This is a genomic window from Leucobacter faecis, from assembly GCF_054456635.2.
On the sequence record NZ_JBTJEP020000011.1, the window covers coordinates 56,364 to 100,771 of the forward strand.

Below are 44,408 nucleotides of genomic sequence, written 5' to 3' on the forward strand. Positions count from 1 at the left end.
GCCCCGCCTCGGGATCGTGCACCATGATCCGGAAATCGGGGCGCCCGTCCGTCGTCATGCAGCGAGACGTGATCTCGAAGCCGTACTCCTTCGCCAGCTCCACGACCGACTTCCACCCGTCGGGCGAGTCGGCCGCTTCGATCTTGAGCGCGCCGCCGTCCTCACGAGCACGAGTCTGCGCCTCCTGAAAGGTCGTGTTCGCGTCGTCGTACGCTTCCTTCCACGGCTCCTCAGCCTCACGCAAAGCAGCCAGCTGGTCATTCAACGGCTTCACCGCGGCATCCCGCTCGTCACGCTTCGCTTTAAGCGCCGCCTGCCGAGCCGTCACCGTCGCCTTCGCAGCGTCGATCTGCGGCTTAGGGGCCTTCGCTTTCACGAGCGCGTCATAAGCGTCCGTCGCCTGATTGCGTGACTTCGTGAGCGCAGCCAGCGCAGGCTCATACTTGGCTCGCGCTTTCCGGATCTCGGTCTCTTTCGCCTGCCGAGGCTTAGACCGCAGATCGAGCGCAGCCTTCGCGGCATCCCGAGCGGTCTTCGCAGCGTCAAGCTTCGCGTCCGAGTCCGTGCCCACGCGCCGCGACGTGGCGCCCACGACAGTGACACCCAGATCACCAGACTTTTTCGCTTGCGTATGCTGCCACACCGCCCGGATACCCTCGACCGGGTCGACCTGCACGCCCCGAAAATTACCGGTGAAAGTGAGCCCATCGACCGCGCCGTGCAGCTCACGCACACGCACCTTGAGCCGCCCGCCTGTATCCGGGGTGACTTCGTCGACGATGCCCTGCCAGCGGCGACGCGACCCGCCCGTGCCCGTCTCGGCGCTAATGATCGTGCCCCACTCGTCCACGATCGGGTGCCCGTCGGCCGCGACATTCACGAAGCCCGGCGCGAGGTGCCCTTCGATGACGCCATAAAAGTTGACGCCCCACTCAGGCCATGACGTGAGCTTGAGCGGCAAGTCACGGTGGAGAAGCTCCCACGTGCCATTCCGCTGCGCCACATACTTCAGATCACCCACGCCACACCACCTTTAAAGCTGCGCGCGGTCGACCGCGATTTCATTGAATTTCAGCGTGGTCGAAAATTGCGACTGCGCGTTAGCCTGCAAGCGACCCTTCAAGATCGCGCCAGACGCTGCCTTGCCGCCCGACACGAGCATCTGCACACGAATCACTTGGCCTCGCAGCTTCGTCGGGATGTTCGCTTGTCCGCGCATATGGACGTTCGTGGTGTAGCTGTTATTCGCGCCTTGAGGGTTTCGGTTGTAGCCAGTGCCAGCGACTTCAAGAGTCGCTTCGGGGCCGATGAGGCGCACGCAGTTTTTACCGCGTGCATCCCAGATGCCGTCAGTCCCACCAGGGGCCATGTAGAGCACCTCGCACCAGTCAGACTGCACCTGCACTTGTGTCGCCCATTCAGGGACGAGCACGTCGTACCACTGATGCTGAGGCCACCGCTCCCAAGCAGGCTCGGCAACGTTGCCCGCTTGGTCCCAGTTCCCCGTCTCGTCTTTCAAGCCAGGGACTGTGAGTAGCACGGTCTCACTCTTCGGAAGCGCTACCTCTCGCAAATCAGTGATGTGCGACACCCCGACGGTGCCGGTCATCGCAGGCACTTTCACGAGCGCGAGCTCGATGCCCGTCTGATTCGCGTACGCGGGCGACCCTCCTGCGATCGCTTGCAGCTTGCGTGTACTCGCTGGCACATTTGAGATGACACGCACATAGATGTACTGCTCATCTGGAATGTCTGCAGGGGCGGGCTTCGGCCACGGCGACCCAGCAGTGTGCGGATCCTCTGACCTGATAACGACGAGATCCCAGCGATCCTTGTTCGTGTCGTTCTGGGGGATGTCGACGACCTGTTCACGGAAAACTGCGGCCTGGTAGGACTGCAGCTGCCCGCCGGAAAAACGGGAGTTCATGAGCGCGGTACCGACCGCGACGCGTACGCCCGCGCCAGGAATCGCGAGGGGCCGCACTACGAGGTCGTCAGCACCGCCCACCCCCTCAGCGCCGCCACTATTCGTGTACACCTGACGGCGTGCAGACTCGGGAGTGTGTGACGCGCCACCGCCGACAAACCAGCGGTCTACGCCAGAATCTTCTACTGAAGCCACTATGCGCTCTCTTTCATGTCGCGCCACCTGACGGTGGCTGTAGCTGTACCCTCGAGCGACGTGCCACGAAGGGAAATTTCCTGCATGCCTGGAGCCATGACCGCGTCAGGGAGCTGCACGCTCCCCGCCGTGAGGAGGTTCGTGGGCACGCCGTTGATGGTCATGCCCTCATGCCCCGGCCTGGTGTCGATCACCGCGACCTCGCTCGTGCGCAGCGTGCGGGCGAGCGCCATGCGCCAGCCGCCCGCCAGCTCCACCTCACCGCCCGTGAGCGGGCCACGTACCGACACAATCGGGTATGTGGGCACGACACCGCCGACTTCGAAAGCCTGCCGCCGTGTTGTTTCCAAAGCCGTCGAAATCGGTGCCACCAGCGGGGCCACGATCCCGACCGTCTGCGGCGGCATCAGCCCGACGGTCTGCTCATGCCAGCCGTCATTCGTCCCACCCACGGCGAAGACGCCGGTACCGGCAGGCTTGAAGCGAGCCTTGCCGGTGATGCGGCCCACGCCCGCGTAATCGTCACTCCAAGACACACCGCGGGGCCTGCCCTCGATGCCCTGCTCGCCACCCATGATGAGTTCAGCGACCGCGCCTGACACTGTACGGACAGGGTCAGCCCGCCAGACACGCGCAAACTCGGTGCGCGCCTCCCAAGCGAGCCGTGCACACTCCTCGATAGAGGCCGGCCAAGCAGTGAAGTCGATGAGCACATCGATGACGAGCTGGCCGGCCTCCACGAAATCGAGGCCGGTAGTGGCTTGATCCCGTCGGGGGTTGTCGACATCGTCGGTGCGGTATCCGTCGGCCTCGAAAGCCCATTTGACGAGTCGCACTGTGTGGTCGCGTGTCCCGAACCTGTAGTTGGTTCCGGGGTAGGTGAGTTGCCAGTCGCCGTACATTTAGAGGCCTCCTCGGTTGATGACGTCGAGCTTGCGTTCAAGTTCGGCGAGCTCGTCACGGGTGACGCCCGCGCCGAGGTAGAGGTTCTCCACGAGCGCAGCTTCCGACCGCGCAGGTGTCGCCACAGTCTTAGCCGGGGTCGACATGGCGGCGGGGTTGCGTGCGAGCACGTCACCCATCGCGAAAGCACGCGTCCCGTACACGCGGTTAGCGGGCACTGTGGGGAAAGCGAGCCGGTCGAATTGCTCGGTTTGCACGCCGAGCCTGCGTAGCGCCTCGAGTGCGAGCGCGATGTTCCGCTCCCTGAACTCCGGTTTCCCTGAAATGTAGGCCTCCCAGGGGACGCCCATTTCTGCTTCAGCGAATACGTGCGGGGTGCCGTCGATGCCCTGTTTGTGGATGCCGCCGTTCACGCCCTGGTACATGCCCGACGGGAAACCGCCCGCCGCGAAATGCTGCCCCTCCGAGCCGTACATGCCGCCGGCCATGTTGCCCTTCTTACCGAAGATCGACACCCACGCTTCACCGACACGACCCACGACCCCCTGCCAGACGGTGTTGAAGTTAGTGTCGTCGCCGTCGATCGTGACGACCTTCTTCTCGGGGTTCTTGTCGATGACCGCCTGAATCTTCTTCACGGCGTCAGCGTTTTCGCCCCACACGATCGCGGTTTTTTCGTCGATCTGCTTTACGTTGACGCCCTCGAGCTTCGCGTAAGCGTCCGCATCGTTGGCGTCGATCTGGAACAGCTTCTCGGGCACCTGGTAGGTGGCGATCGAGTTGAGATCCTCTAGCGCCTGTTCCTTGCCCTGCGACGTGATCACATAGTTTTTCCCGTCGGGGGTGTCGGTGACGACGTAGCCGAGCGCTTCGAGTGCCTCCTTCGTCTCTTCAGCGCCAGGCGCGTCGACGGGCAGCTCGATCGTGTCGTTGACTTCGAGCTGTGATAGCTGCGACAGCATGAGCGCGAGTAGTGCGCTCGCGTCGGTCGCGCCCTCCATTGACAGGACAGTCGCCACCTGATCGGGGATCGAGTAGTACTTGTCGGCCAGCGCCTCGGCGGCTTCGCTGTTCAGGCCGAGCGCTTCAGCCTGCTCTAGGAAAGCGTCACGGCCACTCTTCATGGCCTGCTGTGCTGCCTCGTATGCGCCCGCGTAGTCGCCGGTAGCGATCTTCGCGTCAGACGCGGCCATAGCCTGCGCCTCAGTCGATTTGTTCAAGCCGACGAGCACGTCGCCGAGGCGCTGCGCCTCCGTCGACTGCAGATCGAGCGCGCCGCCCGACTCGTTCAGGATGTCGACGAGCTTGCCTGACTCTCCGACAGTCTGCCCAAGGGCGTCCTTCAGGTTTGTCATCTGCTTGGCATGCTCGAGCTCAGCTTCAGCGGCGCTCTTGCTGCCGCCGTTGAGTAGGTCGAGGGCCTGGCGTAGCGCGTTCAATCGTTCTTCAGCGTCGCGTGACGCGTCCGACGCGACCTGTAGCGCGTCCTTCAGCTTCTGCGAGTTCCGGCCTGTCTCACCCATCGCCGCAGCGGCCTCACGTTCAGCCTGCGCGCGCTCGATCGTTGCCTGTCGCGCCTCATCGATCGCGGCTTTCTGCTCGGTCATGATGTCCGACAGTTCACTGTTGCGATTCCGTGCGTTCATGGCTGACGCAGACCAGGTATTGAGGGCGTCGTCTGCTTCGTTGAGGGTGACTGCGTTCTCTTCCCAGTGCTTTGTCATGCCCGCAGACACGCGCTCTTGTGCGTCAGCGTTCCCGAGGATCGCTTCTTCGATGTCCTTGTATTTGATGCCCATCTGGTCAGCGAGTTCAGCAGCGCGAGTCTCCGCGATGTTGCCCTTGACCTGTGCTTCTGTGGCCTCGGTGATCGCGCCTGTGGTTTCATTGAGTGTGTCCCTGAGCGCGGCGACCCGATTCTTGTGGTCTTCCACTTTCTGCTGGGCTGCAGCGTTTGCCATTGCCCACGCGCCGACAGCGGTAGCTACGACGGTGAGCGCGATGCCGATCGGGTTTGACAGGAAAGCAGTTTTGAGTGCCCCGCCGAGCTGCTGCACGCCAGTCTTGGCGGTCATGGACGTGGTGGCCAGCGCACCCATCGCGATATTCGTGTTGCCGAGTGCGGCCTGTAGTGCGGCACGCTGCCCGAAGCCCTGCAATAGCCCCATCACCGTAGAGAGAGGCCCCGCGAGAGTCTTTGACGCGGCATGCATCGCCAGGAAAGCGGCCGCCCCCATCAGTACAGGGGTAGGGATCTTCGCTACGACACCAAGCACCGTCTCGAGCACGCCCGCGACCAGCTCGAGCCCGCCAGACACGACCGGGATCGCGCTATTCAGGGTGCCCGAAAGCACCTGCGCGAGATCACCAATCACAGGCAGCAGCGGTTCGCCCGCCTTGAGCACACCCATGAAAGCTTCACGCAGCTCAGGCGATGCCGCCGCCAGGCCCACGATCGCAGCGAGCACGGGGTTAGCCGACAAGCCGAGCGTCTTAAACAGCGTTCCCAGCGGGCCTACCTGGGTGCCGAGCGCGAGCGTAGCGCCCGCGAGCGCAGCGATACCGGGCGCGTGATTCGCCAGCTTGTCGAGCGTCACCGAAAACGACTCGGGGTTCCACCGCTTGATTGCTTGCGCGGTCGAGTCGAGGCCCTGCGTGAGCGACGCAAAGAAAGGCATGCCGCGCTGGGTGAGGATCGACATGACCGGTACGGCCTGCTTCTCGATCCCACGCAGCACGTCGGCGACTTGGTTGCCCCAGGTGACGGCCATGCCGCCACCCTGCGCCGAGATGAAAGGCTCTGCGATGTGTGCGCCGATGTCACGTGACGCGGCTTTGATGCGGTCGGTAGCGCCCGACCACTGTTCCTTCACACCGTCGGCAGCGCCACCGAAACGGTTCTGCATCGCGTCGACAAGAACGTCGATCGCTTCAGCGCCACCGATCGCGCCCTTAGAAATGTCTTCACGCATTTGCGCGGCGGTCTTGCCCATCGCGTCACCCATGAGGGTGGCCGCGTCGATACCGCGGTAGCCGAGCTGGTTCAGCGTCTCAGCCGTGATCTTGCCCGTCGACTGTACATTGGCGAGGATGTTGACGACCTCGGAGATCTGTTCGTTCGAGCCGCCCATCGCGGCGACGCCCTGCTGGATCGCGTCCAGCGTGGGCACGACCTTGCCAGCCTCCATGCCGAAGCCGATGAGCTGCTGCTGCGCCTGAATGAAGACGCTCTTCGAGAAGGGCGAGTTCCTAGCGAAGTCGTCGAGCTTCGCCATTTGCACGTTCGCTGCTTCAGTGCCACCGAGCAGCACCTTGAGCGCCGCGCGCGAGTTCTGCTGCATTGAGTTGTAGGCGACGCCCTGCTTCGTGAGGATCGTCAGATACGCGCCCGCCGCAGCGACGAGCCCAGTCGTCGCACCCGCCGCCGAGCGCACGGCCTGTTCGCCGAGCTTGCCGAAGCTCGCGCCCTTCTGCCCCGTGTCGGTGAGCTTGCGGCCCGCAGCGTCGAGCTGCGAATGAAACTCGGGCACTCCGTCGAGGGTGAGCGCCGCAGACAGCCGGCCAACTTCGAAACTCACGTGTCCTCCTCGGATTGTGCGCGCGCGAACGTCGCGCCAGTCAGTGATTCAGGGATGCCGAACAGGGAGAGGATGACTTCGCGCACGTCACGCCACGCCGCCCCGAGCGGGTCGCCGAGGGACGGGTAGAAGCGGGCCATGTCGGGGAGCACGTAGGCGCGCCAATGCTCGATCACGTGCGCCCACAACGCCCGCGAGTCGACCCCGCCGCCCGTGGCTTCTTTCTCTAGACGGAGGTAGTCCCGGTACCAGTGGGGCTCTGCGTAGAAGCCGTCTCCGAGGTGACGCCCACCCCATCGAGCCATGTCCTCAGAATTTTGTACTGAGCGCCCAGCCCTGAGGATTGCATCACGCGTTCGAGGGCTTTTGGGTAACCACCTGCCTCGTTGATGAGGTCTTCGACAGCTTCGATGCCGCCACCGCCCGTGTTCCAGAGGATCGCGGCCTGGGATATGAGTGTTGCGCGTGCCGAGCGTAGCTGGTCGAACTCACGCCAACGCTTATTCGACTTGCCTTTGAGTGGTACTCCGAGGGCAAGCTTCGCGATCCTCTCCGTATCCGAGATGACCTGGTCTGCGCCCTGCTCGTGCGCGGTAGTGCCAAGCGTGAGGCCGACGAGGAGGGCCTGTATCTCGAGGCCGATACTGCCGGGTACGGGGTAGATGGTGTAGTCGGTGCCGTCGCCGAAGCCGATGATCAGGTTGCCGAGGTGCTCGCGGGCGGTGGTGGGCATGGTCGTGCTCCTTAAAAGTCTGTGTGGTCGCGCAAAAGGGGGAGACCTCGGGGCGCGGCACGACCATGCACGCCCCGAGGAGTAGGTGAGCCCCGCGGGTTACGGGGAGACGAGCGCCGGGTTCGCGATGACCTTGCGGTCACCCTTCGACGTGAGCGTGAAGCTGAAGAACTCAATGTCGGCATTGCCGGTGTTCTTGCGCTGGAACGACACCTCTGCCGTGAATTCCCAGGCGAGCTCTTCGATCCACTCGTGGTAGACGCGAACCTGCACGATCTTCTTGGTGGGGTCGCCGCCGTCGAGGTGCGACTGAGCCGCGGCGATCAGCAGGCCGATGAAAGGCTGCACCTTGCCCTCAGCGTTCTTGACGGCCTTCGCGTCGAAAGCGACCGTGAACGTCTCGCCCACGGTCGATACGTCGTCCTGGCCGCGGTTCGCGTAGGTGGACCCGTCAGCGGTCTTGGGGGATGCGTTCGGCTGCAGCCCCGTAATGTCGGGGGCAGACAGCCACGTCACAGTGTCAGGCGTAGTGGGCACGGCTGCGACATCGCAGTGGTATTCGTACGACTGGCCATTGAGGCCCTTCGTCGGGGTAGGGGTAGTGAAAGCCATGATGTGTTCCTTTCGGGCATAGAAAAAGCCCCGCACGGGTGTGCGAGGCTTGGGCTGTTGGGCGCGGCTAGTCGTAGCGGTTGCCGCGGAAAGTGAAGTTCTGGGTGGTCTCGAGCGCTTCGATCGCTGACGGTTCACCCCACGTGGTGGAGCCGGTTTGTCGTACCCGGTCGATCTCGATGTCGCCGAAGACGAGGCGTGTCTTGTCGGGGAAGAGTGCGCGCATGTCGTCGAGCCAGTCACGCACCTCAAGCGGCGTCAGACCCGGATGACGTGCCCTGATCTGTACTCGCGTGTGCTCGACTGCGAGATCGCCCGACTGTGGCAGGTACGGCGTGATCACGCACGTGGGCTGCGTCTCGGCCTGCTTGCCTGTCGGGGAGTGGTCGAGGTAGATGCCTCGCACACCCCGCTCGTAGGGTGTGCCGTCGGGCTGGTAGACCGCGAGCCCAGACGAGTGGATCCTCTGCGCGATGCCGACCATGAGCTTGCCGGTGTAGTGGCGTGGCTCGTACATTAGAGCCCCTGCCCGAGGCGGGCCGCGATCGCCTGGTTGTAGGTGTCAGCGTTCGCGACCAGTGGCGCTTCGAGGTATTTCGCTTGCCCGTCGTCATGCCGCCAGTCCAGCTCTTCATGCTGTCGTGCAGCGTAGGGGGTGTCGTAGGAGACGTACGCGGTGAGGCCGCCCTCGGTCGCGGGTGTGACTTGCGCTGAGGCGCGCAGCGGGCCGCGGTCGACCGGTGCGAGGGGTACGCTATCGCCCCGCAAAAGTTCAGCCGCGTGGTTGAGCGCTTCGGTCGAGTTCGCGGAGATCATCGCCTGCACGATGTCACCATGCCATTCAGTGTGTACGCCGCTCATTCGAGACTCACCTCCAACAGGTCAGCGATGCGCGGGTGGTCGTAGCGTGCACACCGGATCACATGCGTCACACGCTCATCAGCTGTACCCGCGCGCACGGTCACTCGCGTTTCAGGACTGGGGAGTTCGGCGAGCTCGTGGCGTTCAAAATAGAGCGTCGTGCCGGATGACACTTCCGCGTCGTACTGGTCGCGCACGAGCTGGTCAGCATCGACGATGAGCGCACGCCGCACCGTCACGGGCGGGCCGTAATGGCGCCCGTTCGCGCCGCCCCCGAGATAAGGTTCGACGGTCACAAGGTCACGATGCGGTAGCAGCTTGCCGGGTATGCGTTTACCCATCTTGCACCGTGCCAGGGATCAGACCCGCGACACGCAGGATACGCAGCGCGGCAGGGTTGAAGCGGGGGAGCTGCCGCAGCGGTGATGGTGCTGACGAGAACGCGCCGCCGAAGCCGAGCGGCCCCAGCTTCACCGATTCGCCAGCGGAGAGCGCGTCAACCTCGCTGCCGTGCTCGTCCCGGTACTCGGCTTGCGCGCACGTCGCGTCCCGTAGTGCTGCGATCACGCGCGGCTCTGTAGGCCGGTCGTCATGATCGACCGCATACACGGCAGTGATCAGCATGTCGTCGACCTCGAGGGAAGCATCTCGGAGGAGACGAGCCGCACCATGCGGCGCGGTAGTGCCGAGCCATTCTTCGAACTCTGTCTCGGTGGCGTAGGTGCGGCTCACGGTGTCTCCCCTTTACTTCTTCGGCTTAGCGGGCTTGTCAGCCTCAGCGGGTGCCGCCTCGGGCTTGACTTCGACGATGCCCGCGCTCGTGAAGAGACGCAGCGTCTCAGGGCCCGGCGCGATGTCCTTCGTCACGCCAGCGACGAACTCCTCGCCACCGAACACGACACGATGCTTAGGTGCTTGCGGGTCACGGTAGACAGCCATTACTCGCCGCCCTTCTTACGTGCAGGCTTCACCGGCTCAAGCTTGTAACCCTGCCGTCCGAAGTAGGCGAGCGCGCCCGGATCATCCGTCTCTCCCACCCCATCGGTGAAAGTGACGCCAGCGACGACACCGTTAAACCCCGCAACCGGGGTGATGACCTTAGCCATAATGGTTACCCTCCTCAAGGGGTATGCGTGGGGGCCGCGCACTATGGCCCGGCCCCCACACGATTGGGTGCTACTGCACGCGGATATTGCGGAACACAGCCGCCGCCTTTGTCGCCTTAAGAGCGACACCGATGGGGCCGAGCTCCACTTCGCCACGCTTCACAGCGCCAGCGTCAGAGAAGTTCGGCATCCACGTCTGGACAAGCTGCCCGCCGATCGTGGACACGCCGTGGAAACCGTCGAGGCCGACACGGTACGCGTACAGGTCAGTGAGACCTTCCACGTCAGCCTCGGAGCCTACGGTGCGCTTCTCGATCGGGATGATCGCAGTGTTCGAGCCCGCCTTAGCGCCAGCATCACCGAAGAGAATGCCGCCGTACGTTTCGCGCTCGATCGGGCGCCCATTCGCACCCATCAGGCCCTCCACGGGATCCTTCGTGTATTGACCCGCACGACGCGCAGCCGCACGCACACGAGACAGCACCTTCGCGTTACCCACGAGGATGGTGGGCGTGCCGTCGAGGAGGGTCAGGAACTCGTCGAGCACGTCTAGGAACTTGTGCTCTGCACGGTTGTCGGTGTCGAAGTCGCGCAGGTCAGTGATCTGGCCGGCACGGAACTCGGTCGACGAGCCGACGAGCGCCTTGTCGAGACCGTCGAAGCCGTTCGCGTCGGTCGCGGTGTCGCCGTTGATGACGAGATCCGCGAACTTAGCGTTCGTGGACTTCACCTTCTGAGTGATGTTGAGGGCGATGTTGCCCGACGCTGCGGGGCCGAGCTTCGCGGCCACACGGTCGACAGCGAACGAACCACCCATAACAGCGAGGTCGACCGAGTGGCGGCTGGTCTCGACGTTCTGGTCGGTGTACTCGGTGTTGATCGCGCGAGTGTCTGCGGTGGCCTGCGTCTTGAGGCGACGGTACCCGTAGGTGAGGGTGTCGCCGCCCCCTGCAGGGTTGACAACATCGTCGAAGATCAGCGAGTCGGTGATGACACCGGTCTTGCGGAACTCGTCGATGACGGACACGTCGATGTCGTCGGTGGTGTTCAGCTTTGATTCTGCGAGTGAAACAGCCATGATGGCGTGCTCCTTTCAGGTTTAGCCTGCGAGGCGCGCAGCGATTGCGCCCTCGAGGGTGGATGGTTTGGTGGTCGTACTCCCGGCTGGGCGGTCGCCTGATGTGCCGGGGAGAGCGTGGGCCGTCGGCTGTACGCCGTAGGCGGGGTTGTCCTTCACGAACTGGTCGACGAGGGTGGCGAGTGCTGCACCGTCGGCCATGTCGAGATCCTTGATCGCGGCCTGGAACTTCGCCGAGTCGAGGAGGAGCGCCGCGTTGGCCTTGCCGTCGGCAGCTGTCGTGATTGCTCCGACGCGGGCGTGCTCGGCGACTTGTCCCTTGAAGCTGTCGCGCTCGGTGCGGGCTTCATCGCGCTCGGTCTGCATCGCCGCCAGTGCTTGCTGTGTGGCTTCGTTGTCAGCCATGAGCTTCTGCACCTGGTCGGGCGTGAATCCCTGAATCTGCTGCACCGCGGGAGTCGCTGGCGCTGCGGGTGTGCTGCCCTTGCCGAGCTGCGCGAGCATCGCCGCCACATCGGTAGGCGACGGGGCTGCAGGCTCGACGGGAGCCGCGGGCGCTGCAGGTGCCGCGCCGCCCTCGCCCTCCATGTACCGGATGCCGCGCAGCGAGTGTGGTGCGCGTCCGATCGTGAAGCCGACGCAAACTGGGTCGCCTTGGCGCTGAAAAGTGGTGTGCATTGGTCGTGCCTCCTCAGGCAGTCGGCCCAGCAAATGGGCATAAAAGAACCCCCACCTGTTTGGTGAGGGTTAGCGGCGGCGCTTCTTCGTGCGCCCCCGCGGGTTACTGTCGCCACCGTCAGCGAACGGCAGCTGCTCACGGTATGCGCGCCGGATGATGCCGGTCTCTTCGACATGCTGGCGTAGCGCTGCCTGGGCTTCGCCGATCTCGTCGGGGTCGCCGTCACGCTTCGCGGCGCGTACGTCACGCTCAAGCTCGCGCAGTCGCTCGCGGTCGCGTTCTTTCTGCTTGTCGTAGGTGGAATGCTTCGACGGGTCAGGCCCGCCAGGCAGCGACACAGTTAGCACGCAACGACAGTTCGGGTGGCCAGCGCCAGAGCCGCGCCACTCGTCCACCGTCGCATCCACTGTGATGGTCACTGGGTGCGCGGTGATCGCATGTTTCACGGTCATGGGGCCGGGTTGTGGGCCGAGCGTTTTACCGATCCAGCGGGCGCACGCATCACACGCACTGTTCCCGACGACGGGCGTATACGTGGTGATGCCTGCCGCGTTCATCGATGCGACGGACTGGTCGCGCCACGCACGCGCGGCGGCGGTTCGGGCCGCCATTTCCGAGTACGCGCCAATTGTCCAGCGCCGCCCGCTCTTGTCGATGAAGCCGGTGATTCCGTCGGCGAGGTATTCGTCGAGGATGCGCCGGTGGAGCGCCTGCGAGGTCGTCATGCCCGTGAGTAGTGAGGCGACGTGTTTCGAGGTCATCGCCTGATAAGCATCAACAGGGGCACGCAGAATACGCGCGTTGAGCGCGCGCAGCGAGTCGCGTAGGTCGAGTTCTACCGCAGCGACAGCGTACGCGCCACCAGCCGTGAGCGCCGTGACCTTCCCGACTCCCATTGCTGCGTAGGCGGGGAAGTCGAGGAGTACGCGCGCGATCTCAGCCGATGCGCCCATCGCGGCCTGCTCGGTCGCCCAGCGCGCGAGCTCGTCAGGATTGACGGTTTGCACGAGGCGTTCAGCCTGCTCCCGAAGCGACTGCACCGCACGATACCGGGCCAGTACATCATCGGGCACTTCGAGCGCCTGACGTGTGAGCCTGTCGAGCGTCTCGTAGAGCGCGTCTTCGATTGCTCGGTAGCGTTCGGCGATCGCGTGGCCTACATCGTCGATCCAGGCTTGTGGGGAGTCGCCAGGCCATGACTGCAAGACGACCCCCTCCCGCTACTGTTCGTCCTCGTCGGGCTCGTCTACCTTGCCGAACGTGAACGGGTCAGGCGGCTGCTGCGCGTCACGCCCGCGTTGGATGCGCTCCACTTCTTCGGTGATCGCGTCATCTGACCAGTCCGGGTTCGCGCGACGAACCGCGGTCTCCGTCGAGATCGCCTCCGCCACTTTCAGTAGGCCGATCGTTTCAGCCTCTACCTTCGGGTCAGTGCGCGAAATGTCGGGGAAGATCACGTTCAGGTCATAGCGACCGCCACCCTTGCCAGGGAACAGCATCCCGTCAAGCTCGAGCGCGACCGAGCCCATGCGTGACAGCACTTTACGGTCGTATAGGTTCTTGCGGCTGCGCGTCGTCTCAGTGCGGCGTTCACGATGCTGAATCTCCGTCGCGGTCGCCTGCGAGCCGGTCTTGTCACCGAGCCCCCACGACGACGGACTGAAGCCCGCCTTCTGTAGGATCTGCCCGGTGATCTCGTCCAGCGTGTCCTTGTGCTCTTGCGTACGAATCGCGAACTGGTGAGCGCTGAGCGTGAGCCCGTCCATTGCGCCGGGGATCTGCAACCCCACGAACATTTCACGGAACGTATCAAACGACGCACCCGCGCCAGGCCCATTGCTGCGCAGGTACGCTTCAGGCACGATCAGCTTTGCTGCACCGAGCTTGAGATCGCGCATCCACGACGACCAAGCCTCATCGGCGTTGTCGAACAGAGGCGGCAGCTGATTGAAATCAGAACGGCCAGCGTCCTTGAGCACGCCAGACTTACGCCACGACAACGCCGGCCCATTCGGCAGATAGCCCGCCGTGAGACGGTCAATACCCGTTACGATGCGACTATCCCCGTCGACGAGCGCTGCGTATGCTTCCGTCTCGGGCCGCTCCTGCAGTGGCACACGCGAGCCGAGGTTCGACGCGGTGCCACGATACAAGGCGTGCTCGATCGCGCCGATCGTGTGGTGCTCGAGGTGCCGGTAGTAGACGTGCCCGTCGAGGAACTCCGACCACAGCGTGACTTCGACGAGACGGCCATGCCTGAACACGGGGACAACGGTGTCTGCTGCGGCGTAGTCCAACCAAACGTGGTCTTCGAGGCCGGTGTCCCAGCGGGGGATAATCACGGTCGCACCCAACGCGCTCTTGATCTCGCCCATTGAATTGAGCATGGCGTGGTGGCTGTCGCTGTTCTGCATGTCGTCGAGCCGCGCCTGTGCCTGCTCGCTAACTGTCATGCCGTCGGCGAACTCGACCACAGGCGGATCGCTGTACTGCAGGTCAGACGCGAGCGTGGCGAGGTCAGCGGCGATCGGCACATGCACGCGCGTACGCTGCTCACCCGCCGGCACAGGGCGACCCCACATGAACCGGCTGGCTGCACCGACAAGCCCGCCACGATGAGGCACGCCACCATGAGAGTGAGTCGCGCCGCCGCCCTGCTGGTAGATGCTGGCGAGTGTCTTCGTGTCGCCCGTCAGCCAGGCGTCATTCTCGGCGTACTGCGAGTATGCGGGAGCCCACGCTTTCGGGGGCCAGGGAGTGTTCGGTGAGGGCATCGGCATAGCCTTGGCTCCTTTCGGGGGTTAGGCTGCGAGGCCGTAAACGAGATGCTGCCACTGTGATAGGCAACTGAATATGGCGTAGCGTGCACTGTCTTGGCCGTGGTCGTCACGCTTCACCACTTCGTCCTTGCCCTCTTCAGCGGCTTTGCTGTCCCACTCGTACTCGGTGACCTCCTCGAGGTACACCTTGCAACGATCGGATACGATGAGCTTGCCCTGAGAGAGGAGCGAACCGACTACCTGTATACCGTCGAGTACCGCGTTATTCGCGGCCCACGACGTGACACCGTCCTGGTGGAGCTGTGCACGCATGGACGCTGCCGACGGGTCGAGGAAGATGAACTCAGGCGGCGGAACATGCACGCTGTCGGTGCCGTGGCGTGTGTTGAGCCATTCCCTGAACAGGCGCGATAGCTCAATGTCTGGGAGGGTTTCGCCGTGGTGCTCTTTGGACGAGTAGTGCCATTCGTCGATCAGGACGAGGCGGGGCTGTGGCTCGTCGGTGATCCCGAGCAGGTGCGCGACCGTAGTGTTGGTGGTGCCGTAGTCCATGCCGACCGCGAGCGTACGCGCGATCGGTGGCAGATCAGCATGTTTGATGAGGTGCCGCGTCTCGTCCCACATCGGATAGACGGCACCCTCAGCGTTCGTCCACTCGCCTTTAATGAAGCGCTGGTAGAAGACACCCGAGTACGACGCCCGCATGGACGCTTTGAACTCTTCAGACAGGCTGGGGTTGTCTTCCATCGTGAACGGAAAATGAGTCAGGCTGACTTCGCCTGCTTTCAGAATCCACTCTTTACGCAGCCAATGAGACTTGGAGCCGGGGTTCGTGGTCGACAGAAGACGCGCACCATCCACCGATAGGCGGGTGACGAGCATGTTCCAGAACCCCTCGGGGATGATCGTCGCTTCATCCACGTAGGCGAGGGACACGGTGAGGCCGCGAATCTTCGTTTCCGAGGCGGCATCGTTCGCGCCATACAGGTGAACGGTACGGCCCAGAATGGTCGCTGTTTTCGCGCCGGGCGTGTACTTGATGTGCTTCACGAGCGGCCCGAAGATTTCCGGGTTCGTGAGCAGACTGAACAGGTTGCCGTTGATCGTGTCGAGTGTCCGACCGACGATGATGATGACGCCGGCGCGCGGTGCGGTCAGGATCGCGAACAAGAACGCGAACAGGCTGACGAACGTTTTACCGGAACGGACAGCACCAGACCAGAGAGCAATCTTGCTTTTGCCGCAATCAGCGAGGGAGAGGATCTGTGAACGGGAAAGAATCGAGGTAAGGCCAGAGAGCATTCAGGCCCCCTCTTCTTCCCCTCCTGTCGGGGTGTCAGTACGCAGCACTTCAGCGGCCGCGAGGATACCGGCTTCGAGGGACTGCACGACGCTGGTAACGCCGGTGAGGTCGGTGTCTTTCTCTACGATGCGGGTGAGCTTGTCGAACGTGATACCCGCCGTCGTAACGATATTGCGGCGCACTTCGACGGGCGCGCTATCTAGCGTGGCCTGCTCGAACGTGTTGTCCTTACCACCGAAGCTGTACACGACATACGGGTCGTCGATACGGTCGAGCATGTCTTCCGCCACGGCAAGCATTTTCTCAGCGAGGCGTTGACGGCCCGCCGCGAGGTCGATGCTCTTAGCGGCGACGGCCTGCGCGGTCTTGGAACGATCGAACGATAAGCCTTCTTGCTTCGCCCATGCTGAGACTGTCGAGCGGGATACGCCGATCTGCTCGGCGATCTTGCGTACTGAGAGTCCTTCGCTTTGGAGCTTTCGCAGCTGTGCGCGTTTAGGGTCTGGACGTCCGGCGCTGTCGTTCATGGCTTGCCTCCTCGGTGGTTGTTCCGGGGTAGGTGTGCCGGGTGTGGGAGCACGAAAGCCCCGCACTTGGCGGGGCTTTCATGATGGTTCATTACATATAGTGGGGGTGCAGACGGGGGCGTGTCAAGTCGCACCTTCGTTCGTTACCCCACCAGACCGGTAGGGGTTGTCTTCTTCCGGGTCGTGTGCGTCGCTGTTCCAGCCGTCAGCCCGGTAGTCACACCCAGCAGCATGACCTTCCCGCCACGCTTCGGCTTTCGCTTCACGCACCACGACAGACGGGGCGGCGCGTACAGCGGTGAGTGCCGCGTGTGCGTCTGCCCGCCACTCGCCCGCGTTCGGCACGCCATCGAGTGATGCCAGCGCGGGCAGGCCAGCCCGTGCACGCCACGAGTTCAGGGCAGCAAGCGCCGCGGCCTCTACTTGCACGTCGCTCGGTTGCCCGCCCGCCACCTGTAGACGGCCAGCAGCAGACAGCGCGGCCACGGCAATACGCCCCACATCTTCCCGCTGCGCGTCATCAAGTGCGCGACGGTGAGTAAGTAGAACCTCGTCGAACGCCTCCGCCACTATCGCTTCGTTGCTTCGGTTGTCAGTAGTCATCGCTACGCCTTTCCTCAAGTTCCCGTAAGCGCTCATTTGTGAGCTTGTTGAGCCTGTGCTGAACAAAATTTGAGGCGCAGAGCAGCAGCAGCGCCACTCCTTGCCCCACGTCAATGACTAGCTGCACACTCACGCGCTCTCACCACCCTCTACTGGAAGCGGCGCCCCGGCCTTGCGACGGCGTACAAGCACCTCTTCCCCGTCGCTTATCATCACGCGCTGCTCCCATTCCACGGCCTCCGGTTCGGGTGCCCCGTCAAGCGCGGCGAGCACCGCGTCAGCACAACGCCAATACCCCGCCGCCGCAGCCGATGACTTCGAGTGCTCCTTGACGCCACACCGCCCGCCGTCACTTGACGCGATGACCGCCGCCCGCACTCGTTCCACGACGGCCCGTAGTTCTTCCAACTCACTCATTAGTGACACCACCCTCAAGCGCGGCGAGCAGTTCCACCAAGAACCCGCTCTCGTATCGCTGCCAGTCCACGACCGTCACGCTGTCGCCGATGTCATTAATAGCAACCTCGTTCCACAGCTCCCGTACCCGCTCTAGCGCAGCGAGAGCAGCATCACGCTCAGCCTCGGCGCTGTAGAGCAACGTCGCGGTGGCCGCATGTCGCCGCCTAAAGTCCTCGGCCACGCTTTCTAGCCGATCGATCTGCGCTACAAGCGCTGGAATGTCATTCACCCCGAGCTGATAGCCGTTAGTGAGGCGTGGGTCAGTGGTCGCGGCATCAGGTACAGCAGCACGCGAGAAACCCGCAGCAAGAACCGCGTCGGCCACCTCGTACCCCAGCTCGAGCGAATCAGCCCCGTAGATCAGGCGCTCGACAGGCTCAAAGATTTTCACCAGCACCTCCCGGTCTTCCTCGCTGGGCAGACGGGCCTCTAGCACGTCAAGGTCAGCGCGCATCTTGAAAGCGCGCTCCCACACCAGCTCCCAATCGCCGTCGCCATCGTCACCGATAAGGTCTTGAGACTTCGTGATCTTCACGATGTCGTCACCCTGCCGCTTAATGATCTGGCCGAGCGTCGCACCGCCGCGCTTCGACCGCTCTAGCGCGTCAGCAAGGTCGCTAATCAGCCGTTCACGCTTCGACTTATCCACGATGTGCGCGACCTGCCGCCGCGCCTCTTCGATCAGGTTTTTCGTCATTCCGTTTCCTCCTTGAAATCAATTCCCAACAGCACAGCCGCGGCACCAAGCGCGTCCTCCGACGTGAGCTCTGTCACGCCCGCGTCGAGATACCGGTACGGGCCGCGCTCAGCACTACCAAGCGCGATCAGGTTCGCGATGCGCTGCTGCTCCACAAGCGCCAACTGCGCTTCTAGGCGTGCATCGTCAAGCATGATCACAGCCGCCATATGCGGCGCTAACGTTCCCGGTGCTTTATTCGCGGCTCGAATAATGTCACGCGCGCCACCCTGTAAGCGTCGCGCTTCCGCCACGTGGTCAATATGTTCAGTCATGCTTCGTTTCCTCCTTGAATCTGTTCACAATCACGTCACCACGCGCCCGCCAATAATCGGCAAGCTCGCGAGCAGTGCGCGCCGCAAACACCGACGCCACAGTGAATAACGCCCACAACGCTGCCATCCACCACCAAAACGGCGACCACACAGCCACCACCACGGCAACCACCGTTAGCACGCCATACAGCCATGCATTCAACCGGGCACGAGCAGCCGTATCGCCCGATTCCCGTGCGCGTTGCCGGTACTCACCCGCCACGTAGCCCCTCCAAAAAATGTCCCACTCAGTCATCTGTTTTCCTTTCGTTCACGCCAGGCGTAGGCCCGGCTTTTTACGCCATGCGGCACGCCGTTTCTCGCGCGCCGCGAATAATTCGTCATGCTCAGCGGCGGTGTGCGCCGTCCCGTAATACGAGACATGACGGCCCGAACTATCCCGCCGCACACAATCCACAAGGTGTACGCACTCGTCACACAACTCGAACGTTCCCACCTCACGAGACCCGCACGTGCCGCCCGGTTTTCCGCCACAATCACGACAACCAATCGACACAAGCCAACCCAGAATGTTCGGGTTGAACGGCTTAAACAGCGACTCCCAAACGGGCGGCTCAACCTCGAATGCGAGCTGTGTCACAGCAGCCCCTCGAAATCGAACTCGCCCTGCACCGCAGTCGCCACACCATCACGCGTCGGATACTCGAGCGGGCCCGCCGTCACCGGGAACGTGCGAGCCTCCCGCGAACGCGTCGCCGCCGTAGACACCTCACCCAAATAGCGATCATGCACGCGCGAACTCCCATCAGGCACGATCCACACCACCGGCGACCCCCACCACACCTCGATCGACAACTGAGCCGCCAAGACAGTCTCGCCCTGGCAGCCCACGATCCGCCCGTCCTCGAGCTGCGCCGTCTTCCACAAATGGGTGCCACCCCGAACCTCCCCCAGATATGCGGCCCCGTTCCTGAGTAGCCAGCGGGCCTGCTGCTGGGCGATGCTCGACACGTCCGCGTCAGTCGCATCGAAACCGGGTTTGCTCATGCCGTGCCAGTCACGGATCGACTGCGCCGCCTCCCACGTCTCACTCACGCCGGCCCCCTCTCGGTGCTGCTGGCAAGCCCAGGCGGGCGCGCACATATGCGACACCGCCCGGGGACATGTCCACGAGCTCACCGACATGGCGGTCGTCGTAGCCGAGCCCGTTCAGTCGTGCGATCTCGCGGTCGCGTTCAGGCCCAGGCGCCCACGCACGCGGGGCTGGCTGATGACGCACCCGCCCGCAGCCCGACGGGTCGAGACAATTTTTCATGGTTTCCCACCTGCTCTCACCCACTCCTGGAATGCACGCTCAAGCTGCGAGTCCGTCACGTGCGCGTCGGCACTACCGTCACGCGCGCGACACTCACGCCTGCTCTTACGGGCCGCATCATTCAGGCCACGCCACCGCTTCCACGCCAGCACATGCTCGAGCCGCACAAACAGCCGCCCGTCAACGTCTTCGACGTGCATACCGTCGGCCCGGTACTGCCGCAACGTCCGCAAACTCACGCCCGCTTTACGTGCTGCGGCTTGAAATGCCAGTCGCATTGAGTAGCTCCTCCCAGTCAGTATCGAATGCCCACCCGCACGACCCACACGCCACGATCGGGTCGCTGCCGCGCGGCCACGACAACCACACACGCTGCAGCTCGCAGATGGGGCAGAAGCGCGGGTATTCTTGCCCGACCTTGCGTGCATCATCCCGAGGGAACGCACGGTCGACCTTGCGGGTCGTCGTGGCGAGGTCGTCGAGGAAATCTGCGAGCGCGCTGTTTGCTTGGTAGTGGTCGAGGTTGCGGCGCAGCCAGATCGCCCACTCTGAAATGCCCGCAGCGACGCTTTCAGGGGTCGCGGCGACCGTCACCCCGGAAACGTCACGATCGGCAGCGAGAGCCCCCGCCAGAGCGCGCGGGGGAGCGATCTGGCATGCCCGCGCCCAATACGTCACCCAGTTACCGAGCATCGCGACGAGCAGATCGCACGCATCCATCGCGCCAGCGTTCAACGGCAGACCCGGATCAGTCGACCCGCTCACGCGCTCATTCTGTGCACCGCCGATCGACGGCACCACCGCGGCCCTTGCACGCGCCGCCACGTCATCGATGTCGCCGAGCAGCCACGCCAGACGTGCGAGGCAGCGTGCACACAACACCGCGCCCGCGACGGCGGGGGCAGGCGTACGAGGCCCACCCTCCACCGCCGCGATCGTACAGCCACGCGCACACTCAGAGACGCTAAACGCTTGGCTACTCATCCTGCCCTCGCCTGTACTTCGCTTTCACCGATTCAGGCATGCCCGGCCCACGCCAAGACCCATTCACGAGCGTTGGTGTCACCCCCGCATGTTTCATCTCGGCAGGGTTAAGGCATCCGCGCGCCCCGTCTTCGAGGGTGACCCTGTGCGCGTCAAACAAGCCCAGGCCCTCGAATGTTTCGTGGCAGCTCGAGCAGTGCCCTGTACGGTTGCCGCGCTGCCGCCATGTCTTCCCGCACGCACCGTGCGCGGTGTCATGGTCAGAAGGGCTGCTCGGAACCAAAGGAATCACCCCCGAACTGATTTGCATCTGACATTTGAGACGCGTTGGCGGGGGGCTGCGCCCATTGATCCATGCCGCCTGTTTGCGGCGCTCCTGGCGCGTTCTGGGGCTGCTGAGCACCAAACCCGCCCACCTGCCCACGCGACTGACCACGCGCCACCTGCGCCGTAGCGAAACGCAGCGACGGCCCAACCTCTTCGACATCGAGGTCGAGTGAGGTGCGCTGCTGACCCTGATTATCGGTGTAGGAGCGCTGAGTCAGGCGCCCCTGCACAATCACACGCATGCCCTTCGTGAGTGTCGCCGCGATGTTGTCGGCGTATTCGCCGAATGCGCGGCATCCGAGCCACAGCGGTTCGCCGTCCGACCAGTCACCCGACTGGCGGTCACGCACGCGCGGGGTCGACGCGATACGAAACGTCACCCAGCTCTTGCCCGACTGCGAAACCCGAGGTTCGGGATCCGCGACCAGATTGCCTACAACAGTGATTAACGGTTCGCCAGCCATTTACTTGTCCTCCTTGATGTTCTGTGAGATCAGGCCGGTGATGTTGCCGACCTTCACGATTACTGGCCCCGGGTGGCCGTCGCTTCGGGGGCGGGTGAATGTCATCTCGACAGGTTCGCCACCGCGTTTCGTGAACTTCCTCAGCTGGCCCGGTGAGATCAACACACTGGACGCTTCAGCGGGCTCACTGTCGCGAATCATGTCGTACACGACTCCGGGGAATATCCCGAACGATGCGTTGAACTTGCGCTGCTGCTCCAGCCCGCGTGGGCCAACCACCGTGACAGTGACCGTGGCCTCACGGCGGCGAGATTCGCTCAGCTCTTCTTCGCGTTGCACTCCGGACTCCGGCGCTTCAATGACGACAAAAAAGTCGCCCGATGCGAAGTGGGATAGCCACGACCGCAAACGAACTGGCTTGATCTTGGAAATCCACTTCACCGCCGCCCTCGGCAGCAAGATTGACCCACCATCAATACTCACCGACAGCTTTGCCTGGGCGGCCGTGTACCTATCGGTGGTGGTCATCGTGTCGCCCACGATGTGCGCCGATGTGATCACCTCGTGGATGCTGTCGAGGTGCGGGAGCATCGCTTTACTCGCGGCGATTGCTTCCGTCAGGGGCATTTCGATCGTTCTCATTTCCATGATTACTTCCTTCCTTTCAGCTTCTCGCTCGCTGCGTGAAGCTGCTCTCTCAAAACGGCTAGCCGGTCGGCCTGCCGTGCGCGATCCTGCTCGAGGGCCGCGATCTTGACCGCGTCTTGCGCGATCTGTTCTTCGGCTTTCGCCTGCGTCACCCGCCACTCCGCATACGCCCGCTGAAACGCTTGCGCCGCGAGGTCACGCTGACGTGCCCCATCCACCACCAGTTCGGCAGTGAGTACCGCGAGTGTGGGCGGGGGAGTGTGCGCGAGCGCCGCCTGTACGCCCGCTTGGTCGCATTCACCCACGAGCTGCACGAACTCGCGTACCGCGGGCATCACCGCCATAGCTTCGATGTCGCTCATCGTCCCGGCCATTTGTCACCGCACCTTTCGCATGCTTCGTGTTTCGGTAGGCCGTGTTCGCAGAATTGCGGTTCACGGCGTGCTGCCCGTCTCGCGTCGGCGGCGAGCAATGTTTTTTCGGCTTCGTGCTGCTGCTCGAAGTTCTTGCGGTCGGTGGCGCAGGCTCGGCATGGGATGTCGTGATCCCAGCCCGAATGTTTTCCACAGGTGGGGGAGGGTGGCTCGCGCCCCTCTTCCGCAGGAAGAGGGGGTCGGGTCGGGTCGGGTCGGGTCGGGTCGGGGTTACGAACATTTTCCGAACAGTTCGCACCCGTTCGCCCGAACACCTCCGGTTCTTCCGCTTGTTCCTGCGGTTTTCCTTGTTTACGTCGGGCTCGTAACTCCCTCATGCGCTCCCGACTCGCCTCCCGCTCAGCGTCTACGTCGGCCTTACGTGGCTGATACTCGAGCCAGTTACAGAAGAGATAGCCGCCCGATGTGCGCTCCCAAAGTCCCGCATCCACCAACGATGCGGGTGCCGACGGGGGTACGCCCCACACTCCGAGCATGAAATCTGGGACGTGGCCGTCGGTCAGCTCATCGGCACACCACGACCCCGCGACCGTCCAAACCCCGAGCGCCGCGAACCGCTGCCGCTTCGGGATCGACAAGAATTTGCGTGACGAGTGCAGCCCGTCGTCAACCTTGAACCACGCCATATTTTCATTCCTCCTCTCTCACTACGTGTTCTGCGATTGCCGCGCACACGTCGTCCATGTCGCGCCGATGATTCGTGCGGTCGGCCTCGCACATGCCGGTAAGGTCGCGGGCCATGAGCGCGCGCCGTGTCGCGATCAGGTCGATCGTGTCGGTGTGCGCCGCCGCGTACATGGCACGCTGCGACGGCTGCCAGTCAGCCATAACTCACCCCCAACAGCTCGTCCAACAGCTCGTTTGCTTCTTCTTCGCTGATCGGCACCCACCAGCGCCCAAACCGGTCGGGCTTGTCGAGGTAGAGCACCCAGCCCTCACACACCCGGTAGGCAGGCCACTCGCGCGGGTCAGCCCACCGAGGCGCACTGAACCCGTCCTTGAGGGCCTGCGCGACGTTCCGGGTCTTCCACTCGTGACAGCCGCAACCGCCCACCGCTTTGGACGAGCCGAGGAGTTGCAGGCCCGCGGGCGTCGTATTGAATGGGTTCCTGTTCTGCCGGTGGTCACGGTCGACGGGGCCGCGCGACCCGCACCGTTGGCACTGGCCCACGTCACGTTCTGTGACCGCGTCGTAGGCTTGCTGCTCCTGCGCTTTCGTCAGCTTCGGGCGCTTCAACCCCAGCGGGCGACTCACGAGCCCTCTCTTTCTGCCCGCCAGATGCGGGCCTGCACTGCACGAATACGCTGCGTGTACCGCGCGTACTCTTCGAGCGCCCGGTCAGTAGCTGCCGCGCGCCCCCGGATCGGTTTACGTGCGATGCCCGACAGTGCGCCCGGGTCGTCAGGCAGCATCGGCGGCGATACTTTGTCGCGAGCTGCCTCGAGGCGCGCGAGGTCACCCCGCAACTCAGCAAGTGTCTTGACGCGGCGCGGGCGAGACGGGCGAGGCGGCGACGCGACAGGAATGAACCCGCGCGCCGCCGCCTCCTCAAACCCCGGCAACCCCGGCCACGTCTCTGGGTGAAACTCGGGCACCACGTGAGTAGCCCACGCCCGCGGCTTCACGCCGCCTCCACCGGTTCGCGGGTGCACGGGCACGGCTGGCCAGGCCGCACCGTACCCAAACCCCAACACCGTGCGCACGTAACGATCGGCGCGTACTCCATCACAGTTCGACCTCGAGCCGTACTGCTGCCCGCTCTACCGCATACTCGACATCGGCCCGGTAGGGGGCCTCCATGGTGCGCGCCACCGCAAGCACCGCGTTGAGTGTGTCGATGACGCGCCGGTCATCAGACACACCAGCCGCCGCTACCCGCAGCGCCGACTGAAGTTCAGCGTTGTGTTGTATCAGCGCGTCACACGCCACACACTCCTTCTTCGCGGTTTTTCCGGCCAGGTATGCCTCGATCTTCTCTGCGGCCTCCACCATAGATTCCATCGTGAATTTTGCGGACGCGATCTTCATCGCTTCTTCCAGCGCACGCGCCCTAATTTCCATCGTCATTGATTCATTCCCTTCATGCACCGAATCACCGGTGCGAGTTGTATGCCGCCTGAACTGATTTGTTGATGTTCAGCCAGCTGTAGATGCGTGTGCGTAGCGCCTGTGACAGGTCTTCGAGGTAGTGGTATTCGGCTTTCGTGTCGAGCCACGCTTTCAGTTCGTCGGCCGCGTCTACCTCGGCTTGGGCGCGCGCGAACGTCGCCCCCAAACCTTCTTTCCCGAGCTCGGCCATGCGCTGGTTGCGTTTCAGCGTGTACGCCGCTTCGGCTTGATAACGGCGGTCGTTTACGTCGCGCTGCGCCTCCACAAGCGAGTCGAGCAGATCATTCGCTTCCGTTATCCGCTGCTCCGCTTGCACCGGCGTCATCGGCTGAAACTGCTGCACCTGCGCTGCCCGCTGCGTCAGATCCTGGTTCGTCATCTGTCACCACCTCTGCGTCTTGTGTTTCTGTCTGGATGATGCCGAGGCGTGCCGCGTATTGTGCACGCAGCGCGTCGGTCGCTTCGCCTGATTCCTTGAGACGTGCCGCGATGTCGCGCAGCGTGTCTTCATCGGCGGCGGCTTCGATCAGCACACCCCAGTCGATGCCTGAAGGTTCGGGCTCTACTGTTTCGGTGCGGCCCTGCATTTCGTCGTCGGTGTATAGGCCAGCGAGGTCTTGCGGGAACGCTTTACGCAGGGCGAGCGCTTCGGCACACTTCGCGAGCTGGCCGGGGCCACGCTGCGCCCACATCTGCGTCAGCGGTCCCTTATTCGTGTACTGCGCGTACTCGTCCCACGTCGCCACACCGACGGCAGGCTTGTCGACATGCCAGTCGCTTCGGTAGACGTTGACGCGCGCCGCGAGCGGGTGTTCGCCGTGAATCGCTTTCACGAACACGGGCACCCATTCGCCCGTAGCGGTCAGCCATTCGGCGGCATCTTGGCCGGCGTATTTGCCGGTGCGTTCAGCGATCACTCTGAACCCGTCGATGCCGGTCTGAATCGCCCACTGCACGCCGTCTCGTGTGCCCCGCCCGATGCAGTAAATCTGGCGGGCGAGCGGGTCAAGACCCGTGCGGGCGCACGTGTGCAGGAACTTCGCGACCACAGCTCGCGGCGCGGGCTCCACCTGCCCTGACTGCGCGCCCCACGTGTGCCGGAATACGAGCCCGGCAGCGTCGGCTATCGCGCGTTCTTCTGCTGTCCATTCTTCGACTGCCGATGATTTCGGCAGCGCAACTGTGGTACTCAAAACGGGGCCTCCTTCATTGCGTGTTGGGCCGCGTCGAGCGCGGCCAGGACTTGTGCAGCGATCGGCATGATCTGCTCGGTCGCTGCGATGATCTTTGGATGGTCACGGGGCACGTCGAGCACGCTGTAGCCTCCCTCGCGGGCCTCCCACTGGTCGTGCTCGTCGCGTAGCAGCGTGACCGTCCCGAACCGGACTAGCTCGGCTTCTGGGAAACACATAAGCTGCCAAGATAATTGGCGCCATTCGCCCGCGTCAGGGTTTGGCTTAATCACGCCGTGGCGTGCTTTACACTCCGCGAGTATGAACCGGCCCTCGTCTTGGATCCCGTCGGGCGTGCACCCATACCGCGGGTTATCGGGGGCGTGCACGAACGCAGTGTTGCCCGGTATCCCGAGGTAGGCGAGAATCATCGGCTCCCACCGGTGCCCCGACGCGGTGACCTCGTTGCCGTAGAAAGTTCGCGGCCTGATCTTCGCGGACACGTACTTATCGACGGACGTGAGTTTCGCGTACTGCTTCACGTCTGATGCGCCGATACGCGAAAGCCGGGACGCCAACCACTCGTCCCGACTCTCGCCGCTGTTCAGTATGCGGTTACGCCACGTCAACGATCTCGCCCTCGCTGAACACGTAGCCGAGATCGCCGCTGCGTCCGCGCTCGACGATGATCGTGTAGCCACGAGCGATTGCACGTGCTTCGATCTCAGCCAGCGACTCGTCGTCGAGGAGGTCGCCGTTCTTAATGAACCCGAGCTTGAGTTCACGCTTCGTCAGGGTAGCGATGTCAAAACCGATGCCGATCTGCTTCGCTGAATTTACCTGCGTGAATGGCACCCCGTCGTACAGCACTTGCTCGTCGTCGACCGACAGTAGCGGGTCGGGGAAGTTCGCCGCAGAGAGCGCGTCCTTCTTCTTCTGGTCAAATACATCAAGCACCGCCTGACGTTCCGCTGCCAGAGCTTGTGCTTCACCGAGCGCGCCCGCCGTCTGCTTGTACGTCGCCGCCGCGCGCACCGCCGCGTTCGTCGCGTCAAGCTTCGCCAGCTGCTCCTCAAGATGCGCGATGTCTGCCACCTCATCGGGCAGCGCGTCAACCACCGCTTGCCGCTGGCCCACCGTTACGCGCCAGTTCGCGAGCTCAGCTTCGAGTCGGTCGACCTCTTCGAGCGCGATGCTCAAGCCGTTTCGGGCGTCAGCGGCGGCACGAGCAGCGTCATGTGCTGCGTTGATGCGCTCGTGAATGCCAGCCGCCGACACCTCAGCCTCGGGCAGACCCTCGACCGGTTCAAGCATCGACGCCAGCGCGCCCGTGAGGCGTTTCACCTCCGCGTTGGCGAGCTTGCGTTCATCCTCGACGCCCTTCTTTCTGCGCGCCAGATCGTCAAGATCGAACGGCAACTCCACCTGACGCAGCAACGTGTCGCGCTGGTCGCGCGCCCCGAGCATCGCGAACTGGGCCGCGTCAATGATCTCGGCCCCGAGGTCTTCCGCGATGATCTGCGCGCCGTTCTCGTACCTCGCACCGTCGAGCGCGTACACGCCCACACTCGAGCTAATCGCCCCGCTCTTCGCCCGCGAGAACGTACGCACATACCGGCGATCGCGTTCGTGGTCGATGATCTCCACCTCAGCGCTCTTCTCACCCAGCCGGATCGGCTCAGGCGTCTCACGCTTGCCCACGAACTTCACGAGCTCACGCACACCATCGAGGAAACTCGATTTGCCTTGCGCGTTCTTGCCGCCCAGCACCACCAGGCCAGCACCAGACGTGATCTCCACTTCTTCGATGCGCTTGTAGTTCTTTACCTTGAATGTTTTGGTCATGCTTCCTTCTCCTCTTACTAGTTGGTTCGTGTGCCGCCGAGTAGGACGGCTAAATCTGCGAGCGTCAAAGTCACCCACTGGTCACCCATGCGCGTGACGCCGACCCCGTGCCGCTTGTGCACGATCACCGCCGCCATAGCGTCGTCGTTGCCGCGCTCGACCTCGGCCTCACCCGCCCAGCCCGCCAGATTCAGGCGGGCCGTGTTCTTGCACTCGACGACCAGACGGCCACCCGTGGGCAGGCGCACCCCGCCAATATCGCCGCGATCCTTCGCCCCGCTTTTCGCGCGGCGTTCGATCCGGTCATCATCAAGCGCGTCGGCCAGATACTCGGCGACATGACGTTCGAACGTCGTCCCGGCCGCTTTCGCCGATGCTCTATTCCTCGTCACGCCAGGCCCTTTCTTCACGCATCGCATCCACACGCGCATCGATGTCGCGTGATTCGGCACGCTCCCAAGCGTCCATGTCTTCGTCGTCGAGGTCTTCACCCCACGGATCACGCCTCATCGCTTTAGCCACGACCGCACCGCCTCTCCCAGTCGGCGTATCCAGCCACGAGCAGGAGCAGCGTGACGAGCAGACCCGGTGCCACCGCTGCCGCGAGCCACATGCCTTGCGGCGGGTACAGGTAGCACGCGAGTGTCGAGAGGCCCGTAGCCGCACATAGGCTCCGCCAGATCCGCACCGTCACCCAGTCGATCCGGCGTGCACCGCGTGACCCCGCCATTCACTTTTCGCCCCGCTTCGCCTGCTCAGCGGCATGCTTGATGCGGCGCTGCCCCTCATGATTCGGGCAGTCACATTCAGCCTCGATCATCGACATGATCTGCTGCCCAGCGGGCGAGTCTTTCGGGATCTCCCCGGCAGCGATCACCTGCGTGCCAGCCCCGAGCAAAGCGTCCACGAGCTCGACGGACTCGAGCGCGAACCGGCGGGCGTCGTTTGCCCGCTTGATTCGGTGAGTAGCGATCGCCGTGGTGACGACGCCCGTGATTGCGGCCGCAGCGCCAGCCGCGACCGTGATAGTTGTGAGTAGATCCATACGGATCACTTCCTTTCAAAATGTTGTTTGTGTATAGAAATTGCGGTGGCAGGCCGGGCAGCGACGCCCCGTACGAATAGGTGCGCCGCCGTGTGTCTCGGCCTGCCGCCGGTAAATCTGTTCGCTGTGAAGTTCTGTAGCTCGGTGCCCGTCATGGCCCGCCGTGTCAGGGGGAGCTCGGAGCGGTGAGCGGCTGTTTAGGCCTTGGTTTCGTGGACTGACGGGGGAGTGGTTACCCCCGCCGGCCCTGTTTTGGGTGTGCAGTAGCTGAGCTAGGGCGATACCCCAGCAAGAAACGGGAGGTCTAGGCCGCTTTCGCGGCGTTCACGAGGTCATGCATCTCACGGATGCGCGCCTCGAGTACCTCGACCGATGGGCCACCGTTCACCTTCGCGGCGAGAGCGGCTTCGTGTGGATCCATTGACAGGGTGCGTGCGATTCCCCGAGCGAGTGCCGCGCCTGCCGTCGCGAGCACTTCCTGTTTCGTGGGGAGCCGCCCGGTCACGCCGCCACCTCGTCTAGCGTCTTCCCGTACAAGCGGGCGATCGCGATCGCGCCCTGCGGGGTCACCTTGAGCGTGTGCATAACCTCACCCTTGAAGCGCGGCGACTCGTGATTCGGGACGGGAGTGAAGTAGCGGGTCTTGTCGGCGTACGCGCTGTACCGGTCATGCGGTACCTTCTCTTGCTTCTTCTCTGACCAGCGCGTCGACTTCTCGTGGTAGATCCATTTGCGGTGCACGAGGTCGGCGCGCAGCTCGTGCTCGCCCATGCCGAGGCTCTTGGCGACGTTGCGGATGAGGCGCAGGTCACCGTCAGCGACGAACGTGTCCACGTACTCGGCTTTGGGTGCGAGCTGCGCGACCTGCTGCTCTGCTGCCTCGCGTGCGTCTTCCGCTTCGATGACCATGAGCGCGAGCTGGCGTGCGTCCGGGAGTGCGGGCGTGGCGAGTGCTTGCCGCATGGCGTAGAACTGCTTCACCAGCTCAACCTTGAACCGTCGCACCACATCTGAGTTGCGCATATACGTGATGAGAAGCGTTGCCTGCTGCTCATTCAAGAGAGCAACGTCACGTCGCTGCGTGCCGCCCGCGGTTTCAAAGGGTTGCATTTCAAATGCGACCCTTCCGAAGTCTTCGAACTCGCTTTGGTGACTGCGGACGAGCTGCAAAATTGCGCGGTGCTCTACCTCGGTGCGGCCTGCGATGATCAGCGAAGAAACCCGTAGCTCTCCGTCGGCGTGCTCGACCACGTTGATTTCGGGTACGATCTGAGTTGACATTCTGTTTCCTAACCATTTGTCGCGCCCGCTGCTCGAACAGCGGGCATCTTTCGTTGTGGAGAGGTAACACTTATGGACTGGTGGGATGACGCCGTCTGCTGGTTGAACGCCAACGAAGGTGCAGTCACCGCATTAGCGACCATCGGAGCCGGAATATTCACCGCTTTGGCCGCTACGGCCGCCTGGATCACGCTGCGTGCATCAAAGCGACGCGAACGCTGCAACATCTTCTTTGCGTTCCGACGGAATTGGGTGCCTGCTGGCGCGAACCATGAACACGCACTGGTGATTGAGCCGCGCATCATGAATCACGGTCCTGCACGGCCGCTCTGGGTGCGCATGCGCATTCACACCCGGGACGGGGTGTACCAGACGTATCTGGGTAAGCTGCCGCCCGGAAAGATTGAGCGAGCGCATCAGCTGTTTGAACCGCTATCTCGCCAGAAATTCGTTCTGGAATGGATGGAGCCAGACGGTCGGATGCGGCGTATTCGCTGCTTCTATCAGGCGACTCTTCCACTGGAGGCCGCGGGTAACGATAGTGGCCTGCTAGAAGGCGTGGGGAAGTGGCAGTCGCGCGAAGACCGTCCTCGTCCTCTACGTAGAATGCGATATTTCCTCCCATTGAGAGGGCTTCGCGGAATCCTGACGCGTAAGGCTCGACACTCCACGCCGCCTGTTGCTCGAGAGTAGGGCGGACGTGCTGGTACAGGTCAGGGCCGACTAGTTTCATCAGAATCGGCTCGGGGCGAGGTAGTGGTTTCCGTTTGAACCAGCTCATGCTGCATCCCTCCCCGCGTGGGCGTCTTCGGGGTCGCTTTCGATAGCGACTGCGATTTCTCCGAGGCTGTACCCGAATGTTTTCGCGAGACCTGCGATGAGGCGGGGTGATTCTCCTTGCCCGGTCTTTGCGCGGTAGAGGGTGGAGTGTGCCACGCCGATTGCGCGGGCGAAGTCTTGGTCGTTGGCGATGCCTGCGAGTTTCTGCACCCGGTCTAGCGCGCCGGGCCTGAGTGCGATGGTTGCCATGTCGGCTCCTCTCTGTTCCATTTCGAGGCCTTGACTGTGCGGCCTGGAATGAATCTATCCCGACATGGAATGTGTTGTCAACTCAACCTGGAAGGTTTTTGTTCCCGTTTGCAAAACTCGCCCGGCTATCCCATAATGGAATACATGGAACATAAGACCATCAGCAAATGGATTGAAGCCGCGGTCAGCGGCGACTCCACGAATGAGATAGCGCGACGCGCAGGCGTCACCGTGTCGACACTGCATAGGCAGCGAACGTCTGGCAACTACTCGCCAGAAACAGTCGCCAAGATTGCACGGGCGTACGGGCGGTCCGCTGTGAATGCGCTTGTGGCTCATGGCGTCTTGATGGCCTCAGATGTTGCGGAGATCGGCGCGATGGAATCGCTCGCTGATGCGACAGATCAACAGCTCCTAGACGAGATCGCGTCAAGACTGGAAGTAGTGTCTGAGGGTGGCGGTATCTTCGACGAACCAAACCCCGTCGTGCACCTGCACGCCCACACCGAGCCTGAAGACCAAGAAGCCGCCGCGCACGACCTTTCCGAAGACCACGGCTACGACACCAACTACGACGACTAGAAACGAGACCGACATGCTTAAGAAGATGATTACCGCCGCCGCTATCGCGATTGCAGCCACCGTTCTAGCTGGATGCTCCCAGCCTGCACCCGAGCCCGCGCCGGCCCCCGAGGTGCAACCCGTGGAAGAAGTCGAGGAGGTGGAGGAAGTAGAGGCCATGCCAGCAGTGTCGCTATCAACGACCTGCCGCCTGCTGTTCGGGTCAAACGTTGACGGCCCCGCTCCTGACGCAATCGAGCTGGTGAACAAGTTTGTTCAGAGCCCCGACATGTCAACGGTGAGCGAGTCGGAGCTAGGGGAAACGATTGACGCGCTGACAACCGCCTCAAAGAGTGCCGATGACTCGGTGAAACCGTACATCGAAGCGCAGTCGGCAACACTGCAACAGCTTCTCGACGCACGCACGAACAGCGAGAACGCAACGATCGACTTCGCAGATTTCAAAGCGTCTGGCCTCGAACTCTTGACGCTGTGCACGCCACACTTGTAGGCCGCTATGCTTGCCCTGTTTGATCTCGCGCATACGCTCGGCATCACCGTCGAATACGCGCCCCTCGCCACACGGGAAGGGGAATACCGGGACGACCTGCAACGCATACGCCTACGCGAGGGGATGCCCGACCGGCTCGCGCGCTGGGTGCTCGCGCACGAGCTCGGCCACGCCCACTACGGCCACCGCCCCGGCACCAGCAGCGAGACGAGGCAAGAGCGCGAAGCCGACCAATGGGCGGCACGCCACCTCATCACCATCGACGACTACCGCGCCGCCGAACAACGACGCGACGGCCACGCCCCATCAATGGCGCACGACCTCGGCATCGTCACCCGCGGCATACACGCCTACCAATCCATGCTCGAACGAATCGGCGACACCGTGTACCTGAAACCCTGCCACGGGGCCGGCCAATACGCCGCCCGCACCCACACCTAGAAATAAGAAAAGCCCCCGCAGCGCGCCACCTCCGCCCAAGAAGAAAGCACGCCACGAGGGCCCCACCGGAACACCAGAAAGACGAACCGATGCACCCTACGATAGTCGACCAATGAACGCGCGCCTCCGCCCCGTCCCCGCGACCGCACCCCGCGCCGTCCTCTACCTCCGCCAATCCGTCGCCCGCGACGACTCCATCAGCATTGAGCTGCAACGCATCGCAGGCGAGGACTACTGCACCAAACACGGATACGAAGTAGTCGCCGTCGAGGTCGACGAAGGCATCTCAGGCCGCAAATGGTCGACCAGACCAGCAGTGCAACGAACCATGCGAATGATCGAAGACGGCAGCGCCGACATCATCGTGCTCTGGAAATGGTCGCGCCTATCCCGATCGCGCACCGACTGGGCGCTTGCGGCCGACAGAGTAGACGTGGCCGGCGGGCGCATCGAGTCAGCCACAGAGCCGATCGACACCGCCACCGCCAGCGGCCGCTTCGCGCGCGGCGTCATGACCGAATACGCTGCTTTCCAGTCAGAGCAGATCGGCGAGCAATGGGCCGAAGCTCACCGGCGACGCTTCAACCTCGGCCTGCCACCATCCGGGCCCATCCCGTGGGGGTGGACTTCCCACAAGTCACACATCACCGTCGACCCCGAGCGCGCCGAAGTGATCCGGGGCATGTACCGGCTTTACTTCGAGGGTCGCGGCTTCGCCTACATCGCGTCCTGGCTTAACAGTCAAAGCTACGCAGCGCCACGCGGCGGGAAATGGGGGTCGGTATCCGTGAAAGGGTGCATGGACTCCCACATCCATGCCGGGAAAGTCGAGTACAGGGGTGAGATCCGTGACGGCGCACACGAGGGAATCATTAGTGAGCTCGAGCACGCCCGCTATTTGAAGCTGCGAGGTGCGCGTCATATCCCGAAGAAGCCGCGCTCAAGCGTGTACCTGCTGTCTACGCTTGTGAAATGCCACTGCGGTTTCAAGCGTGCTGGGAGTGTGTCGCGCAGCCAGTGGGGGGACCGGAAGAAGCGCTACTACAGCTACCTGTGCCCGCAGGTGGGGCCGCACCCGCGAAAATCTATGATCACGTGGCGCGTCGACGGTGCTGTGCTTGCGTGGGTGAGGTCGCTCGATGTGACCGCGACAGATGCCAGCTCTGGTGGGCACGAGGTGGCGCAGTATGCGCGTGAGCTGATCGCGATTGAGAAACGGCTAGACAAGCTCACCGAGCATCTCTTGTCCGGGCTTGTGCCGGAGGCGACGTATGCGCGCACACGTGACCAGCTCGACACGGTGGCGCGGGCGGCGCGGGCGAACCTGGCCGAAGCTGAACGCGAACGCGGGCTAACCCCCGAGGTGCTGTTGGGTGGTAACGTCGCGCTGCTCGACCGGCTCGAAACGCTACCGGTGGAAGATCAGCAGAGCGTACTCAGGTCGCTGATTGATGTGGTGGTGATTCGGGCTGATGACATGCTCGAGATCCATGCGCACTGGGGTGGTGAGCCTGCCGTCGTGCCACTTGTGGCTAAATAAGCTTTCTGACAGTAAATCTCTCCCCGGCAGCCCTCCCCAAACACGGCTCGGGCTTCGACCTCGCCATCGCCCTCGCGGCCCTCGCCGCGTCGCGCAAAGTCCCCGAGGGCAACATGCACGAGACGGTGCACCTGGGCGAGCTGGGGCTCAGCGGTGAACTGCGCAGACCAGCGGGGCTGCTCTCCGCTGTGGTCGCTGCGCGCGCCCACGGGTTCACCCGGGTCATGGTGCCCGCCGGCTGCGCCGTCGAAGCACGCCTGGTGCCCGGCATTGACGTGGTGCCCGTGGCAGACCTAGCGGCGGCGGTCGACTGGTACAGCGGCAAGCCCGCGGCGCTCGCCGCAGCTCAGGCGGCGGCGAGCGCCGCAGACTCGCCGAGCGTACGGGGCTCCGCACACGAGCAGCAGGTGCCGGTCGGTACACCGTATGCGGGCGACATGTCTGATGTGATCGGGCAACCAGAAGCAGTAGAAGCGTTTGTGGTGGCTGCGGCGGGGCGACACCACATATCGCTCTTGGGCCCGCCGGGCGCGGGTAAGACCCTGCTCGCGACGAGGCTTGCCAGTATCTTGCCACCGTTAAACGACGATGAGGCGCTGCGGGCCAGCTGTATCGCATCGCTGGGAGGCACGACTCTGGGCGCACTCGTGCGCACCCCGCCGTTTGAAAGCCCGCACCACACGGCTTCGACGGTCGCGATTATCGGGGGCGGCCACGGGAGTGAGGTGCGACCGGGCGCGATCACCCGGGCCTGCCACGGCGTGCTGTTTATGGATGAGGCGCCCGAGTTTGCGCGTGACGTGCTTGAGGCGCTGCGGCAGCCGCTCGAGTCGGGCACGGTTGAGATTCACCGTTCCCGTGTTCGGGCGGTGCTGCCAGCCCAGTTGCAGCTTGTGCTCGCGTCGAACCCGTGCCCGTGCGGTAATGCGGGGTCGGTTGAAACGGCGATTCAGTGTACGTGCACACCGGTGACGCGTGTGCGCTATCAGCAGCGCATTTCGGGCCCGCTCGCCGACCGTATCGACGTGCGGCTCACGCTGCACAGGGTATCGCGGGCACTCGTGAACGCCGATGTGGGCAAGCGGCCGACAAGCAGTGAGCTTCGCGCTCGCGTTCTTGCCGCGCGCGAACGGGCGGCACATCGGTTGCGTGGCACCCCGTGGCGGGTAAACGCCGAGGTGCCGGGGCCCATGCTGCGCGGCGCGCTGCGACTCGACCGGGCAGACACAGCAGTGCTCGACCAGGCATACGCGCGCGGTGCGATCACCATGCGTGGCTATGACAGATCGTTGCGCATCGCCTGGAGCGTCGCCGACCTTGCGGGTAAGGCGAAGCCGGGCCGCGCCGAACTGGCGCAGGCGCTCACACTCAGGGGAGGGGAGACACCATGACCATCACTATGGATGCTGAGGCACTGCAGCTTGCTCGCGCGCTGCGTGCCAGCGGGCCGGAGCCCGCAGATGATCCAGAAAGCGATGCAGCGGGCGCGCTCGAAGTGTTCGCGCGAGCAGCGTGGGCGAGGCTCGCGGAACCGGGGGACGCAGCCGCCGGCGCGCTCATCGCGGCCGTGGGCGCGGCGCCCGCGCTCGACGCGGTCATTCGAGGTGAATATGGGATCGTGGGCGGGTCCGCGCGGGCCGAGCCAGTGGCTTTCGTCGAGGCAGACGCATGCGACCCGGCCACATTTGCGAAGGGACTCGCGCGCTGGCAGCCCAGGCTCGATCAGCGCGCCACGTTGTTTGACCTGAGGCGAGCGCAGGAGACCGGCACGCGTGTGCTCGTGCCGAGCGATAGCCTGTGGCCCGACGGCCTCAAAGACCTGGGGCGGCATGCACCGCTGATGCTGTGGCTGCGGGGTGACCCGACACTGCTGCATGCGACATCGCTCGCGGTCGTGGGGGCGCGCGCCTGCACGGGGTACGGGGCCCACGTCACCGCTGAGATCACCGACGGCATCTGCGCTGCGGGCGTGGCCATCGTCTCGGGGGCGGCCTACGGTATCGATGCGGTTGCACACCGCACGGCGCTCGCCGCCGGCGGCCAGACGGTTGCGGTGCTTGCGGGCGGCGTAGAACGGCCATACCCCCAAGGCCACGCTGAGCTGCTCGCGAGTGTCGCGAGGCACGGCCTGATCTGCTCAGAGATGGTGCCGGGCTCTGCTCCGACCCGGTGGCGGTTCTTGCAGCGCAATCGTGTGATCGCGGCACTCGCGCGTGCGACGCTCGTGACCGAGGCGGGCATGCGCTCGGGCTCGCTGAATACTGCGGGGCACGCGGCAGAGTTGGCGCGGCCGTTGGGGGCGGTGCCGGGGCCGGTGACGAGCCCGGCATCTGCGGGGTGTCACCGGCTCATTCGTGACTATAACGCGACGCTCGTCACGAGCGCAGTTGAAGCGCAAGAGTTACTGGGCATCGGTGTCGACGTGGCACTGTTTGACCTGGCGCCCGACGTTGACCGGCCGCCGCCGCTACACAGGCGTGTGCTTGACGCGTTGCCGCTGAGGGGTGCGAGGGGGCTTGCGGCGGTGACTCGGGAGGCCGGGGTCACCCGAGAGGAGGCGCGGGGTGCGCTCGCAGAGCTCGAACTGCTGGGGCACATCGTGCGCGTTGACGAAGCGGCTGAGGGCGAAGCGGGGTGGCGGCTCCTCAAGCGATAATGGAACCATGTTGCTGAGCTTCGCGATTGACGAGTTTCTCACGGCGGTGAAGCTGGAGTACGGATACTCAGAGCTTACGGTCAAGTCGTATCGCACCGACCTGTTGAACTTCGCGCGCTTTGCCGAGGGGCGCGGCAGCAGGACGGTCGCGGCGTGCGATATCGAGCTCATGCGTGACTGGATGTGGGCGCGGCAGCAGCAGGGGCTCGCGAAAGCGACGCTTGCGCGCGGTGTCGCTACCCTCAAATCCTTTGGTGCGTGGCTCGAACGCTGCGAGCACGTTCCCGCAAGCCCAGCCGCGCGACTGCGGGCACCGAAGCCAGCGCAGACGCTGCCGCGGGTGCTGTCTGAGGAACACATTGCACGATTGTTAGAGCGCGCGCGCAGGCGCGCTGAAGGGGGAGACCCCGTGGCGTTGCGCGATCACGCGATCCTCGAGCTCCTCTACGCCTCAGCGCTGCGAGTGTCTGAACTGTGCGGGTTGAACGAGCACGGTTTTGACCAACGTGAGCGCACCGTGCGTGTGCTGGGCAAGGGTGGCAAAGAGCGAGTGGTGCCGGTGGGGGCGCCAGCGGCCCGGGCGCTCGAGCAGTACCTCGCGCTCGGCAGGCCGGTCATCGCGATGCGAGCGCACCAGGCGGGCGGCAGCGCCGCCCAGGCCTACACTGGTCCGCCGCGCGGGGAGCTGTTTCTCGGAAGCCGTGGCGGCCCGATCGGCCCGGCCGCCGTCTACAAGCTCGTCGCGCGGGAGCTTGAAGCTACGCCGGGAAGCGGGCCGAGCGGGCCACACACTTTTCGGCACACGGCCGCCACCCACATGCTCAACGGTGGGGCAGACCTGCGGGTCGTGCAAGAGATGCTCGGTCACGCAAGCCTTGCGAGCACGCAGGTGTACACGCACGTGACGACAGACCGACTCGCGGCGAACTATCGGCGGGCGCACCCGCGCGCGTAACCTACCCTGCCTCGTTCCAGGGCAAAAGGATGGGTTTGTCGCGAAAGAATCGCATTGGGTTCACGTACCAGTCATCCACTCGCACCCCCAGATGTACGCATGCGCCATCGCAGTGTCCGCCGCGCGATACCTCGCCCAGTGCATCGCCAGCGGCAACGGTGTCACCCCGCGTGAGCGTGCTCGTGATCGGTTCAAGGGACACCACGGTGACGGCGTCTACCTGGACCGAGATGACCTCTCGGTCCACCACCCGCCCGGCAAAGGTGACCGTGCCCGAGGCTGGAGCCGCCACTGAGGCCCCGGGCACAGCCATGAGGTCGAAGCCGCGGTGCCCCGCGGCGTACCGATGAGCCGGTGCGCGAAACGGTGCAGCAATGCTGAGCGATGCGCCCAGGGGTGGGAGCCAGCGCGGTGACGGCCCCGGCGGCGAGGCGACTGCTGGCCCGGATCCGGAGCCCGCGGCCAAGAAGCTCGCGGCGAGCAGCGCCGTGAGCATGACCCGGGAGAAGAACTGGTATCGCATGCACTGAGGGTCGCACGCCCGCGATGAGCGTGGGCGTGCGAAACCGGATCGGTGGATAACTTCACGAAAATCACGAACTGTGCGTGTTGTGGACGACGTAGATGGTAGACTTTTCGCTGCACCTTTAACGAGGTGACTACGCGTGCCCGATCGAACGAACGTCGCCACGGTCTCTGCCCTGGCAGAGCGGGGATGATCGCGGGCACCAGGATCTGATCGCATCCGCGGTCGATATTAACCAATGCGCGTTTTTGCGCGCAGAAAAGGAGACGGCAATGGCCGTTGTAACTATGCGCCAGCTGCTCGACAGCGGCGTTCACTTCGGACACCAGACGCGTCGCTGGAACCCGAAGATGAAGCGCTTCATCTTCACCGAGCGTTCGGGTATCTACATCATTGACCTGCAGCAGTCGCTCGGTTACATTGATGCAGCCTACGAGTTCGTGAAGAACACCGTCGCACGCGGCGGCAACATTCTTTTCGTTGGCACGAAGAAGCAGGCACAGGAAGCGATCGCCGAGCAGGCGACCCGCGTCAACCAGCCCTACGTGAACCAGCGCTGGCTCGGCGGCCTCCTCACCAACTTCCAGACGGTCACCGGCCGCCTGGAGCGCATGAAGGAGCTCGAGCAGCTCGATTACGAGGGCACCACCAGCGGCTTCACCAAGAAGGAGCTGCTGCTCAAGAAGCGCGAGCTCGAGAAGCTGCAGAAGTCGCTCGGCGGCATCCGCAACATGGGCAAGACCCCCTCGGCGATCTGGGTCGTTGACACCAAGAAGGAGCACCTCGCGATCGACGAGGCTGCAAAGCTCGGTATCCCCGTCATCGGTATCCTCGACACGAACTGTGACCCCGACGAGGTTGCATACCCGATTCCGGGTAACGACGACGCAATCCGTTCGGTGGCACTGCTCACCCGCGTGATCGCTGACGCGGTTGCTGAGGGCCTCATGGAGCGCCACCAGAAGCCCGAGGCTGGCGAAGCTGCTGCTGAGCCCCTCGCTGAGTGGGAGGTCGAGCTGCTCGGTGCAGACAAGACCGAGGCTCCCGCCGCTGAGGCTACCGAAGCTGCTGAGGCTCCCGCCGCAGAAGCACCGGCAGCCGAGTAATTTCGGTTCACCCAACGACTAATAAGACTTAAGGAGTCACACATGGCTGCAGTAAGCATGGCCGCTGTGAAGGAGCTGCGCGAGCGTCTCGGCGCTGGCATGCTCGACAGCAAGAACGCACTCGTTGAGGCTGACGGCGACATCGAGAAGGCGATTGAGATCCTGCGTCTCAAGGGCCTCAAGGGTGTTGCCAAGCGCGGCGATCGCGAAGCAAGCGAGGGCCTCGTAGCCGTCAAGCAGACCGAGGGCGCTGCCACGATGATCGAGCTCGTTTGCGAGACCGACTTCGTTGCTAAGAACGAGAAGTTCATCGCACTTGCTGACCGTATGCTCGAGGCGATTGCCGCCGCAGGCGCTGCCGACGCTGAGGCTGCCCTGGCAGCTCCCGCTGAAGGCAAGACCGTCGGTGAGGTCATCACCGACGAGTCGGCCATCATTGGCGAGCGCATCGTTCTGCGCAAGGTAACGCGCGTCGAAGCTCCCGGTACCTCGGTGTACCTGCACAAGACCTCGAAGGATCTGCCCCCGCAGATCGGCGTGGTCGTTGGCTACGAGGGTGACGACGCAGAGGCTGCTCTGTCGATCGCTCGCCACATCTCGTTCGCTGACCCGCTCTACGTGAGCCGCGAGGATGTCCCCGCAGCAGACGTAGAGAAGGAGCGCGAGATCGTCACCGAGATCTCGAAGAACGAGGGCAAGCCCGAGGCGGCTCTGCCCAAGATCGTCGAGGGTCGCCTGACCGCTTTCTTCAAGCAGGTCGCGCTCAACGAGCAGGTGCACTCGCTCGACGCTGACAAGCGCGAGGTCGGCAAGGTTGCTGAAGCAGCCGGCATCAAGGTTACGGGCTTCTCCCGCAGCAAGGTCGGCGCGTAAGCTGACCACCCGAGGACCCGGGCCCATGTGGCCCGGGTCCTTCGCTGTGCCAGGGCGCCATTTACATGCGCCCCACGCAGGACAATCGGCAGGTTACCCGCCGCACCGATAGCATGGCCTCGAGCAGAGGCTCGTGCGCGGCTCAGGCTGCGCGCACTGCCCACACCCGGGCTCCGAAACGAACACACCATCTCCCAGATCCGCGAAGGGGAACCACATGACCGAGACCGCTACCCGCAAACGACGCGTACTGCTGAAGCTCTCAGGGGAGGCCTTCGGAGGCGGCACCCTCGGCGTCAACCCCGACGTGATCAGTCAGATCGCCCGCGAGATCGCAGCTGCAATGGAGCACGCTGAGGTTGCGGTTGTGGTGGGAGGAGGGAACTTCTTCCGCGGCGCCGAGCTCTCGCAGCGCGGTATGGACCGTGCCCGTGCCGATTACATGGGCATGCTTGGCACCGTCATGAACGCACTCGCCCTGCAGGACTTCCTCGAGCAGGCGGGCGTCGATAGCCGCGTGCAGTCGGCCATTACGATGACGCAGGTCGCAGAGACCTACATTCCGTTGCGCGCGATTCGCCACATGGAGAAGGGCCGCGTCGTGATCTTCGGAGCCGGCGCCGGTCTGCCCTATTTCTCCACTGACACGGTGGCGGCGCAGCGCGCGCTCGAAATTCATGCCGAAGAGGTGCTCGTTGCGAAGAACGGCGTCGACGGCGTGTACACGGCAGATCCCAACAAAGATCCAGACGCGACGCTGATTGAAGAGATCAGCTACAACGATGCGCTCGTGCGCGGATTGAAGGTTGTCGACTCAACCTCATTCAGCCTCTGCATGGACAACGGTATGCCGATGCGCGTCTTCGGAATGGAGCCCGCGGGCAATGTCACAGCGGCGATCCGGGGCGAAAAGCTCGGCACGCTCGTACACCGCTAACCAATTTTGCGCCGGGCCCCCAAGCGGGCACCGGTAAGCTTGAGTCATTCGTACCTGCCAGAAGGAGAACACCGTGATCGAAGAGGTCTTCGTCGACGTAAAGGACCGCATGAACCGCGCGGTTGAGTCTGCCAAGGAAGGTTTCGCCACCGTGCGCACCGGCCGCGCAAACCCTGCCCTGCTGCAGAACCTCATGGTCGATTACTATGGCACGCCGACGCCGCTGCCGCAGCTGGCCTCGGTGCAGAACCAGGACGCCCGCAGCCTGCTCGTGACGCCGTACGACAAGGGCGCCATGAAGGACATCGAGATCGCGATTCGCGACATGCCGAACCTCGGCGCTAACCCGTCGAACGACGGCACCGTGATTCGCGTGACGCTACCCGACCTCACCGAGGAGCGCCGCAAGGAGTTCGTCAAGCTTGTGAAGGGCCGCGCAGAGGACGCTCGCGTCGCGATCCGCAACGTGCGTCGCGCGGGCAAGGACGACCTTGACGCCCTCAAGTCAGAGGTAGGCGAAGACGACATTGTGCGTGCTGAGAAGGAGCTCGACGCTCTCACGAAGCAGTTCATTGAGCAGATCGACGAGACGCTCAAGCGCAAAGAAGCAGAGCTGCTGGAGGTCTAGTCCCCATGACACAGCCCGACAAGCGCGAAGATCTGCGTGCGCATCTCGAAACGAGGCGCGCGCAGCTCGAAGCGACGAACGCGAAGATCGAGGCCCGCGCCGGTCGTAACCTGTTCTTCGCGATTGGGTCGGGTTTGCTGTTTGGCGCGGTCTTTCTGGTCAGCCTGCTGCTTGTAAAGCAGGTGTTTGTGGCGCTGGTGGCCGCGCTTGTGTCGATCGCGCTCGTTGAGCTCGCGAGTGCATTTCGTGTCGCTGGCCGCCGAGTACCGCGCATTGGCGTCGTACTCGGCGGGCTGACGATCGTTGCGGGCGCGTACTTCTGGGGCGCGAGCGGCATGCTCTTCGGGCTTTTTGCCGGATCCCTGCTGCTCACGCTCTGGCGTCTCATCGAGGGCCTAATGCCCCGGTACGAGACGCCACCTCGCACTCTCGTGCGAGACGTGTTCTCGGGCCTTTTCACGCTCGTGTACGTGGCGTTTCTCGCGTCATTTACCGTGCTGCTCGTGGAGGCAGACCGGGGGGAGTGGTGGGTATTCGCCCTCGTGCTCGTGGTTGTTTCGGTTGACGTGGGCGCTTACGCGGCCGGCGTGACGCTTGGCAAACACAAGATGACTCCCCGCATTAGCCCCAATAAGACCTGGGAAGGCTTCGCCGGGGCGGCGGTGGTCGCCATGACCGCCGGGGTGATTGTCTCACTTACTGCACTCGAACAGCCCTGGTGGGTTGGTATTCTCCTCGGAATCGTGGTGTTGTTCACTGCGACCGGAGGCGATCTGACTGAGTCCCTCATTAAACGAAACCTCGGAGTGAAAGACATGAGTACCTGGATTCCGGGCCACGGTGGATTTCTTGATCGGCTCGATTCGCTGCTGCCGTCTGCGGTTGGCGTGTACGGTATCGCGCTCGCGCTAGGGGCGCTCTAATGCCTAGTTCTCAGAAGCCAGCAGAGCCCGTGCACGACAAAGGCAAGATGCACACCGCGTTTCCCCTCGCTACAGGGTCAGAACTGGCCTACCGCCCCGATCAGGTCGATGCGTTCCTGTCGCTGGCTCGCGGCGCCTATGAGGGCGCTCCGGATCAGGCGGCAGGCCTTACTTCGCGTGATGTTCGGGGCGCCTCTTTCGCCGTGAAACGCGGCGGATACGCCGCCCGCTACGTCGACGCAGCCCTCGATCGGCTCGAGGAGGTGTTCTTCGAACGCGAGCGTCGCGCCGCCGTGCGCGGCGGTGACGAGAACGCCTGGTGGGACGAGACGCGCGCGCTTCTTTCTGAAGTGCGTGGCAGGATCGGACGACCTCGCGGCCGCAAGTTTAAACGCCGCAGTATTCTCGCGACGGGCTATCGTCGCTCGCAGGTTGATGCCTTTCTTGAACGCGTAGGCGACATGTTTGAGCGCCGCGAGTTTGACCTAAAGCCTGCCGACGTGCGTGACGTAGTTTTTCACTCTGAACGTAGCGGATACGACGAGGATCAGGTCGACGCGCTGCTCGACGCCGTTGTCGATCTGATGCTCGCAACGCGCTAGTAATTTCGTCGCACTCGTGCGCTTCGGCTTTTACCGGTCGATTTATTGATCGCACGGTCACGCTGAGATAGAATCGTTATATTGTGCCGAATTTGAAACCTGTATCCCGCTGGTCGCGCCTTCGCGCCCCTGTCGCCGCGGTCGTAGCTGCGGGCTTCTTGGGTACCGCCGTCGTGGCGCCCCTCACGATGCCTACCCAGCAGGCCTCGGCTGATGAACTAGCGTTTCAAGCGCGCATCCATCAGCAGTTCACCCCCAATACGAGCGCCGAGCTCGACCTGGTCTTCACTGACGTTCCGGTTGACTTGTCTGCTGCTGAGCGTGCCCGTGACGAGGCAGCCAAGGCAGCCGAAGCTGCGGCGAAGGAAGCTGCTGAAGCCGCTGAGGCTGCGCGTGCCGCTGGCCCTCCCAAATACACGGGTGGCGGGTCCATGGCTGAATGGATGGCTGCTGCGGGCATCGCCGAATCTGACTGGAGCTACGTCTACTACATTGCTGAGAGAGAAAGCAGCCTGAACCCGAACGCCACAAACGCCAGCACAGGCGCCTGCGGGTTGATTCAGGCGTATCCCTGCAGCAAGGTTCCAGGCAATGGTTACGATCCGATCGATAACCTGCGCTGGGCGAGCGGTTATGCCTCTGGCCGTTATGGTGGGTGGGCGCAGGCCTACGACTTCTGGACCGCTAACCACTGGTGGTGATCTGACTTATGGCGCGCAATCGCCGGGTCAACAAGTATGAGCGGGCCGCGCGAAACCCTCCCGCCGATGTGACTCGACTGTCTTATGGTGGGGCGCGTAAGGAGAGCTATCGCGGCGACGAGTGGTTTGTGCGCGATATCCCAGCTCACCGGGCAGAGAAACCTTATCTGTGCCCCGCGTGCGGGGTGACGGTTCCTGCTGGCCAGGCACACATAGTGGCTTGGCGCGCTGATCACGTGATGGGTGATGGTGCCGCGGTGCGCGACCGGCGACATTTTCATACTCACTGCTGGCGCATCGGATCTTGATTTCGAATACTTGAGCATTATTCGAACACATCTTCCATATTTGTGTTATACTTAGATCATGTCCAGCAACGTTGCTGGGACAGAGGATTTGACCGTTGAAGCTGAAGCGGAGCAGCTTGTGTCAGGTCTGG

Annotated in this window: 63 protein-coding genes (1 of these 63 only partly in view); 16 read left to right on the forward strand and 47 right to left on the reverse strand. The window is 63.6% G+C overall.

Annotated elements, in window-relative coordinates; all coding sequences use genetic code 11:
* The 45 genes from ACXR2T_RS09950 to ACXR2T_RS10170 all read right to left on the reverse strand — a co-directional run.
* Window positions 1-1,021 carry the 5' portion of a hypothetical protein gene (locus ACXR2T_RS09950; protein ID WP_458839260.1) on the reverse strand. Its footprint begins 446 nt before the window's first position, so the window shows 1,021 of its 1,467 coding nt (coding positions 1-1,021); it begins with the start codon at window positions 1,019-1,021; the stop codon falls past the left edge of the window.
* A 12-nt stretch (window positions 1,022-1,033) separates the two neighbouring features.
* Window positions 1,034-2,122: a hypothetical protein gene (locus ACXR2T_RS09955; protein WP_458839261.1), complete on the reverse strand. Its 1,089-nt coding sequence runs from the start codon at window positions 2,120-2,122 to the stop codon at window positions 1,034-1,036.
* Window positions 2,122-3,024 (reverse strand): hypothetical protein, encoded by a 903-nt coding sequence (locus tag ACXR2T_RS09960; protein ID WP_458839262.1) that lies wholly within the window; start codon window positions 3,022-3,024, stop codon window positions 2,122-2,124. The genes ACXR2T_RS09955 and ACXR2T_RS09960 overlap by 1 nt, the downstream gene beginning before the upstream one ends.
* A complete protein-coding gene (locus ACXR2T_RS09965) occupies window positions 3,025-6,603 on the reverse strand; it encodes a tape measure protein (protein ID WP_458839263.1) in 3,579 nt (1,192 codons plus the stop codon). It abuts the gene before it with no gap.
* Window positions 6,600-6,779, reverse strand: coding sequence for a hypothetical protein (locus ACXR2T_RS09970; RefSeq protein WP_458839265.1), 180 nt, complete (start codon window positions 6,777-6,779; stop codon window positions 6,600-6,602). Before ACXR2T_RS09970 ends, ACXR2T_RS09965 begins: the two co-directional genes overlap by 4 nt.
* Window positions 6,780-6,829: 50 nt before the next feature.
* The gene (locus tag ACXR2T_RS09975; protein WP_458839266.1) at window positions 6,830-7,336 is read right to left on the reverse strand and encodes a hypothetical protein; all 507 of its coding nucleotides are present in this window, start codon (window positions 7,334-7,336) and stop codon (window positions 6,830-6,832) included.
* Between the two features lie 99 nt (window positions 7,337-7,435).
* A complete protein-coding gene (locus tag ACXR2T_RS09980; protein ID WP_458839268.1) occupies window positions 7,436-7,948 on the reverse strand; it encodes a phage tail tube protein in 513 nt (170 codons plus the stop codon).
* A 67-nt stretch (window positions 7,949-8,015) separates the two neighbouring features.
* Entirely contained in the window at window positions 8,016-8,465 is a 450-nt protein-coding gene (locus tag ACXR2T_RS09985) for a hypothetical protein (RefSeq protein WP_458839269.1), read from the reverse strand.
* Window positions 8,465-8,809 carry a hypothetical protein gene (locus ACXR2T_RS09990; RefSeq protein ID WP_458839270.1) on the reverse strand — a complete coding sequence of 115 codons (345 nt, stop codon included), beginning with the start codon at window positions 8,807-8,809 and terminating at the stop codon, window positions 8,465-8,467. Before ACXR2T_RS09990 ends, ACXR2T_RS09985 begins: the two co-directional genes overlap by 1 nt.
* Window positions 8,806-9,150 carry a hypothetical protein gene (locus ACXR2T_RS09995; protein ID WP_458839272.1) on the reverse strand — a complete coding sequence of 115 codons (345 nt, stop codon included), beginning with the start codon at window positions 9,148-9,150 and terminating at the stop codon, window positions 8,806-8,808. Before ACXR2T_RS09995 ends, ACXR2T_RS09990 begins: the two co-directional genes overlap by 4 nt.
* Window positions 9,143-9,541 (reverse strand): hypothetical protein, encoded by a 399-nt coding sequence (locus ACXR2T_RS10000; RefSeq protein WP_458839274.1) that lies wholly within the window; start codon window positions 9,539-9,541, stop codon window positions 9,143-9,145. Before ACXR2T_RS10000 ends, ACXR2T_RS09995 begins: the two co-directional genes overlap by 8 nt.
* Before the next feature lie 12 nt (window positions 9,542-9,553).
* Complete coding sequence (locus ACXR2T_RS10005; RefSeq protein WP_458839276.1) at window positions 9,554-9,748, reverse strand: hypothetical protein; 195 nt, start codon at window positions 9,746-9,748, stop codon at window positions 9,554-9,556.
* A complete protein-coding gene (locus ACXR2T_RS10010; RefSeq protein WP_458839278.1) occupies window positions 9,748-9,915 on the reverse strand; it encodes a hypothetical protein in 168 nt (55 codons plus the stop codon). Before ACXR2T_RS10010 ends, ACXR2T_RS10005 begins: the two co-directional genes overlap by 1 nt.
* Window positions 9,916-9,985: 70 nt before the next feature.
* Window positions 9,986-10,993 carry a major capsid protein gene (locus ACXR2T_RS10015; protein WP_458839280.1) on the reverse strand — a complete coding sequence of 336 codons (1,008 nt, stop codon included), beginning with the start codon at window positions 10,991-10,993 and terminating at the stop codon, window positions 9,986-9,988.
* Between the two features lie 21 nt (window positions 10,994-11,014).
* Window positions 11,015-11,671, reverse strand: coding sequence for a hypothetical protein (locus tag ACXR2T_RS10020; protein WP_458839281.1), 657 nt, complete (start codon window positions 11,669-11,671; stop codon window positions 11,015-11,017).
* A gap of 69 nt (window positions 11,672-11,740) precedes the next feature.
* Window positions 11,741-12,877, reverse strand: a complete 1,137-nt coding sequence (locus ACXR2T_RS10025) for a phage minor capsid protein (protein ID WP_458839283.1) — start codon at window positions 12,875-12,877, stop codon at window positions 11,741-11,743.
* A gap of 15 nt (window positions 12,878-12,892) precedes the next feature.
* Window positions 12,893-14,452, reverse strand: coding sequence for a hypothetical protein (locus ACXR2T_RS10030; RefSeq protein ID WP_458839284.1), 1,560 nt, complete (start codon window positions 14,450-14,452; stop codon window positions 12,893-12,895).
* A 21-nt stretch (window positions 14,453-14,473) separates the two neighbouring features.
* Complete coding sequence (locus ACXR2T_RS10035; protein WP_458839285.1) at window positions 14,474-15,754, reverse strand: PBSX family phage terminase large subunit; 1,281 nt, start codon at window positions 15,752-15,754, stop codon at window positions 14,474-14,476.
* Window positions 15,755-16,282, reverse strand: coding sequence for a GcrA family cell cycle regulator (locus tag ACXR2T_RS10040; RefSeq protein WP_458839287.1), 528 nt, complete (start codon window positions 16,280-16,282; stop codon window positions 15,755-15,757).
* A gap of 123 nt (window positions 16,283-16,405) precedes the next feature.
* Window positions 16,406-16,885: a hypothetical protein gene (locus ACXR2T_RS10045; RefSeq protein WP_458839289.1), complete on the reverse strand. Its 480-nt coding sequence runs from the start codon at window positions 16,883-16,885 to the stop codon at window positions 16,406-16,408.
* A 129-nt stretch (window positions 16,886-17,014) separates the two neighbouring features.
* On the reverse strand, window positions 17,015-17,302 hold the full coding sequence (locus ACXR2T_RS10050; protein WP_458839291.1) for a hypothetical protein: 288 nt from the start codon (window positions 17,300-17,302) through the stop codon (window positions 17,015-17,017).
* The gene (locus ACXR2T_RS10055; RefSeq protein WP_458839292.1) at window positions 17,295-18,041 is read right to left on the reverse strand and encodes a hypothetical protein; all 747 of its coding nucleotides are present in this window, start codon (window positions 18,039-18,041) and stop codon (window positions 17,295-17,297) included. The genes ACXR2T_RS10050 and ACXR2T_RS10055 overlap by 8 nt, the downstream gene beginning before the upstream one ends.
* The gene (locus ACXR2T_RS10060; protein WP_458839294.1) at window positions 18,038-18,355 is read right to left on the reverse strand and encodes a hypothetical protein; all 318 of its coding nucleotides are present in this window, start codon (window positions 18,353-18,355) and stop codon (window positions 18,038-18,040) included. The genes ACXR2T_RS10055 and ACXR2T_RS10060 overlap by 4 nt, the downstream gene beginning before the upstream one ends.
* Entirely contained in the window at window positions 18,348-18,650 is a 303-nt protein-coding gene (locus ACXR2T_RS10065; RefSeq protein WP_458839295.1) for a hypothetical protein, read from the reverse strand. The genes ACXR2T_RS10060 and ACXR2T_RS10065 overlap by 8 nt, the downstream gene beginning before the upstream one ends.
* A gap of 341 nt (window positions 18,651-18,991) precedes the next feature.
* Window positions 18,992-19,450, reverse strand: a complete 459-nt coding sequence (locus ACXR2T_RS10070) for a hypothetical protein (RefSeq protein WP_458839296.1) — start codon at window positions 19,448-19,450, stop codon at window positions 18,992-18,994.
* A 216-nt stretch (window positions 19,451-19,666) separates the two neighbouring features.
* Window positions 19,667-19,909 carry a hypothetical protein gene (locus ACXR2T_RS10075; protein ID WP_458839297.1) on the reverse strand — a complete coding sequence of 81 codons (243 nt, stop codon included), beginning with the start codon at window positions 19,907-19,909 and terminating at the stop codon, window positions 19,667-19,669.
* Between the two features lie 7 nt (window positions 19,910-19,916).
* Window positions 19,917-20,654 (reverse strand): hypothetical protein, encoded by a 738-nt coding sequence (locus ACXR2T_RS10080; protein WP_458839298.1) that lies wholly within the window; start codon window positions 20,652-20,654, stop codon window positions 19,917-19,919.
* Window positions 20,647-20,964: an FDXHR family putative zinc-binding protein gene (locus ACXR2T_RS10085; RefSeq protein ID WP_458839300.1), complete on the reverse strand. Its 318-nt coding sequence runs from the start codon at window positions 20,962-20,964 to the stop codon at window positions 20,647-20,649. Before ACXR2T_RS10085 ends, ACXR2T_RS10080 begins: the two co-directional genes overlap by 8 nt.
* Window positions 20,915-21,445 carry a single-stranded DNA-binding protein gene (ssb, locus tag ACXR2T_RS10090; RefSeq protein ID WP_458839302.1) on the reverse strand — a complete coding sequence of 177 codons (531 nt, stop codon included), beginning with the start codon at window positions 21,443-21,445 and terminating at the stop codon, window positions 20,915-20,917. The genes ACXR2T_RS10085 and ssb overlap by 50 nt, the downstream gene beginning before the upstream one ends.
* Complete coding sequence (locus tag ACXR2T_RS10095) at window positions 21,446-22,093, reverse strand: hypothetical protein (RefSeq protein WP_458839304.1); 648 nt, start codon at window positions 22,091-22,093, stop codon at window positions 21,446-21,448. It abuts the gene before it with no gap.
* A gap of 2 nt (window positions 22,094-22,095) precedes the next feature.
* On the reverse strand, window positions 22,096-22,467 hold the full coding sequence (locus ACXR2T_RS10100; protein ID WP_458839306.1) for a hypothetical protein: 372 nt from the start codon (window positions 22,465-22,467) through the stop codon (window positions 22,096-22,098).
* 690 nt (window positions 22,468-23,157) lie between these two features.
* On the reverse strand, window positions 23,158-23,355 hold the full coding sequence (locus ACXR2T_RS10105) for a hypothetical protein (protein ID WP_458839308.1): 198 nt from the start codon (window positions 23,353-23,355) through the stop codon (window positions 23,158-23,160).
* Window positions 23,348-23,782, reverse strand: a complete 435-nt coding sequence (locus ACXR2T_RS10110) for a hypothetical protein (RefSeq protein WP_458839310.1) — start codon at window positions 23,780-23,782, stop codon at window positions 23,348-23,350. The genes ACXR2T_RS10105 and ACXR2T_RS10110 overlap by 8 nt, the downstream gene beginning before the upstream one ends.
* A complete protein-coding gene (locus tag ACXR2T_RS10115; protein WP_458839312.1) occupies window positions 23,779-24,231 on the reverse strand; it encodes a hypothetical protein in 453 nt (150 codons plus the stop codon). The genes ACXR2T_RS10110 and ACXR2T_RS10115 overlap by 4 nt, the downstream gene beginning before the upstream one ends.
* A gap of 22 nt (window positions 24,232-24,253) precedes the next feature.
* Window positions 24,254-24,595 (reverse strand): hypothetical protein, encoded by a 342-nt coding sequence (locus ACXR2T_RS10120; protein ID WP_458839313.1) that lies wholly within the window; start codon window positions 24,593-24,595, stop codon window positions 24,254-24,256.
* 25 nt (window positions 24,596-24,620) lie between these two features.
* Window positions 24,621-25,016 (reverse strand): hypothetical protein, encoded by a 396-nt coding sequence (locus tag ACXR2T_RS10125; protein ID WP_458839314.1) that lies wholly within the window; start codon window positions 25,014-25,016, stop codon window positions 24,621-24,623.
* Window positions 24,919-25,830: a phage recombination protein Bet gene (gene bet, locus ACXR2T_RS10130; protein ID WP_458839315.1), complete on the reverse strand. Its 912-nt coding sequence runs from the start codon at window positions 25,828-25,830 to the stop codon at window positions 24,919-24,921. The genes ACXR2T_RS10125 and bet overlap by 98 nt, the downstream gene beginning before the upstream one ends.
* Window positions 25,827-26,351, reverse strand: coding sequence for a hypothetical protein (locus ACXR2T_RS10135; protein ID WP_458839316.1), 525 nt, complete (start codon window positions 26,349-26,351; stop codon window positions 25,827-25,829). The genes bet and ACXR2T_RS10135 overlap by 4 nt, the downstream gene beginning before the upstream one ends.
* A 73-nt stretch (window positions 26,352-26,424) precedes the next feature.
* Complete coding sequence (locus ACXR2T_RS10140) at window positions 26,425-27,654, reverse strand: ATP-binding protein (protein WP_458839317.1); 1,230 nt, start codon at window positions 27,652-27,654, stop codon at window positions 26,425-26,427.
* Between the two features lie 17 nt (window positions 27,655-27,671).
* Window positions 27,672-28,046 carry a hypothetical protein gene (locus ACXR2T_RS10145; protein WP_458839318.1) on the reverse strand — a complete coding sequence of 125 codons (375 nt, stop codon included), beginning with the start codon at window positions 28,044-28,046 and terminating at the stop codon, window positions 27,672-27,674.
* Window positions 28,033-28,176 carry a hypothetical protein gene (locus tag ACXR2T_RS10150; RefSeq protein WP_458839319.1) on the reverse strand — a complete coding sequence of 48 codons (144 nt, stop codon included), beginning with the start codon at window positions 28,174-28,176 and terminating at the stop codon, window positions 28,033-28,035. The genes ACXR2T_RS10145 and ACXR2T_RS10150 overlap by 14 nt, the downstream gene beginning before the upstream one ends.
* Window positions 28,169-28,384, reverse strand: coding sequence for a hypothetical protein (locus ACXR2T_RS10155; RefSeq protein ID WP_458839321.1), 216 nt, complete (start codon window positions 28,382-28,384; stop codon window positions 28,169-28,171). Before ACXR2T_RS10155 ends, ACXR2T_RS10150 begins: the two co-directional genes overlap by 8 nt.
* A complete protein-coding gene (locus ACXR2T_RS10160) occupies window positions 28,385-28,699 on the reverse strand; it encodes a hypothetical protein (protein ID WP_458839323.1) in 315 nt (104 codons plus the stop codon). It lies immediately after the preceding gene.
* 304 nt (window positions 28,700-29,003) lie between these two features.
* Entirely contained in the window at window positions 29,004-29,204 is a 201-nt protein-coding gene (locus tag ACXR2T_RS10165) for a hypothetical protein (protein ID WP_458839324.1), read from the reverse strand.
* On the reverse strand, window positions 29,201-29,980 hold the full coding sequence (locus ACXR2T_RS10170; RefSeq protein WP_458839325.1) for a Rha family transcriptional regulator: 780 nt from the start codon (window positions 29,978-29,980) through the stop codon (window positions 29,201-29,203). The genes ACXR2T_RS10165 and ACXR2T_RS10170 overlap by 4 nt, the downstream gene beginning before the upstream one ends.
* A 72-nt stretch (window positions 29,981-30,052) precedes the next feature.
* On the opposite strand from ACXR2T_RS10170, the gene ACXR2T_RS10175 reads away from it, so the two are divergent.
* The gene (locus tag ACXR2T_RS10175; protein WP_458839327.1) at window positions 30,053-30,673 is read left to right on the forward strand and encodes a hypothetical protein; all 621 of its coding nucleotides are present in this window, start codon (window positions 30,053-30,055) and stop codon (window positions 30,671-30,673) included.
* 84 nt (window positions 30,674-30,757) lie between these two features.
* On the opposite strand, the gene ACXR2T_RS10180 is transcribed toward ACXR2T_RS10175, so the two are convergent.
* The gene (locus ACXR2T_RS10180) at window positions 30,758-31,009 is read right to left on the reverse strand and encodes a helix-turn-helix domain-containing protein (protein WP_458839328.1); all 252 of its coding nucleotides are present in this window, start codon (window positions 31,007-31,009) and stop codon (window positions 30,758-30,760) included.
* A 144-nt stretch (window positions 31,010-31,153) separates the two neighbouring features.
* On the opposite strand from ACXR2T_RS10180, the gene ACXR2T_RS10185 reads away from it, so the two are divergent.
* From ACXR2T_RS10185 to ACXR2T_RS10215, 7 genes are all read left to right on the forward strand, one after another.
* Window positions 31,154-31,591 carry a hypothetical protein gene (locus tag ACXR2T_RS10185; RefSeq protein ID WP_458839330.1) on the forward strand — a complete coding sequence of 146 codons (438 nt, stop codon included), beginning with the start codon at window positions 31,154-31,156 and terminating at the stop codon, window positions 31,589-31,591.
* 13 nt (window positions 31,592-31,604) lie between these two features.
* Window positions 31,605-32,081 carry a hypothetical protein gene (locus tag ACXR2T_RS10190; protein ID WP_458839332.1) on the forward strand — a complete coding sequence of 159 codons (477 nt, stop codon included), beginning with the start codon at window positions 31,605-31,607 and terminating at the stop codon, window positions 32,079-32,081.
* A 6-nt stretch (window positions 32,082-32,087) separates the two neighbouring features.
* Window positions 32,088-32,522, forward strand: coding sequence for an ImmA/IrrE family metallo-endopeptidase (locus tag ACXR2T_RS10195; RefSeq protein WP_458839334.1), 435 nt, complete (start codon window positions 32,088-32,090; stop codon window positions 32,520-32,522).
* A 112-nt stretch (window positions 32,523-32,634) separates the two neighbouring features.
* Complete coding sequence (locus ACXR2T_RS10200; protein ID WP_458839336.1) at window positions 32,635-34,062, forward strand: recombinase family protein; 1,428 nt, start codon at window positions 32,635-32,637, stop codon at window positions 34,060-34,062.
* A gap of 65 nt (window positions 34,063-34,127) precedes the next feature.
* Entirely contained in the window at window positions 34,128-35,453 is a 1,326-nt protein-coding gene (locus tag ACXR2T_RS10205) for a YifB family Mg chelatase-like AAA ATPase (RefSeq protein ID WP_458839354.1), read from the forward strand.
* The gene (dprA, locus tag ACXR2T_RS10210) at window positions 35,450-36,718 is read left to right on the forward strand and encodes a DNA-processing protein DprA (protein WP_458839338.1); all 1,269 of its coding nucleotides are present in this window, start codon (window positions 35,450-35,452) and stop codon (window positions 36,716-36,718) included. Before ACXR2T_RS10205 ends, dprA begins: the two co-directional genes overlap by 4 nt.
* Window positions 36,719-36,725: 7 nt before the next feature.
* On the forward strand, window positions 36,726-37,673 hold the full coding sequence (locus ACXR2T_RS10215) for a tyrosine recombinase XerC (RefSeq protein WP_458839340.1): 948 nt from the start codon (window positions 36,726-36,728) through the stop codon (window positions 37,671-37,673).
* 1 nt (window position 37,674) lies between these two features.
* Here the strand turns inward: ACXR2T_RS10215 and ACXR2T_RS10220 are convergent, their stop codons facing one another.
* Window positions 37,675-38,196: a M23 family metallopeptidase gene (locus ACXR2T_RS10220; RefSeq protein ID WP_458839342.1), complete on the reverse strand. Its 522-nt coding sequence runs from the start codon at window positions 38,194-38,196 to the stop codon at window positions 37,675-37,677.
* 275 nt (window positions 38,197-38,471) lie between these two features.
* On the opposite strand from ACXR2T_RS10220, the gene rpsB reads away from it, so the two are divergent.
* The 8 genes from rpsB to ACXR2T_RS10260 all read left to right on the forward strand — a co-directional run bounded on the left by rpsB (window position 38,472) and on the right by ACXR2T_RS10260 (window position 44,277).
* A complete protein-coding gene (rpsB, locus tag ACXR2T_RS10225) occupies window positions 38,472-39,305 on the forward strand; it encodes a 30S ribosomal protein S2 (protein WP_458839344.1) in 834 nt (277 codons plus the stop codon).
* A gap of 42 nt (window positions 39,306-39,347) precedes the next feature.
* Window positions 39,348-40,178: a translation elongation factor Ts gene (gene tsf, locus ACXR2T_RS10230; protein WP_458815593.1), complete on the forward strand. Its 831-nt coding sequence runs from the start codon at window positions 39,348-39,350 to the stop codon at window positions 40,176-40,178.
* A gap of 217 nt (window positions 40,179-40,395) precedes the next feature.
* Window positions 40,396-41,115 carry a UMP kinase gene (pyrH, locus tag ACXR2T_RS10235; protein WP_458815595.1) on the forward strand — a complete coding sequence of 240 codons (720 nt, stop codon included), beginning with the start codon at window positions 40,396-40,398 and terminating at the stop codon, window positions 41,113-41,115.
* A 109-nt stretch (window positions 41,116-41,224) separates the two neighbouring features.
* Entirely contained in the window at window positions 41,225-41,743 is a 519-nt protein-coding gene (gene frr, locus ACXR2T_RS10240) for a ribosome recycling factor (RefSeq protein WP_458815610.1), read from the forward strand.
* A gap of 5 nt (window positions 41,744-41,748) precedes the next feature.
* Window positions 41,749-42,666: a phosphatidate cytidylyltransferase gene (locus tag ACXR2T_RS10245; RefSeq protein ID WP_458839346.1), complete on the forward strand. Its 918-nt coding sequence runs from the start codon at window positions 41,749-41,751 to the stop codon at window positions 42,664-42,666.
* A complete protein-coding gene (locus tag ACXR2T_RS10250) occupies window positions 42,666-43,268 on the forward strand; it encodes a DivIVA domain-containing protein (protein ID WP_458839348.1) in 603 nt (200 codons plus the stop codon). Before ACXR2T_RS10245 ends, ACXR2T_RS10250 begins: the two co-directional genes overlap by 1 nt.
* A gap of 188 nt (window positions 43,269-43,456) precedes the next feature.
* Window positions 43,457-43,969, forward strand: coding sequence for an aggregation-promoting factor C-terminal-like domain-containing protein (locus ACXR2T_RS10255; protein ID WP_458839355.1), 513 nt, complete (start codon window positions 43,457-43,459; stop codon window positions 43,967-43,969).
* A gap of 8 nt (window positions 43,970-43,977) precedes the next feature.
* A complete protein-coding gene (locus ACXR2T_RS10260; RefSeq protein WP_489945521.1) occupies window positions 43,978-44,277 on the forward strand; it encodes an Rv1322 family protein in 300 nt (99 codons plus the stop codon).
* The last annotated feature ends 131 nt before the right edge of the window (window positions 44,278-44,408 follow it).

Coding starts and splice junctions, on each gene's coding strand:
- ACXR2T_RS09960 (WP_458839262.1), bottom strand. CDS start 3,024: ATGTACGGCGACTGGCAACTCACCTACCCCGGAACCAACTACAGGTTC.
- ACXR2T_RS09975 (WP_458839266.1), bottom strand. CDS start 7,336: ATGCCCACCACCGCCCGCGAGCACCTCGGCAACCTGATCATCGGCTTC.
- ACXR2T_RS09980 (WP_458839268.1), bottom strand. CDS start 7,948: ATGGCTTTCACTACCCCTACCCCGACGAAGGGCCTCAATGGCCAGTCG.
- ACXR2T_RS09985 (WP_458839269.1), bottom strand. CDS start 8,465: ATGTACGAGCCACGCCACTACACCGGCAAGCTCATGGTCGGCATCGCG.
- ACXR2T_RS09990 (WP_458839270.1), bottom strand. CDS start 8,809: ATGAGCGGCGTACACACTGAATGGCATGGTGACATCGTGCAGGCGATG.
- ACXR2T_RS09995 (WP_458839272.1), bottom strand. CDS start 9,150: ATGGGTAAACGCATACCCGGCAAGCTGCTACCGCATCGTGACCTTGTG.
- ACXR2T_RS10005 (WP_458839276.1), bottom strand. CDS start 9,748: ATGGCTGTCTACCGTGACCCGCAAGCACCTAAGCATCGTGTCGTGTTC.
- ACXR2T_RS10010 (WP_458839278.1), bottom strand. CDS start 9,915: ATGGCTAAGGTCATCACCCCGGTTGCGGGGTTTAACGGTGTCGTCGCT.
- ACXR2T_RS10015 (WP_458839280.1), bottom strand. CDS start 10,993: ATGGCTGTTTCACTCGCAGAATCAAAGCTGAACACCACCGACGACATC.
- ACXR2T_RS10020 (WP_458839281.1), bottom strand. CDS start 11,671: ATGCACACCACTTTTCAGCGCCAAGGCGACCCAGTTTGCGTCGGCTTC.
- ACXR2T_RS10030 (WP_458839284.1), bottom strand. CDS start 14,452: ATGCCGATGCCCTCACCGAACACTCCCTGGCCCCCGAAAGCGTGGGCT.
- ACXR2T_RS10035 (WP_458839285.1), bottom strand. CDS start 15,754: ATGCTCTCTGGCCTTACCTCGATTCTTTCCCGTTCACAGATCCTCTCC.
- ACXR2T_RS10040 (WP_458839287.1), bottom strand. CDS start 16,282: ATGAACGACAGCGCCGGACGTCCAGACCCTAAACGCGCACAGCTGCGA.
- ACXR2T_RS10045 (WP_458839289.1), bottom strand. CDS start 16,885: ATGACTACTGACAACCGAAGCAACGAAGCGATAGTGGCGGAGGCGTTC.
- ACXR2T_RS10050 (WP_458839291.1), bottom strand. CDS start 17,302: ATGAGTGAGTTGGAAGAACTACGGGCCGTCGTGGAACGAGTGCGGGCG.
- ACXR2T_RS10055 (WP_458839292.1), bottom strand. CDS start 18,041: ATGACGAAAAACCTGATCGAAGAGGCGCGGCGGCAGGTCGCGCACATC.
- ACXR2T_RS10060 (WP_458839294.1), bottom strand. CDS start 18,355: ATGACTGAACATATTGACCACGTGGCGGAAGCGCGACGCTTACAGGGT.
- ACXR2T_RS10065 (WP_458839295.1), bottom strand. CDS start 18,650: ATGACTGAGTGGGACATTTTTTGGAGGGGCTACGTGGCGGGTGAGTAC.
- ACXR2T_RS10080 (WP_458839298.1), bottom strand. CDS start 20,654: ATGAGTAGCCAAGCGTTTAGCGTCTCTGAGTGTGCGCGTGGCTGTACG.
- ACXR2T_RS10085 (WP_458839300.1), bottom strand. CDS start 20,964: ATGCAAATCAGTTCGGGGGTGATTCCTTTGGTTCCGAGCAGCCCTTCT.
- ssb (WP_458839302.1), bottom strand. CDS start 21,445: ATGGCTGGCGAACCGTTAATCACTGTTGTAGGCAATCTGGTCGCGGAT.
- ACXR2T_RS10095 (WP_458839304.1), bottom strand. CDS start 22,093: ATGGAAATGAGAACGATCGAAATGCCCCTGACGGAAGCAATCGCCGCG.
- ACXR2T_RS10100 (WP_458839306.1), bottom strand. CDS start 22,467: ATGGCCGGGACGATGAGCGACATCGAAGCTATGGCGGTGATGCCCGCG.
- ACXR2T_RS10105 (WP_458839308.1), bottom strand. CDS start 23,355: ATGGCTGACTGGCAGCCGTCGCAGCGTGCCATGTACGCGGCGGCGCAC.
- ACXR2T_RS10120 (WP_458839313.1), bottom strand. CDS start 24,595: ATGACGATGGAAATTAGGGCGCGTGCGCTGGAAGAAGCGATGAAGATC.
- ACXR2T_RS10125 (WP_458839314.1), bottom strand. CDS start 25,016: ATGACGAACCAGGATCTGACGCAGCGGGCAGCGCAGGTGCAGCAGTTT.
- ACXR2T_RS10140 (WP_458839317.1), bottom strand. CDS start 27,654: ATGACCAAAACATTCAAGGTAAAGAACTACAAGCGCATCGAAGAAGTG.
- ACXR2T_RS10155 (WP_458839321.1), bottom strand. CDS start 28,384: ATGGCGGGGTCACGCGGTGCACGCCGGATCGACTGGGTGACGGTGCGG.
- ACXR2T_RS10160 (WP_458839323.1), bottom strand. CDS start 28,699: ATGGATCTACTCACAACTATCACGGTCGCGGCTGGCGCTGCGGCCGCA.
- ACXR2T_RS10170 (WP_458839325.1), bottom strand. CDS start 29,980: ATGTCAACTCAGATCGTACCCGAAATCAACGTGGTCGAGCACGCCGAC.
- ACXR2T_RS10175 (WP_458839327.1), top strand. CDS start 30,053: ATGGACTGGTGGGATGACGCCGTCTGCTGGTTGAACGCCAACGAAGGT.
- ACXR2T_RS10180 (WP_458839328.1), bottom strand. CDS start 31,009: ATGGCAACCATCGCACTCAGGCCCGGCGCGCTAGACCGGGTGCAGAAA.
- ACXR2T_RS10185 (WP_458839330.1), top strand. CDS start 31,154: ATGGAACATAAGACCATCAGCAAATGGATTGAAGCCGCGGTCAGCGGC.
- ACXR2T_RS10190 (WP_458839332.1), top strand. CDS start 31,605: ATGCTTAAGAAGATGATTACCGCCGCCGCTATCGCGATTGCAGCCACC.
- ACXR2T_RS10195 (WP_458839334.1), top strand. CDS start 32,088: ATGCTTGCCCTGTTTGATCTCGCGCATACGCTCGGCATCACCGTCGAA.
- ACXR2T_RS10200 (WP_458839336.1), top strand. CDS start 32,635: ATGAACGCGCGCCTCCGCCCCGTCCCCGCGACCGCACCCCGCGCCGTC.
- dprA (WP_458839338.1), top strand. CDS start 35,450: ATGACCATCACTATGGATGCTGAGGCACTGCAGCTTGCTCGCGCGCTG.
- ACXR2T_RS10215 (WP_458839340.1), top strand. CDS start 36,726: ATGTTGCTGAGCTTCGCGATTGACGAGTTTCTCACGGCGGTGAAGCTG.
- ACXR2T_RS10220 (WP_458839342.1), bottom strand. CDS start 38,196: ATGCGATACCAGTTCTTCTCCCGGGTCATGCTCACGGCGCTGCTCGCC.
- rpsB (WP_458839344.1), top strand. CDS start 38,472: ATGGCCGTTGTAACTATGCGCCAGCTGCTCGACAGCGGCGTTCACTTC.
- tsf (WP_458815593.1), top strand. CDS start 39,348: ATGGCTGCAGTAAGCATGGCCGCTGTGAAGGAGCTGCGCGAGCGTCTC.
- pyrH (WP_458815595.1), top strand. CDS start 40,396: ATGACCGAGACCGCTACCCGCAAACGACGCGTACTGCTGAAGCTCTCA.
- frr (WP_458815610.1), top strand. CDS start 41,225: ATGAACCGCGCGGTTGAGTCTGCCAAGGAAGGTTTCGCCACCGTGCGC.
- ACXR2T_RS10245 (WP_458839346.1), top strand. CDS start 41,749: ATGACACAGCCCGACAAGCGCGAAGATCTGCGTGCGCATCTCGAAACG.
- ACXR2T_RS10250 (WP_458839348.1), top strand. CDS start 42,666: ATGCCTAGTTCTCAGAAGCCAGCAGAGCCCGTGCACGACAAAGGCAAG.
- ACXR2T_RS10255 (WP_458839355.1), top strand. CDS start 43,457: ATGCCTACCCAGCAGGCCTCGGCTGATGAACTAGCGTTTCAAGCGCGC.
- ACXR2T_RS10260 (WP_489945521.1), top strand. CDS start 43,978: ATGGCGCGCAATCGCCGGGTCAACAAGTATGAGCGGGCCGCGCGAAAC.